Annotated in this window: 51 protein-coding genes and 3 pseudogenes; 30 read left to right on the forward strand and 24 right to left on the reverse strand. The window is 63.2% G+C overall.

From position 1 onward, the window contains the following. The first annotated feature begins 602 nt into the window (after window positions 1–602). The 7 genes and pseudogenes from L610_RS11360 (at window position 603) to L610_RS11385 (ending at window position 5,506) form a co-directional block, all read left to right on the forward strand. Window positions 603–788 (forward strand): AlpA family transcriptional regulator, encoded by a 186-nt coding sequence (locus tag L610_RS11360; protein WP_256366552.1) that lies wholly within the window; start codon window positions 603–605, stop codon window positions 786–788. Window positions 789–960: 172 nt separating this feature from the next. Then, complete coding sequence (locus L610_RS20860; protein WP_371713051.1) at window positions 961–1,245, forward strand: hypothetical protein; 285 nt, start codon at window positions 961–963, stop codon at window positions 1,243–1,245. Then, window positions 1,155–2,420: pseudogene (locus L610_RS11365) on the forward strand (ATP-dependent helicase); the annotation flags it as partial. The gene L610_RS20860 and the pseudogene L610_RS11365, both read left to right, overlap by 91 nt. 45 nt (window positions 2,421–2,465) lie before the next feature. After that, complete coding sequence (gene dinB, locus L610_RS11370; protein WP_144705187.1) at window positions 2,466–3,593, forward strand: DNA polymerase IV; 1,128 nt, start codon at window positions 2,466–2,468, stop codon at window positions 3,591–3,593. A 61-nt stretch (window positions 3,594–3,654) separates the two neighbouring features. Beyond that, window positions 3,655–4,434, forward strand: a complete 780-nt coding sequence (locus L610_RS11375; protein WP_246658990.1) for a hypothetical protein — start codon at window positions 3,655–3,657, stop codon at window positions 4,432–4,434. 2 nt (window positions 4,435–4,436) lie between these two features. Beyond that, window positions 4,437–5,018 (forward strand): RES family NAD+ phosphorylase, encoded by a 582-nt coding sequence (locus L610_RS11380; RefSeq protein WP_144705189.1) that lies wholly within the window; start codon window positions 4,437–4,439, stop codon window positions 5,016–5,018. Window positions 5,019–5,272: 254 nt separating this feature from the next. Next, a complete protein-coding gene (locus L610_RS11385) occupies window positions 5,273–5,506 on the forward strand; it encodes a DUF1173 family protein (protein ID WP_144705191.1) in 234 nt (77 codons plus the stop codon). 54 nt (window positions 5,507–5,560) lie between these two features. On the opposite strand, the gene istB is transcribed toward L610_RS11385, so the two are convergent. The 6 genes and pseudogenes from istB to L610_RS11415 all read right to left on the reverse strand — a co-directional run bounded on the left by istB (window position 5,561) and on the right by L610_RS11415 (window position 12,630). Continuing rightward, window positions 5,561–6,325 (reverse strand): IS21-like element helper ATPase IstB, encoded by a 765-nt coding sequence (gene istB, locus L610_RS11390; RefSeq protein WP_144705193.1) that lies wholly within the window; start codon window positions 6,323–6,325, stop codon window positions 5,561–5,563. Further along, window positions 6,322–7,777: pseudogene (istA, locus tag L610_RS11395) on the reverse strand (IS21 family transposase). The gene istB and the pseudogene istA overlap by 4 nt, the downstream one beginning before the upstream one ends. A gap of 139 nt (window positions 7,778–7,916) precedes the next feature. Continuing rightward, the gene (locus L610_RS11400) at window positions 7,917–8,054 is read right to left on the reverse strand and encodes a hypothetical protein (RefSeq protein WP_186441433.1); all 138 of its coding nucleotides are present in this window, start codon (window positions 8,052–8,054) and stop codon (window positions 7,917–7,919) included. A 15-nt stretch (window positions 8,055–8,069) separates the two neighbouring features. Further along, on the reverse strand, window positions 8,070–11,345 hold the full coding sequence (locus L610_RS11405; RefSeq protein WP_144705195.1) for an efflux RND transporter permease subunit: 3,276 nt from the start codon (window positions 11,343–11,345) through the stop codon (window positions 8,070–8,072). Next, window positions 11,342–12,352, reverse strand: coding sequence for an efflux RND transporter periplasmic adaptor subunit (locus tag L610_RS11410; RefSeq protein ID WP_144705270.1), 1,011 nt, complete (start codon window positions 12,350–12,352; stop codon window positions 11,342–11,344). Before L610_RS11410 ends, L610_RS11405 begins: the two co-directional genes overlap by 4 nt. A 74-nt stretch (window positions 12,353–12,426) precedes the next feature. Further along, complete coding sequence (locus tag L610_RS11415; protein WP_144705197.1) at window positions 12,427–12,630, reverse strand: DUF2892 domain-containing protein; 204 nt, start codon at window positions 12,628–12,630, stop codon at window positions 12,427–12,429. 123 nt (window positions 12,631–12,753) lie between these two features. On the opposite strand from L610_RS11415, the gene L610_RS11420 reads away from it, so the two are divergent. Next, on the forward strand, window positions 12,754–13,134 hold the full coding sequence (locus tag L610_RS11420) for a helix-turn-helix transcriptional regulator (protein WP_246658991.1): 381 nt from the start codon (window positions 12,754–12,756) through the stop codon (window positions 13,132–13,134). Window positions 13,135–13,181: 47 nt separating this feature from the next. Here L610_RS11420 and cydX read toward each other — a convergent pair whose 3' ends face one another. The 15 genes from cydX to L610_RS11490 form a co-directional block, all read right to left on the reverse strand. Next, on the reverse strand, window positions 13,182–13,325 hold the full coding sequence (cydX, locus tag L610_RS11425; RefSeq protein ID WP_144705199.1) for a cytochrome bd-I oxidase subunit CydX: 144 nt from the start codon (window positions 13,323–13,325) through the stop codon (window positions 13,182–13,184). Between the two features lie 16 nt (window positions 13,326–13,341). Then, window positions 13,342–14,499 carry a cytochrome d ubiquinol oxidase subunit II gene (cydB, locus tag L610_RS11430; protein ID WP_144705201.1) on the reverse strand — a complete coding sequence of 386 codons (1,158 nt, stop codon included), beginning with the start codon at window positions 14,497–14,499 and terminating at the stop codon, window positions 13,342–13,344. Between the two features lie 4 nt (window positions 14,500–14,503). Further along, a complete protein-coding gene (locus tag L610_RS11435; RefSeq protein ID WP_144705203.1) occupies window positions 14,504–16,081 on the reverse strand; it encodes a cytochrome ubiquinol oxidase subunit I in 1,578 nt (525 codons plus the stop codon). Between the two features lie 67 nt (window positions 16,082–16,148). Continuing rightward, complete coding sequence (locus L610_RS11440) at window positions 16,149–17,828, reverse strand: amino acid ABC transporter ATP-binding/permease protein (protein ID WP_144705205.1); 1,680 nt, start codon at window positions 17,826–17,828, stop codon at window positions 16,149–16,151. After that, window positions 17,825–19,486, reverse strand: coding sequence for a thiol reductant ABC exporter subunit CydD (gene cydD, locus L610_RS11445; protein ID WP_144705274.1), 1,662 nt, complete (start codon window positions 19,484–19,486; stop codon window positions 17,825–17,827). Before cydD ends, L610_RS11440 begins: the two co-directional genes overlap by 4 nt. Before the next feature lie 116 nt (window positions 19,487–19,602). Next, a complete protein-coding gene (locus L610_RS11450) occupies window positions 19,603–20,181 on the reverse strand; it encodes a GbsR/MarR family transcriptional regulator (protein WP_144705207.1) in 579 nt (192 codons plus the stop codon). Window positions 20,182–20,403: 222 nt separating this feature from the next. Then, entirely contained in the window at window positions 20,404–22,209 is a 1,806-nt protein-coding gene (locus L610_RS11455) for a SulP family inorganic anion transporter (RefSeq protein WP_144705209.1), read from the reverse strand. Between the two features lie 21 nt (window positions 22,210–22,230). Then, window positions 22,231–22,674, reverse strand: a complete 444-nt coding sequence (locus tag L610_RS11460; RefSeq protein ID WP_144705211.1) for a DUF6691 family protein — start codon at window positions 22,672–22,674, stop codon at window positions 22,231–22,233. Further along, complete coding sequence (locus tag L610_RS11465) at window positions 22,674–23,105, reverse strand: YeeE/YedE family protein (RefSeq protein WP_144705213.1); 432 nt, start codon at window positions 23,103–23,105, stop codon at window positions 22,674–22,676. Before L610_RS11465 ends, L610_RS11460 begins: the two co-directional genes overlap by 1 nt. Before the next feature lie 3 nt (window positions 23,106–23,108). Next, the gene (locus tag L610_RS11470) at window positions 23,109–23,450 is read right to left on the reverse strand and encodes a helix-turn-helix transcriptional regulator (RefSeq protein WP_144705215.1); all 342 of its coding nucleotides are present in this window, start codon (window positions 23,448–23,450) and stop codon (window positions 23,109–23,111) included. A gap of 3 nt (window positions 23,451–23,453) precedes the next feature. Further along, window positions 23,454–24,335, reverse strand: a complete 882-nt coding sequence (locus L610_RS11475) for an MBL fold metallo-hydrolase (RefSeq protein WP_173933087.1) — start codon at window positions 24,333–24,335, stop codon at window positions 23,454–23,456. A 39-nt stretch (window positions 24,336–24,374) separates the two neighbouring features. Then, the gene (locus L610_RS20525) at window positions 24,375–24,803 is read right to left on the reverse strand and encodes a TIGR01244 family sulfur transferase (protein WP_246658992.1); all 429 of its coding nucleotides are present in this window, start codon (window positions 24,801–24,803) and stop codon (window positions 24,375–24,377) included. Next, on the reverse strand, window positions 24,800–25,006 hold the full coding sequence (locus L610_RS11480; protein ID WP_144705217.1) for a DUF2892 domain-containing protein: 207 nt from the start codon (window positions 25,004–25,006) through the stop codon (window positions 24,800–24,802). Before L610_RS11480 ends, L610_RS20525 begins: the two co-directional genes overlap by 4 nt. Window positions 25,007–25,144: 138 nt before the next feature. Then, window positions 25,145–26,344, reverse strand: coding sequence for an MFS transporter (locus L610_RS11485; protein WP_144705219.1), 1,200 nt, complete (start codon window positions 26,342–26,344; stop codon window positions 25,145–25,147). Between the two features lie 13 nt (window positions 26,345–26,357). Next, window positions 26,358–26,726 (reverse strand): helix-turn-helix transcriptional regulator, encoded by a 369-nt coding sequence (locus tag L610_RS11490; protein ID WP_144705221.1) that lies wholly within the window; start codon window positions 26,724–26,726, stop codon window positions 26,358–26,360. Window positions 26,727–26,819: 93 nt separating this feature from the next. Between L610_RS11490 and trxC the strand changes: the two genes are divergently transcribed. The 9 genes from trxC (at window position 26,820) to L610_RS11535 (ending at window position 34,849) form a co-directional block, all read left to right on the forward strand. Continuing rightward, on the forward strand, window positions 26,820–27,269 hold the full coding sequence (trxC, locus tag L610_RS11495) for a thioredoxin TrxC (RefSeq protein WP_144705223.1): 450 nt from the start codon (window positions 26,820–26,822) through the stop codon (window positions 27,267–27,269). Window positions 27,270–27,307: 38 nt separating this feature from the next. Then, window positions 27,308–28,603, forward strand: coding sequence for an NAD(P)/FAD-dependent oxidoreductase (locus L610_RS11500; RefSeq protein ID WP_144705225.1), 1,296 nt, complete (start codon window positions 27,308–27,310; stop codon window positions 28,601–28,603). Between the two features lie 12 nt (window positions 28,604–28,615). Then, complete coding sequence (locus tag L610_RS11505) at window positions 28,616–28,993, forward strand: hypothetical protein (RefSeq protein ID WP_144705227.1); 378 nt, start codon at window positions 28,616–28,618, stop codon at window positions 28,991–28,993. After that, entirely contained in the window at window positions 28,954–30,978 is a 2,025-nt protein-coding gene (locus tag L610_RS11510) for a heavy metal translocating P-type ATPase (protein ID WP_371713043.1), read from the forward strand. The genes L610_RS11505 and L610_RS11510 overlap by 40 nt, the downstream gene beginning before the upstream one ends. Before the next feature lie 133 nt (window positions 30,979–31,111). After that, window positions 31,112–31,516 (forward strand): host attachment protein, encoded by a 405-nt coding sequence (locus L610_RS11515; protein WP_144705229.1) that lies wholly within the window; start codon window positions 31,112–31,114, stop codon window positions 31,514–31,516. 124 nt (window positions 31,517–31,640) lie between these two features. Further along, a complete protein-coding gene (locus L610_RS11520; protein WP_144705231.1) occupies window positions 31,641–32,633 on the forward strand; it encodes an HlyD family secretion protein in 993 nt (330 codons plus the stop codon). Further along, complete coding sequence (locus L610_RS11525) at window positions 32,630–33,763, forward strand: ABC transporter permease (protein ID WP_144705233.1); 1,134 nt, start codon at window positions 32,630–32,632, stop codon at window positions 33,761–33,763. The genes L610_RS11520 and L610_RS11525 overlap by 4 nt, the downstream gene beginning before the upstream one ends. A gap of 1 nt (window position 33,764) precedes the next feature. Further along, complete coding sequence (locus tag L610_RS11530) at window positions 33,765–34,457, forward strand: ABC transporter ATP-binding protein (RefSeq protein WP_144705235.1); 693 nt, start codon at window positions 33,765–33,767, stop codon at window positions 34,455–34,457. 14 nt (window positions 34,458–34,471) lie between these two features. Next, the gene (locus L610_RS11535) at window positions 34,472–34,849 is read left to right on the forward strand and encodes a hypothetical protein (RefSeq protein WP_144705237.1); all 378 of its coding nucleotides are present in this window, start codon (window positions 34,472–34,474) and stop codon (window positions 34,847–34,849) included. 977 nt (window positions 34,850–35,826) lie between these two features. On the opposite strand, the gene L610_RS11540 is transcribed toward L610_RS11535, so the two are convergent. From L610_RS11540 to dsbD, 3 genes are read right to left on the reverse strand one after another with little or no spacing between them, the layout of a single operon-like run. Further along, entirely contained in the window at window positions 35,827–36,432 is a 606-nt protein-coding gene (locus L610_RS11540) for a DsbA family protein (protein WP_144705239.1), read from the reverse strand. Window positions 36,433–36,446: 14 nt separating this feature from the next. After that, window positions 36,447–37,253, reverse strand: a complete 807-nt coding sequence (locus tag L610_RS11545; protein WP_144705242.1) for a TlpA disulfide reductase family protein — start codon at window positions 37,251–37,253, stop codon at window positions 36,447–36,449. A gap of 1 nt (window position 37,254) precedes the next feature. Further along, window positions 37,255–39,069, reverse strand: coding sequence for a protein-disulfide reductase DsbD (gene dsbD, locus L610_RS11550; RefSeq protein WP_144705244.1), 1,815 nt, complete (start codon window positions 39,067–39,069; stop codon window positions 37,255–37,257). 139 nt (window positions 39,070–39,208) lie between these two features. Between dsbD and L610_RS11555 the strand changes: the two genes are divergently transcribed. The 13 genes and pseudogenes from L610_RS11555 to L610_RS11615 all read left to right on the forward strand — a co-directional run. After that, window positions 39,209–39,955: a L,D-transpeptidase gene (locus L610_RS11555; protein ID WP_371713050.1), complete on the forward strand. Its 747-nt coding sequence runs from the start codon at window positions 39,209–39,211 to the stop codon at window positions 39,953–39,955. 58 nt (window positions 39,956–40,013) lie between these two features. Continuing rightward, window positions 40,014–40,679, forward strand: coding sequence for a response regulator (locus L610_RS11560; protein WP_144705246.1), 666 nt, complete (start codon window positions 40,014–40,016; stop codon window positions 40,677–40,679). Continuing rightward, window positions 40,676–42,016, forward strand: a complete 1,341-nt coding sequence (locus L610_RS11565; RefSeq protein ID WP_144705248.1) for an ATP-binding protein — start codon at window positions 40,676–40,678, stop codon at window positions 42,014–42,016. The genes L610_RS11560 and L610_RS11565 overlap by 4 nt, the downstream gene beginning before the upstream one ends. Window positions 42,017–42,033: 17 nt before the next feature. Then, the gene (locus L610_RS11570) at window positions 42,034–42,621 is read left to right on the forward strand and encodes a DsbA family protein (RefSeq protein ID WP_186441435.1); all 588 of its coding nucleotides are present in this window, start codon (window positions 42,034–42,036) and stop codon (window positions 42,619–42,621) included. Between the two features lie 27 nt (window positions 42,622–42,648). Then, entirely contained in the window at window positions 42,649–43,251 is a 603-nt protein-coding gene (locus L610_RS11575) for a cyclopropane-fatty-acyl-phospholipid synthase family protein (protein ID WP_144705252.1), read from the forward strand. Window positions 43,252–43,475: 224 nt separating this feature from the next. After that, window positions 43,476–43,898, forward strand: a complete 423-nt coding sequence (locus L610_RS11580; RefSeq protein ID WP_144705254.1) for a TIGR01244 family sulfur transferase — start codon at window positions 43,476–43,478, stop codon at window positions 43,896–43,898. Window positions 43,899–43,930: 32 nt separating this feature from the next. Next, window positions 43,931–44,821 carry an MBL fold metallo-hydrolase gene (locus tag L610_RS11585; protein WP_144705256.1) on the forward strand — a complete coding sequence of 297 codons (891 nt, stop codon included), beginning with the start codon at window positions 43,931–43,933 and terminating at the stop codon, window positions 44,819–44,821. Then, complete coding sequence (locus tag L610_RS11590) at window positions 44,818–45,006, forward strand: hypothetical protein (protein WP_371713049.1); 189 nt, start codon at window positions 44,818–44,820, stop codon at window positions 45,004–45,006. Before L610_RS11585 ends, L610_RS11590 begins: the two co-directional genes overlap by 4 nt. After that, on the forward strand, window positions 44,985–45,344 hold the full coding sequence (locus L610_RS11595; RefSeq protein ID WP_144705258.1) for a YeeE/YedE family protein: 360 nt from the start codon (window positions 44,985–44,987) through the stop codon (window positions 45,342–45,344). Before L610_RS11590 ends, L610_RS11595 begins: the two co-directional genes overlap by 22 nt. A gap of 4 nt (window positions 45,345–45,348) precedes the next feature. After that, window positions 45,349–45,780: a DUF6691 family protein gene (locus L610_RS11600; protein WP_144705260.1), complete on the forward strand. Its 432-nt coding sequence runs from the start codon at window positions 45,349–45,351 to the stop codon at window positions 45,778–45,780. 12 nt (window positions 45,781–45,792) lie between these two features. Then, the gene (locus tag L610_RS11605) at window positions 45,793–46,578 is read left to right on the forward strand and encodes a sulfite exporter TauE/SafE family protein (RefSeq protein WP_144705262.1); all 786 of its coding nucleotides are present in this window, start codon (window positions 45,793–45,795) and stop codon (window positions 46,576–46,578) included. An 87-nt stretch (window positions 46,579–46,665) separates the two neighbouring features. Then, complete coding sequence (locus tag L610_RS11610; RefSeq protein ID WP_144705264.1) at window positions 46,666–47,157, forward strand: DUF2892 domain-containing protein; 492 nt, start codon at window positions 46,666–46,668, stop codon at window positions 47,155–47,157. A 277-nt stretch (window positions 47,158–47,434) separates the two neighbouring features. After that, a pseudogene (locus L610_RS11615) lies at window positions 47,435–47,575 on the forward strand (IS256 family transposase); the annotation flags it as partial.

The following is a 47,575-nucleotide window of genomic DNA, read 5'->3' on the forward strand; positions in this document are numbered from 1 at the left end:
GGGTCTCGCTTGCCGAGTTGCACACGCTGCGACGCGAGGATGGGGACGACTGATCAGCTGCTCTGGCTCGGGTTGTCGGCGTTCAAGCGGATTTATTGACGTCCGGAATATAACGGCGTTTTCGTTTTTTGGGCCTGTTCTCCCCATTACTCCAGAAAACGCCGTTTGCGTAGAAAGCGATTCAGAAGCGGATCGAGATGGAATAGCGGGTAGCCGAGTCGGGACCGGACGCCTCGAGGTCTCACGCCATGCAGGCTGGCAAGAGATGGTAGGAGCAGGGCAGTTGTAGGTGCATCGAGGACGGACAACTACAACTCGCGCTCCGTGCACGGATAGGTGCAGCTTAGCATTTGCCATCTTGTGACGCCATCCCATCTCCTCCTGCGCGTCCACTGAGCGTCGAGGTATGCCGAGGAGATTCCCGAGCCGTATCGGATGGCTGCCAGCGGAGCCGTTGGCGAAAGGGAGGTATCGCCGACGGCGACACGGACGAATGTTCGTTTTGAGCCGGAGTTGACGTCGCGGCCCCGAGCCCTGTATCGATCGCAAACTATTAGATCTTTCCCGTTACTATCGGGGAAGCAGGAGAACGAAAACTTGAACTGGCAGTCCGCTGGAGGATCAGCCATCGCACACTTGAGCGGTGGCGTTGGACCGGTGAGGGACCGAAGTTCCTCAAGGTGGGCGGCCGGGTGGTCTATCGCCTGTCCGATGTCGAGGAATACGAGCAGTCGATTATCCGCTCCAGCACCTCCGACCCTGGCCAGGCTCAGCAAGCGGGCGCGTGACCATAGCTCCAGGATGGCGGTTGGCCAAGGCGCAGCCGCCATCCCAGCCCTCTCCCTTGCTTGCAAACCCTACCCATTTCGATTGAACCCACTCCGCTTCTCGGATAGCTTGATTGAAAATCCAGAAACTGGGCTCGCCTAGTTTCGGGACGGATCATGTCGCTGGGAGTGCATGGTGGGAACAGAGAAGGCTGATCTTCGGTGGGGCGTCGAGCGACGGCTCGAATTCATCGAGTTCCGCCTGTTTTGGGAGGGGCACGTGAATCGGGGCGATCTGATGGAAGCGTTCGGCGTGTCGGTGAACCAGGCGTCCACCGACCTGAACCGCTACATCGGCATGGCTCCGGACAACATGACCTGCGACAAGACGACGCGCAAGCGATCTATTCGTTTCGGGCGGCCACCGTTCGCAACATCCTCGACTTCCCGAAGGAGTTCTCGCCGGCGGCCGACGTGATCACGCTCGACCGCAATTACCGTTCGACCCAGCCGATCCTCGCCGCCGCGAACGGGGTGATTGGCTTGGCGCGGGAGCGGTTCACCAAGAACCTTTGGACCGATCGGCCCTCGAACGAGCGGCCGCGGTTGGTCACGGTGCGCGATGAGGCCGACCAGGCGAAATTCGTGGCGAACGAGGTATTGGAAAACCGAGAGAGCGGGATGCGCCTCAAGGATCAGGCGGTTCTGTTTCGGGCAAGCCATCACAGCGGGCCGCTTGAGATCGAACTGACGCGTCGCAACATTCCGTTCAAGAAGTTCGGCGGCCTCAAATTCCTCGACAGCGCGCATGTCAAGGACATGTTGGCGGCACTGCGTTTCGCGCAGAACCTGCGCGATCGAGTCTCGGGTTTCCGCGTGCTGCAGCTCCTGCCCGGCGTCGGGCCAGCTACGGCGCAAGCCGCGCTCGATGCCGTGGCAGACAGCGCCGACCCGATCGATACGCTCGACAATCTGCCCTGCCCTGCCCGCGCCCAGGCTGAATGGCCAGGCTTCGTCGAGCTGATCGCCGGCCTACGCTCCGGTTCGTCAGGATGGCCGGCAGAGATCGGGCAGGCCCGGTCCTGGTACGAACCGCATCTCGAACGCATCCATGAGGATTTCGCGATGCGGCGGGCCGACTTGCTCCAGCTTGAAGACATCGCCGCCGGTTACCCGACCCGCGAACGCTTTCTCACCGAGCTCACGCTCGATCCGCCGGATGCGACATCCGGGCAGGCCGGCGTGCCGCTGCTCGACGAGGACTATCTGATCCTCTCGACCATCCACTCCGCCAAGGGACAGGAATGGCGCTCGGTGTTCGTGCTCAACACCGTCGACGGCTGCATTCCTTCCGATCTCGGCGTCGGCACGACTGACGAAATTGAAGAGGAACGTCGTCTGCTCTATGTCGCAATGACACGCGCCAAGGACAGTCTCAATCTCGTCGTGCCGCAGCGCTTCTTCACGCACGGCCAATCCTCGACCGGCGATCGGCATGTCTACGCCTCGCGGACGCGGTTCATTCCCGCTAGTCTGCTGAAACTGTTCGAGTGCAAGACCTGGCCGGTGGTTGCGCCTGGAGGCGCAGGCGGCGCCGGTCCGCGACAGGTCCGCCTCGATGTGGGCGCGCGCATGCGCGGCATGTGGCGTTAAATCGAGATGGCATCACCATGAGCGTTCCGCGGAAAGGAGGCGCCGATGACAGAGGGATTGGTCCGCGCCGCGCGGCCTGACGCCGCCGAAAAGCAAGGTGCTAACCCCGTCCGCAAGGTCATCCACTGCGACATGGATGCTTTTTATGCCTCGGTCGAGCAACGCGACAATCCCGAACTGCGCGGCAAACCGGTAGCCGTCGGCGGGTCGGCCGCCCGCGGCGTCGTCGCGGCGGCGAGCTACGAGGCACGCGCCTTCGGCGTGCGATCCGCGTTGCCCTCGGTGACCGCGAAACGCCGCTGTCCCGAACTGATCTTCGTCAAGCCCCGCTTCGATGTCTATAGGGCAGTCTCGGCGCAGATTCGCGAGATCTTTGCCGAGCATACCGATCTCATCGAACCGCTCTCGTTCGACGAGGCCTATCTCGACGTCACCGAGAACAAGCAGAACATCGGCATCGCCACCGAGATCGCGACGCTGATCCGGACCCGGATCAAAGAGGTGACCGGGCTCAACGCATCGGCCGGGATTTCCTACTGCAAATTCTTGGCAAAGATGGCGAGCGACATCAACAAGCCCAACGGCCAGGCCGTCATCACGCCTGCTATGGGACCGGGTTTCGTGGCGACATTGCCGGTAAAGAAGTTCCACGGCATTGGACCGGCGACAGCGGCAAAGATGCAAGGCCTGGGGATCGAGACCGGCGCCGACCTGCGCGAGAAGACATTGCCGTTTCTGCAGGAGCATTTCGGCAAGGCGGGCGGGTGGTACTACCGGATCGCGCGTGGGATTGATGATCGTCCCGTGCAGCCGGACCGGCCGCGCAAGTCTGTCGGCGCCGAAGACACGTTCACGTCCGATATCTTCGAGCTCGAAGTGGCCAAGGCGGAGTTGGCGCCCCTGGTCGCCAAGGTCTGGCGTTATTGCGGGGACCGTGGCTTCTCCGGCAAGACGGTGACCGTGAAGGTGAAATATGCGGACTTCCAGATCATCACCCGGAGCCGAACCATTCACGGATCCATCCGGAGCGAAGGCAAGCTGCGCGAACTTGCGGTCAGCCTCCTGGAAGCGACGTTTCCGGCATCGAAAGGCATCCGCTTGTTGGGGATCTCACTTTCATCCCCGGTATCGGAATCTGATGCGCTTGAGGCCCAGCTTTCGTTACCGATCTGAATTGTGTGCCACCGAGTGCAGTCCAAACTCGTCAATATTGCGCGGTTGTGATCAAAGGTCGTTGCACAATCTGGACAATCCGGACGTTCTGCACTATCTATGCCTTGAAACGTTGGAGGCGATGATGGTCGCAACAGCTCGCAAACCCGGAACTGACATGCAGCTCAATGTAAGCCGCGCGGCGGCTGCCGACATCCTCGATGTGCTCGCGCGTCACAATCCGGGCGTTCCCAAGGCAGCATTGAAGGGCAAGAGCAAGGTCGTTGCCGCAGTTGCGGCTGCCACTGTGGGGCTGTCCGAGGAACAGCAACGGCGTATCCTGGCGCATGAGAAAGTGCTCGGGAAGACGATGGAATCGGTTGTTGCTGACCTTGGCGGTGAGCATCCTGACGAGCTTATCAGGGTCGAAGCCGACAAAATCGTCGAGATCAGCCAAGGTGAAGGTCTGGGCGATCTGCTGGATGAGTCCGAGGGTCGTCGGCGGCTCCAAGCGATTGCGGCGTCGGTTCGCCTCGAAGACTGGGCCGGCCCGGTCGCCGGACCAAGTGAGATCGAACGCAAGTTCGGTACACGGCGGTCTACACTGCACGAATGGCAAAAGCGTGGGGCAGTCATCGGTCTCCTCAGGGGTGAACGAAAGCATGTTTTCCCTCTCGCACAGTTCGTCGATGGCCGGCCGATCGAGGGCATGTCGGAAATTGTACGTGTGATCGGCAATCCACGGGCGGCCTGGCAATGGCTCGTTCAGTCCAAGCCGAGCATCGGAGGAACTCCTCTGGAACGCCTCAAGAATGGACACATCTCTCAGGTCGTCGAAGCGGCCGAACGCGATTTCGGCTGACCGTGAAGCTGGATCCGAAAGTCGTCGCGGAACTGGCCATTCCGTTCCGCCCCTCGGCCTATTTGCGCGTTATGCCTAAGGTCCATGCCGGAACCCCTCTCGGCATGGGCTTTGGGCAGACGCGGTTTTCCGCTCCCGATAATTCGTTCAAGGTCCTCTACATCGCACGTGACATCGCCACGGCCATTGCCGAGACGATCGTTCGGGATCGGTTTGAGGGGCGAGCGAAGCGTATCCTCGACTTCACGGAGGTGGACGATTGGGCTCTTTCCGAAGTGTCGACGACAGGTCCGTTGACGGTGCTCGACCTTCGGACCACGGGTCTGCTCAGACTTGGCGTGTCCACCAATGCATCGCGGGCCAAGAATCATGCGACAGGAAGGCGGCTGAGTCATGCACTCTATCATCGTTTCGCGATCGACGGCATCCTCTACGCATTGAGGCTGACATCGGCGGAGTGTGTGGCCGTCTATGATCGGGCTGTGCCGGCCAAATTGGTTTCGACTGACGCAGAAAGTCTTGTCCGGAATCCTCATCTGATTGATGCGCTTCAATCCCTGAACGTGACAGTGCGGACTTCCTAATAGATTCTCAATGCTGAGCAACGAAAGGGACAACCCAGTTTTCGGTTCTTTGCGGCACGGCGAGCCTTTTGTGTCGCTCAATTCCTGAAATCTGCTACGACGCAGGCTTCAGCTTGCCCGTGCCATAGGTGTCTGCCAGGCCGGTGTAGCGACTGTCAGTTCGTTTGTTGGTGCGTATTCCAGAGGGTTGCGCCGACCCGAAAACCGTGAATCAATCGCGGTGGGGACGCGGCAGCCTTCGGAGTGTCGAGGTAATGCGACGTTTCAGACTTGCTGGTCAGGTTATCGACGAAATGGATCCAGGCCTGCAGAGTATTTTGGCAAATGCGTATGATTTACGCATTCGACCTCTCTGCCTTTGTCGGGAACCTGGCTTAGCAATGTATATTGCGCGAGTGTCAACGGCGGTGCAAAATCCGGCCACGCGGCGGCGCAAAACCAGGCCAGGTGGCAGTGGCCTGCGCCATGGCGCGCGCGCTTACCAATAGCTGGCGCGTGCCATGGCGCATTGGCCTCTTTGGGCCAAAACGAGCGATCTGATCTCAGGACTTTTGTTGCCGCTTTCGGGCAGTGCTGTTGGCGAGGCGATAGCTCTCGCCGTTCATCTCGAGGATGCTGACGTGGTGGGTCAGCCGGTCGAGCAGTGCGCCGGTGAGGCGCTCGGAGCCGAAGGTCTCGGTCCATTCATCGAAGGGCAGATTGCTGGTGATCAGGGTCGAGCCGCGCTCGTAGCGGTGCGAGATCAGCTCGAACAGCAACTCGGCGCCGGTCTTGGACAGCGGCACAAAGCCCAGTTCGTCGACGAGCAGCAACTTGACGGCAGCCATCTGCTTCTGAAAGCGAAGCAGGCGACGTTCGTCGCGGGCCTCCATCAGTTCGTTGACCAGGGCTGCGGCGGTGGTGAAGCTGACCGACATGCCCTTCTGACAAGCCGCCAGCCCGAGGCCAAGGGCAATGTGCGTCTTGCCCGTGCCGCTTGGGCCAAGGGCAATGACGTTCTCGCGCCGCTCGATCCATTCGCAGCGGGCCAGTTCCAGCACCTGCATCTTGTTGAGCTTCGGGATGGCGCTGAAGTCGAAGCTGTCGAGGCTTTTGACCGTGGGGAATTTGGCGGCCTTGATGCGGCGCTCGACCATCCTCCGCTCCCGGTCGATCAACTCCAGTTCAACAAGCCGGGCGAGGTATCGGACATGATCCATGCCTTCGGCCGCACATTGCCGGGCCAGCTTCTGATGTTCCCGCAGGAACGTGGGCAGCTTCAGCGCCTTGAGGTGATGGGCGAGCAGGATTTCCGGACCATCGCTCATGCCGCGTCCTCCGCATCGCCCGACAACAACCGCATATAGGAGCCGGGCCTGGTTTTCTCGACTGTTGCCTTGGGTAGATAGGGATAACAGTCCAGGTCCAGCCGGGGCGGACGGTGTTCAACACGGCAAAGCAGCAGGTGCTTCACGGCGTCGAAGCCGATTGCGCCCATCTGAAGCGCCTGCTTCACCGCGGCATGCAGATCAGCCAGATCAAAGGTCTCGAGCAACCGCAGGACCTGGACGTATTCGCGTCGGCCATGTCGGTTCATGCGAGCTTCCATTAGCCGGCGCAACGTTGCGAACTCCTCGGGAAGCTCCCAGCCTTGCAATGGTGCGGCCTGATCGAGTGCGTTGATCTTCTGCTCCAGCAGCGGCAGGTAGTGGATCGGGTTGAAGACGATCTCCTCGCGATCCCAGCAGCGGGGATGGCGGGCAATGACCTCGCCCCGGCAGCCGATCACCACCTCGTGGACATAGGCCCGGATCCAGACATCCTGATGGCCGAAGGCAACCGGCACCGAGTAGTCGTTGGTCTTGTAGCGCACCAGACACTGGGACGAGACGCGGCCACTGTCCTGGTCACAGGCGTCGAAAGGCGCGACCGGGAGGGGGCGCATGGCAACCAGATCACGTTGCAACCGCTCGCCGATCGTCTCGCTCTCACCGCGCAGGACATCGTGCTGGCGCTTGCGGCATTGCTCCTCCAGCCAAAGGTTGAATGCCTCCCAGCTCGTGAACTCGGGAAGCGGCACCATGAAGTTGCGGCGGCAATAGCCCACCAAGCCCTCGACATCCCCTTGTCATTGCCTTTGCCAGGACGGCCGTAGTGGTCCCGGATCAGGTAATGCGACAGGAAGCCGCTGAACAGGACGGCCCGCTTGCGGGTGCCATCGGGCAGGATCTTCGCCACCAGGCACCGGTCATTGTCATAGACGATCGACTGCGGCACTGCCCCAAAGAAGGCAAAGGCGTGGATGTGGCCGGCCCCCCCAGCCTCGGCCACACAACCCGGGGAAGGGGCGGAGCGAAAAGGGCGCCCCTGTGCGGCAGATCCAAAACAAAGAAGTGGGCCTTCTGCTCGACACCGCCAATCTTGACCATCGCCTCGCCGAAGTCGGCCTGCGCATGGCCCGGGGGATGCGCCAGCGGCACGAACACTTCCTGGCCCCGCCGTTCTCGCTCCCGGATGTAATCCTTGATGATCGTGTAGCCGCCGGTGAACCCGCACTCGTCACGAAGCCGGTCGAACACCCGCTTCGCCGTGTGCCGCTGCTTCCGCGGCATGGAGCGATCCGCCTCAAGCCAGCCCTCGATGATCGGGATAAAGGGATCAAGCTTCGGCCGCCTGACTTCGGCCGTCCGCCGGTAGCCCGGCGGCACCGAGAACGTCATCATCTTCGCAACCGTATCACGGGAGATGTTGAAGGCCTTCGCCGCCTGACGCTGGCTCATGCCCCCCGCGCAGGCCTGGCGAACCCTGAGATATAGTTCCACGCTGAAAATCCTCGCGCCCTCCCTGCTGTCGCAGAAAGGGAAAGGGTGGACGACTTTTACGCCGCCCGCAGCAGCTCCATGCCGCCGCTTCCGTGGACTAGTTTCTCACCGCCGTTCTCACCTTCAGGTCAATCTCGGTGATGATGCCGAAGCCGGCCTTGCTGAGCGCGTCTGTCGTGCGCCGCACGGCGTCGTCAAATGAACATTGAAGCGTCCGGGAGAAATAGTAGTTCACAGTCGGTCTCCTTTGTCATGTCGATGCTAAACCGGCATGCTCCGGCCCATGGGGATCGGGTGGCGAAGCGGCCTCGATGGAGCTCCGTCCTCCTCTCAGCACGATGTAGATCGCCGGAATGACAAGCACGGTCAGTGCTGTGGAGGATGCGAGCCCGAACAGGAGCGAGATCGCCAGACCCTGGAAGATCGGATCGGTGAGGATGACGGCAGCACCGATCATGGCGGCGATCGCGGTCAGCAGGATCGGCTTGAAGCGGATCGCGCCGGCTTCTAGAAGGACGTCGATCAGCGGCCTGTCGGGCCTGCGCGCGTGCCGGATGAAATCCACCAGCAGGATCGAGTTGCGCACGATGATGCCGGCAAGCGCAATGAATCCGATCATGGAGGTCGCGGTGAACGGAGCGTCGAACAGCCAGTGCCCGCCGAGGATGCCGATGAAGGTCAGCGGAATAGGCGTCAGGATGACGAGCGGCAGCTTGAACGAGCCAAACTGGGCTACGACGAGGATGTAGATTCCGAGGATCGCCACCATGAAGGCGGCACCCATGTCGCGGAACGTCACCCAGGTCACTTCCCATTCGCCGTCCCACAGAAGCGTCGGATGGCTTTCGTCGTCCGGCTGACCATGCAGGACGATTGCCGGCTTGGGCAGGTCGCCCCAGTCGATCTTCTCGATCGCCTCCTGCACGGCGAGCATGCCGTAGATCGGCGCTTCGTAGGCACCGGCAAGCTCCGCCATCACCATCTCGGCGGCCCGGCCGTTGTGCCGAAAGATCGGGTAGGATGCAGCCTCGCGCGCAACGGTGACGACGTCGCCGAGTTCGACCACGCCGCGGCCACCGGGCAGCGCGTTGGCCGGAACCGGCGTTGCCAGCGCGCGTTCGTCGATCGTGCCGTGTTTCTTCGGAAGCGAGAGTCGGATCGGGATCGGCTGGCGCCCTCCGCCGCGATGCGAATAGCCGACGGTTGCCCCGCCATAGAGATAGCGCAGCGTGTCATATACATCCGACTGCTCGACCCGGTAATATTCGAGATTGTCCTGGTCGATGGCGAGGCGCACCCGCTCCGGCTGGTTGTGGTAGCTGTCGTCGACGTCGACGATGAAGGGCACGCTCTCGAAGGCCTCCCGTACCTTGCCGGCGACGGCGCGCCGGGTCTGCGGGTCCGGGCCGTAGATCTCGGCAAGCAGGGTCCCGATGACGGGAGGCCCCGGCGGCGGCTCCACGACCTTCACGGCAGTATCGTTGGGCAAATCGAGGTCCTTGATCCGCTCGCGCATGTCGAGCGCGATCGCATGGCTCGCACGGCCGCGCTCGCCCTTGGGGGAGAGATTCACCGCAACCTGTCCTTGCTCGGGATTGCCCCGCAGATAGTAGTGACGCACCAACCCGTTGAAATCGAAGGGTGCGGCGGTACCGGCATAGGTCTGGAAGGAAACGATCTCCGGAACTTCGACAAGCCTGTCCACAACGGATTGCAACGCCCGGTCGGTATCTTCGACGGAGGAGCCCTTCGGCAGGTCGAGCACGACCTGGAGATCGGACTTGTTGTCGAACGGAAGCAGCTTGACCGTGACATGCTGAGTGTAGAGAAGCCCGAGCGAGGCGAAAGTCGCCAGCCCGACCACGAGCAGAAACGCCCAGGCGCGTGGGCGGCTTGCAAGAACGGGCGTGGCAACCGCGACATAGAGACGTCCGAGACGGCCGCCTGCCTCCTCGTGAGCAGCCGGAGAAGCGCCCTCCCCTTGCGGTCCCGCGTGTTCCCTGCCGATCCTGATCATGAGCCACGGCGTCAGCATGACGGCGACGAAGAAGGAGAACAGCATGGCCGCGGAGGCATTGGCGGGAATCGGGCTCATATAGGGCCCCATCATGCCTGAGACGAACAGCATCGGCAGGAGAGCCGCGACCACCGTCAGCGTGGCGACGATCGTCGGATTGCCGACCTCGGCGACGGCGTCTATCGCCGCCTGGATGCGCGAGCGGCCGTCCTGCATGGCCCAATGGCGTGCGATGTTCTCGATGACGACGATGGCGTCGTCGACCAGGATCCCGATCGAAAAGATCAGCGCGAACAGCGAAACCCGGTTGAGCGTATAGCCCATGATCCAAGAAGCGAAGAGCGTAAGCAGGATGGTCGTGGGAATGACGACGGCGACCACCAGAGCCTCGCGCCAGCCGATAGCGATCGCGACCAGAACGACGATCGAGACTGTCGCCAGCCCGAGGTGGAAGAGCAGCTCGTTGGCTTTCTCGTCGGCGGTCTCGCCATAGTTGCGCGTGACCGTCATTTCCACGTCGGACGGAAAGATCTGGCCGCGCACCTGCTCCAGCCTGTGCACGATCTCCTCGGCGATCACGACGGCATTGGTGGCGGGACGCTTGGCGATGGCGAGAGAGACCGCAGGGGCCCGTTCAAGTCCTTCGCCGGCCCTGCGAATGTCCATCACGCTGCTTTCGGCCGGCGTGGTGGCCAAGACCATATCGGCCACATCTCGGACGTAGACGGGGCGGCCGTCGCGCGCCGTAAGCAGAAGGTTGCCGATTTCGGGTAACGTCTGAAGCGTCTGGCCTGCGATGACGGGGTGCTGGCCGCCGTCATCACGGATCGTGCCGATCCGGAACGAGCGGTTGGCGCCTTCGACCTTGGCGGCAAGCTGCTGCAAGGTGATGCCGAAGAGGGAAAGCCGCTCCGGGTCCGGTTCGACGCGGAACTGTTCGGGCTGTTCGCCGACGATGTAGGTGAGCCCGATATCGGGCAGCTTCGACACTTCCACCTGAAGCTCGCGGGCGAGGCGGGTAAGGTCATTTGCTGTCCAGCGCCCGGCGGCCTGCGCAGTCGGGCGCAACGTGACCACGACGATCGCCACGTCGTCGATGCCGCGGCCGACGATCAACGGCTCGGGGATGCCGACCGGAATGCGGTCCATGTTGGCGCGAACCTTCTCATGGACCCGCAGCATGGCCGCATCGGAATCGGTGCCCACCTCGAAGCGGGCGGTGACGAGCGCGCCGTCGTCGTCCGTCTGTGAATAGACATGCTCCACACCATCGATGCTCTTGATGATGGTTTCGAGAGGCTCCGTGACGAGTTTGACGGCATCTTCCGCCTTCAGGCCGTTGGCGTTGACATGAATGTCGACCATCGGCACGGAAATCTGCGGTTCCTCCTCGCGCGGTAGCGTGATGAGGGCGACCAGGCCGAGGGCAAGTGCGGCCAGCAGGAAAAGCGGCGTAAGCGGTGAAACGATGAAGGCGCGGGTGAGTCCGCCGGCGATCCCAAGCTTCATGGCAGCACGACCCGGTCGCCGACGCGCAGGCCGGACAGCACCTCGACGTGCTTTACGTCGCCGTCCCCGACAATTTCGCCAAGGATCACGGCGACGTCCATCTCGCCTTCGGCCGTGGCGACACGCACATAGTCGACGCCATGCACGGTGCGCACCGCTTCGGGCGGGACGGCAAGTGCGGATCGCTTGCCCACGGGGATGGACACCAGCGTGCGCTCGTTGACGAAATAGTCGCCGATGCCCTCAATCTCGACGTCGGCGATCACGCGCCCTTCGTCGATTTCCGGATAGACCTTGCTGATGCGGCCGGAACGGACTGTCTCGAGCTCGCCGGCGCGTTGCACCAGTCCACGCTCGCCAATGACGACCTCTGCGCCCTCCACGATCTCGGCCGCATGCCGTTCCGGCAAGGAAAGGCGCAGATAATATGGCCCGGGTGCGATACGCGCGATGTCCTCACCTGCCATGATGACGGATCCGAGGGTTACGGGGACGGTGAGGACCCTACCCGTTGCGGGAGCAAGGACTTCACCTTCCTTCGCGCTTTGCTCGACAACCGCCTTCTCCGCAACCGCGGCAGCGGCCTGATTGGTGGCGACCTCGAACTGCGTCCTGGCCTGGTCGACACGGGTCTGGGTCCCGGTGCCGGACGCCCGCAACTGTTCGGCGCGCTCCAGCTCGAGACGCGCATTCGCGAGTTGCGAGTTGAGCGCTTCGAGGCGGGCGTCGGCAGCCCTCAATTGCAGAGCGAGCTTGTCGTCGACGATCAGCGCGATGACGTCGCCCTTGGAGACCTGATCTCCCTCGCCAACCCGAACGTCCTGCACGACACCGCCTATCCGGGCGCGTCCCGGCACGACTATCCGGCTTTCCACGCGGCCGAACACGGCCTTCATCTCGGGAACCGTCAGCGGTTGCACGAGGAACTCGGCGGCAAAGGACATCGAGACGACAAAGGGTGCAGTCGCTGCAAGCGCTGCGGCAAATTGAACAACGGCTCGAATCATGTATTTCATCGCTTTTTCAGGCGGCAATGCGCAACTGCTGCAACTACTTTGAATGTAAGGTGGGGCTGCCTGGATTAGTTGAACGCGCAGCCTGTCTTCACCCCAAGCTTTCGGAAGACCATCGCGGCGGGGCAGAAGCCGGTCAGTGATGCCTGCATGAGATTCAGGCCGACAAAGGCATTCAGCAGATACCACCAGGGCGACACGTAGAAGCCGAGCGCCAGTGAAAGAAGGACCATGAACCCCGCGAACATCATCACGGCACGATCGAGCGTCATTTGACTATTCCTTCTGTTATCGAACCCACTTGTGCGACCGTGGAAGCCATTCCGCATTGATCCGTCTCAAATCGCCGGCTGACAGGGGTCCCGCGGTCCGCAAGGCATCGGGAAAATCGTGGCTTGCATATAACATTCAAAATTCTTAAATTCAAGAACATGAATGTTATGGATATGATCCCCGCTTCCGAATCCGCCGCCGAGCTGATGCGCAGCCTGTCTCATCCCCAACGACTGCTGGTGCTTTGCGCGCTGGTGGATGGCGAGAAGTCGGTTGCTGAATTGCGTCAGGAACTAGGGATCGAGCAGGTGCCGATGTCGCAGCAACTGATGCGCCTGAGGGCGGACGGGCTCGTCGAGGCCCGCCGTGAGGGAACGGCGGTCTTCTACAGCATTACCCAGCCACAGGTCCTGACGGTGATCGAAGCGCTCCACACCGCCTATTGCAGAAAGCAACCCTCAGCCCCCCGACCCGGCCAAAGGGGAAACGAGGCGGCGGACTGACGGCCAGACCAGGCTAGTTCGCCCGACATCCAGGTCGGGCCGTCCTGTCATTCGCCAGCCTTCCCTGCTCTTCCGGAGACTGTAACCGCCTGCTTCTTTGCCGCATCATCCATCAGTTCGTACCACATAGCGTTGAGGACGGCGACGGCCGCGGCAAGGGGCAGGCCAAGCAACCATGCAAAATACCACATTGCGAATTTCCCTTGTTCAATAGGCGTGGCCTGAGCCGTCAGTGATCGACTTCTCATCCACCTTGCCCCACAGCACGCGATAGACCCAGGCGGTGTAGGCGACCACGATCGGCACGAAAACCACGCTGACGACCAGCATAATGAAGAGCGTCATATGGCTCGACGAAGCGTCCCAGACGGTCAGGCTGGCCTGCGGCTGGATCGATGACGGCAGGATGAAAGGAAACATCGACAGCCCGACCGTCGAGATGATGCCGAGGATGGAGACGGACGAGGCAAGGATCGCCGCAACCTCGCGCCTCGCGCGCATAAAAGCATAGGCGCCCGCCGCCCCGGCAAAACCCATCGCCGGGCCGAGCACCATCCATGGATGGGTGGCATAGTTCTCGAACCAGATACCTGGCGCCCGCTCCACCGTCTTGGCGAGAGGGTTGGAGGGGCCGGTCGTGACGACCTCGCTGGTGATACGATAGCCGTCGATGCCGAGCCAGAGCCACAGCCCGCCGATCGCGAACAGGGCGATGGTCACGAGCGCGGCAATGCTTCCGTAGGCACGCGAGCGGTCGGCGACCGGGCCTTCCGTCTTCAGAACAAGCCAGGCCGCCCCGTGCATGACCAGCATGGCGACGGACAGGAGGCCAGCCAGCAACCCGAACGGGTTCAGAAGTTCAAACAATGTCGTGCCCTCATAGAAGATGCGCAGATCGCTTTCGAACCGAAACGGAACTCCTTGCAGGACGTTGCCGACGGCTACACCCATGACGAGCGCCGGCACGCCGCCGCCGATGAAGAGAGCCCAGTCCCAGGCTGTACGCCATGCCGCGCTCTCGCGCTCGGATCGGTATTTGAAGCCGACAGGGCGCAGGATGAGGGCGAACAGGATGGCGAACATCGCGAGGTAGAAGCCGGAGAAGGAGACGGCGTAGAGCGGCGGCCAGGCGGCGAAGATCGCACCGCCGCCGAGGACCAGCCACACCTGATTGCCTTCCCAAACCGGGCCGACGGAATTGATGACGACACGGCGCTCGACATCCGTTCTGGCCACGAAAGGCAACAGGAATCCCGTGCCCAGATCGAAGCCGTCCATCACGGCAAAGCCGATGAGCAGCACACCGAGCAGCAGCCACCAGGCGACGCGGAGAATTTCGTAATCGATATATTGATGCAGGATCATAGTTCTACTCCGCAGCAGCGAACGAGGTCGGAACAAGTTTGGCCTCGGGCTCGTCATCGGGCTCCGGTCCGTGGCGGATCGCCCTGATCATCAAAGCCATCTCGATGATGAACAGCACCGTGTAAATCAGCACGAAGCCGGCGATGGTGGCGAGCACCGTCGCGGCCCCCAGATTGGAGACCGCTGCGGCGGTCGGCAGCACGCCCTCGATGATCCAGGGCTGGCGACCGAATTCCGCGACGATCCAGCCCAGTTCGGCCGCGATCCATGGCAGGGGTATCGAGAAGACGGCGACGCGCAGGAGGAAAGGATAGCGGTCGAGCCGGCGGCGCGCCGAGAGGTAGAAGAACACGGCCATCAGGGCAATGAAGAAAAAGCCCAGACCGACCATGATGCGAAACGACCAGAACAGCGTTGGAACGTGGGGAACCGTGTCCAGCGCCGCCTGATGGATCTGGTCTTCAGTCGCCTGACGCGGATCGTCGACATAACGCTTGAGAAGAAGGGCATATCCGAGGTCGCGGCCATTGTTCTCGAAGGCCGTGCGCACTTCCGGTGCAACATTGGCCCCGCCATTCGTCTCCCGGATCTGCTGGAGTGCGTCGAAAGCCGTGACGCCCCGACGAATGCGTGTCTCGGCATGCTCCACCAGTTCGTCTATGCCGGGGATTTCGGCGGTCAGCGAGCGCGTGCCGATCAGGCCCATCACCCATGGAATCCTGACCGCATAATGGGTTTCGCGAGCCTCCTGGTCGGGAAGCCCGAACAGGGTGAAGGCGGCGGGCGCAGGTTCGGTCTCCCACATGCCCTCCATGGCCGCCAGCTTCATCTTCTGGTGCTCGGTCGACAGATAGCCGCTCTCGTCGCCGAGAACGACGACCGACAGCGCCGCGGCAAGGCCGAACGAGGCCGCAACCGTCATCGAGCGCTTGGCCAATTCGGTATGCCGTTCCTTGAGCACATACCAGGCCGAGACGCCGAGGACGAAAACCGCGGCGGTGACGTAGCCGGCGGAAATCGTGTGCACGAACTTCGCCTGCGCCACCGGATTGAAAAGCACCGCATAGAAGTCGTTCACTTCCATGCGCATGGTCTGCGGATTGAAGACGGAACCGACCGGGTTCTGCATCCAGCCATTGGCAATGAGAATCCATAGCGCCGAAAGATTCGAGCCGAGAGCCACGGCCCAGGTGGCGGCGAGGTGACCGACCCTGGACAGTTTATCCCATCCGAAAAAGAAGAGGCCGACGAAGGTCGCTTCGAGGAAGAAGGCCATCAGCCCTTCGATCGCCAGCGGAGCGCCGAAGATGTCGCCGACATAATGGCTATAATAGCTCCAGTTCATGCCGAACTGGAATTCCATGACAAGGCCGGTGGCGACGCCGAGCACAAAGTTGATGCCGAACAGCGTGCCCCAGAACTTAGTCATCTGGCGCCAGATCGGTCGCCCTGTCATGACGTAGACTGTCTCCATGATCGCCAGCAGCACAGAAAGGCCGAGCGTCAGGGGCACGAAGAGGAAATGGTAAAGCGCGGTGATGGCGAATTGCAGCCGCGAAAGATCTACAATGTCCAGGTCCATTAAGTATTCTCCATTCGCCCATCATCGCAAGGTGTTGCCGGCAGTCTTTGATATCGGTCAATCGCCATCAGTCCGGTCGCAAGTCTTCGAGCAGGGAGGCAAATTCCGGCCCGCCGCGCCGGACGATGGTAGTGATCGATCCCTTGTCCATGATGACAATGCTGTCGGCGAGTTCGGCCTCCCGCCGGATATGCGTGGCCAACACTATCGAACGCCCTTCGGCCCGTGCTGCAAGACGGATCAGGACGTCACGCGCCGTCGGCCCGTCGAGCCCCTCGGTCGGCTCGTCGAGCAGCCATAGCGGCGCGTCGCGCAGGAACAGGCGAGCGAGCGCCAGCCGACGCGCCTGCCCGCCCGAAAGACCAAACCCCCCTTCGCCGAGCCGCGTATCGAGCTTCTCCGGGAGAGCTTCGACATCCTCTCTGAGGCCTGCGGCCTCGAGTGCGGCAAGCAGTCGGGAATCGTCGGCCTTCGGATCGGCAAGGCGAAGGTTGTCGCGCAGGCAGTCCTGAAACAGTTCGGTCCTCTGTGTCAGCAGCGTTGCCACCCGTCGTTCGACCATACCGTGTTCGGCCGCTATTTCCCCGGCAATGAGGGCGAGCAACGTCGACTTGCCGGCGCCGCTCGGTCCCACGAGCGCGACGCGCTGGCCGTCACGGATCATAAGCGAGACATCGCGCAGCGTCGGCGCGGAAGCGCCCGCATGCCTGACCGTTGCATGCGCCAGACAGACGGAAAGGCCGGCAGGAGGACCGAGGGCGGCCGATTCGGGAGGAAGAACCTCCAGACGCGGCGCGATCCGACGCGCCGCAAGCAGTGTGCGCCCCAGCTCAAGGGCGCCTCTGCGCAGTGGCGTGAAAGGTTCCAGGGCCGCGAACGCCACGAGAATGCCGAGCGCGGCGACTGGCGCGTCGATGGAACCTGTCTCGGCAAGCAGCGTCATGGCGACGACGGTGGCCGACAACAGTAGCGTCCCGACAATACCGAAAGCGATGCCCGTCTTGGTTTCTATGCGATTGAGCGCGTCGTCGCTCTCTGCAAGATAGCGGTCCACCGTGGCGGCATCTTGCTGCCGGGCAGCAAGTTGTCCTGCCATGATCAATTCCGTATGACCGGCGACGAGGTCGATGATGTGTGAGCGCAGGATTTCAAGGCCATGCGCCCGTCGCTCCGCCGGCCTTTTCGCGGCAATGGCCGCAACGGTGGGAATTCCAGCCCCCGCCAGCACGAGCAAAAAGACAATCGCGGTTCCGAACAGCGGCTCGATCAGCCCCAGCACGGTACCGCTTGCCAGCGCCACGACAAGCGCGCCAAAAAGCGGCACCAACACACGCAGGTAGAGCGAATCCAGCGCGTCGATGTCGAGCGTCAGCCGGAACAGCAAGCGGGCCGGCCGCTTGATGAGGCCGGCGGCCATGTCGGGCCGGGCCCAACCCCGGAACAGCCCCTCGCGCAGTTCGGCAAGTACGCCGAGGGTTGCATCGTGCGTCGTCAATCGCTCGCCATAGCGGGCGGCGGTGCGGACAAGCGCGAGGAAGCGGATACCTGCTGCCGGGGCGAATACGTCGAAGGCAAGCGCAGTCGTGACCGACAGGCCGGCGATCGCCGTGGCGGTGATGAACCAGCCGGAAAGGCCGAGAAGCGCTACTCCGGCCAGAGCCGTGGCGGCTGAAAGAAGCGCACCGGCAACCGGCATGAAACGATTGCCGGAGAGGAAAAGCACGAGGATCGGTCGCAGGCTGGTCATGCCGCGCGCTCCAGTCGCCCCGGTGTCACGCGCACGATCCGATCCATGCGTGCCGCCAGCGCGGGATCATGCGTAGCGACGATCAGAGTGCGGCCGTCCGCCAGCGCCAGAAGAGCGTCGGCGATCTGCCGGGCGGTTACCACATCGAGATGCGCGGTGGGTTCGTCGGCGAGGATCAGCCCGGTTTCGGGGGCTGCGACAATGCGCGCGAGCGCAAGCCGCGAGGCCTCGCCTCCCGACAAGCCAACACCGCCCTCGCCGACCGGCGCCGCCCCTCTCCTGGCGGCCACCGCGCCGAGGCCCACCAGATCCAGGGCCTTTCGGACCACCTTCCTGCTTATGCCGGGTCGCCCCAGCGTGACATTGCCTGCAAGTGTCGCGGGGAAAATGTGCGGACGTTGTCCGATGAACGCCATGCGTCGGCGCAGCGCTGCAGCTGTACGCTGCGACATGACCTCTCCTCCGATCAGGATGCGGCCGCTTTCGGACAGCGCAAAGCCGGAAAGCAGCGCGAGCAGCGTCGATTTTCCGGATCCGCTGGAACCGAGCAGCGCCACATGCTCGCCGGGGACGACGTCGAGATCGAAGCCGTCGAAGACAGGCTCGGTATTGGAAGCGTGGCGAAAGCGAAGCTTTTCGATGCGAACACCTGGCGGCGAAGATGGAGCCGGCCCGAATGGCAAATCCTCATCTTGGGCCCCGGGAAGTAGCGTGCCTTGCTGTGCAAGATCGCGAACCGCCTGCATGGCCGCCTCGCCCGCGGCCCGGTCGTGCCAGACGGTGGAAAGGTCACGCAACGGTTCGAAGAAGGCGGGCGCGAGCAGCAGAATGAACAAACCTTCTTTGAGGGAAAGCGTCGTCCCCCAGGCGCCAAAGGGGAGTTGTCCCAGAAGGTGGAAACCGACGTAGACGGCGACCATGGCGACGCCCAGCGCGGAGAACAACTCAAGCACCGCGGACGACAGGAAGGCGATCCGCAGCACCGCCATGGTGCGCAGCCGGAGATTTTCCGCATCGAGCCTTAGCCTGCGGGCGGTCATGTCGACGGCTCCGAGCGAGCGGATCGTGGCAAGACCACGCAGCCGGTCGAGCAGGAAGGCGTTCATGCTCCCCAGTTCGACGAGTTGCGCCTTGCTCGCGGCCTTGGCGCGCCAGCCGATGAGCGCCATGAAGATCGGGATCAGGGGTGCAGCGATGAGGAGCACCAGGGCGGCGGCCCAGGACCAGACGAAGACGCAAGCGAAGATCAGCAGCGGCATGATCGTCGCACGCAGTCGCGCCGGCTGGAAACGGGCAACGTGTGGTACGATCGCCTCCGCCTGCTCGGCCAGCGTGCTCGCTGCGAGGCCGGAGGCAGGACGGGCGGGGTCGATCGGCGAACGGTCCGCGAGAGCGGCCAGGGCATCGCGGCGAAGATCGGACAGGGTATGACGCGCCTGACGAAAGGCTATGCGAGCGCCGGCGGCATCGAGAACCGACCTCAGCACTCCGAGGACAAACACGCCTGTCGCATACCACCAGACCGAAGCGGCGGCGTCTCCGGCGCCGATGTTCCCCACTGCCGATGCGAGCAGCCAAGCTTGCGGAATCCAGATCGTGGACGCAAAGATTTGAAGAGCCGATCCAGTCCGGGCTTTTGCATTCGATGCCGGTCGCATGGTCGCATGGCACTGATCGGTATCAGCGTCTCCCTCGCCGCGAGATGCATCGCAAGGACCGATGACCGCGGCTTCCGCTCGCCTATCTTCCGGCGCGCTGATGGAACCGGCTTTGGTCACACTCGCCCCTTCCCGTCTTTTGTTTTCCGACGACCCACGGAGACGATCTTGTCGCTGGCATCGAGCAACCTGGAGATGCGGGAACCCAACCCAAGCAAGGTCGCGAGCCGCTGGGTGTCGAGCTGCTTGACATCATCATACCAGGTCGTCAGTTGCTCGATCAGGCCGTGCATCTCGGTCATGCGTCGCTGCGCGAAGCGTTCGCTCTCGCCCTGCGGATCCTGCATCAGGATTTCGCGCAGCACCGAAAGCGTAGGATCGATTTCGCGCTTTTTTCTTTCCTCGATCAGCGTGCGCAGGATTTGCCAGACATCATCCGGCGCGGAGAAGAACTCACGACGATCGCCCGGCTTGTGGCTTAGCAGAACAAGGCGCCACGCTTGCAATTCGCGCAAGCTCATCGAGACATTCGAGCGTGAAATGCCGAGTGCCTCGACAATCTCGTCGGCACATAGCGGCTTCGGTGAGACATAGAGAAGGGCGTAGATCTGGCCGACCGTGCGGTTGATACCCCAGCGACTCCCCATCTCTCCGAAATGAAGAACAAAAGCCTGAATGAGTGGCGGAAGGTTCACGGCGGACTTTCACGGAGTTCAGAAATTTCTGAAACTTCTATATATAAAGACGTGATTGCGCAAGTCTGCATTGCTAGCGCCTGAGGTGTACATCGCGAAAGACAAGAACCTTCAACACATCTCGTCAGCTCAAAATGGCCATGCTTTATCGAAGCCGTGAGAACTCTGGATCGGTCAACCCCGGAAGATAGTCCGTAGGGCGCCAATGTCCGTATTCGTGGCTTATGACGTCGTACGCGCTTCCATCGGCAAGGAACAAAGGTCGTGGTCACCACTGGCTGACGGTGCATGCCCGCATATGTCTCGTTCTTCCGTGAGGCTGCGGAACGCCTCGAACTGACTGAGATAGACGGTTCCCGTCAGGTGATCGAGGAACGCGGCACGCTTGAGACGATCCATCACGGGACCCTTCACCTCGGTCAGATGGAAGGTGATACCGGCATCCTTCAGTCGGTGATTGATCTCCTCCAGGCTTTCCAGCGCGCTGGCATCGATGGTGTTGACTGCCGAACACATCAGCACAACGTGGCGCAGGTCAGGACGCTCGGCCACAAGTTCGGCAATTCGGTCTTCGAGATAGCGACTGTTGGCGAAATAGAGGCTTTCGTCGACCCGGATCGACAGGATGTGCGGATCGATCTGGACCTGATGGCGTTCGACGTTGCGGAAGTGTTCGGTCCCTGGCACCAGGCCGACGACCGCCATGTGGGGCTTGCTCGTGCGGTAGAGGTGAAGAACGAGCGACAGCGCTACCCCAGCCACCACGCCAGGCTCCACGCCCCACAACAGGGTAACGAGGATCGTCGCCGCCATCGCGGAAAAGTCGGCCTTCGAATAGTCGAAGACCTGGCGGATCGCCTTGAGGTCGACGAGCGACAGGACGGCGACGATGATGGTTGCGGCAAGGGTAGCCTGCGGGAGGCTGGTGAGGAGCGGCGTCAGGAACAAGGTCGCAAATGCGATACCGGCGGCCGTGAATACGCCGGCAGCGGGCGTTTCGGCCCCAGCGTCGAAATTGACGACGGAACGGGCGAAGCCTCCCGTCACCGGATAGCCGGTGGAAAGGCCGGAAGCGATGTTGGCAGCGCCAAGCCCGATCAGTTCCTGATCCGGAACGATGCGCTGTCGCCGTTTCGAGGCGAGCGTCTGCGCAACCGACACGGATTCGACGAAGCCGATGATGCTGATCAGGAAGGCCGGGGCGGCGAGGGTTGCGACCAGGTCAAGGGAGATCTGCGGCAGGCCGAATGCCGGCAGGCCTTGCGGGATCGTGCCGACCAGCGCGACGCCCTTCCCGCCAAGGTCGAGCGCGACTGCAATGAGGATCGTCATGACCACCGCAAGAATCGGCGCGGCCTTGGTCATCAGGTCCGCCGGCCGTTTCGCGACGCCGAGGCCGATCAGCAGAGATTTCAGCCGCGTACGGGCGAAATAGAGGAAGGCCAGTGCGCCCGCACCGATAGCGACCGTGTAGAGATTGATCCGGGCCGCCGCCCTTGCCAGCGCGAAAACAATTTCGGGAAGGGTATCGCCGCCCGCATCGACGCCGAGAATATGCTTCAACTGGCTGGCCGCGATCAGGAGTCCCGAGGCGGTGATGAAGCCGGAGATCACCGGATGGCTGAGGAAATTGGCAAGGAAGCCGAGCCGGAACAGGCCCATCAGAACCAGCATCGCCCCCGACAGCAGCGCCAGCACGATTGCCGCTATGAGATAATCCGTCGTACCTTGCGCGGCGATCTGCCCAACGGCCGATGCCGTCATGAGCGACACGACGGCGACAGGCCCAACCGCCAGTGTCCTACTGGTGCCGAACAGCGCGTAGGCCACCAGCGGCAGGATCGACGCGTAGAGGCCGACTTCAGGCGGCAGCCCCGCGAGCATGGCATAGGCCAACGATTGCGGGATGAGCATGATCGTGACGATGACCGCGGCAACCAGATCGCTGACCAGCGTCGTCCGATCATAGGTACGCGCCCAATCCGTCAACGGCAGATATCCGTTTATCCGCCTCGCAAGGCCGCCCATCTTCGTATCACCTTCCGCTGATCAGGCCGCGTCCGACTGCGTCCGCACTGCCATCGCGTGTCGCGCCAGGCGCGCCGCAGCGATGCCGCCCAACATCGAGCCGACAAAGAGCAGCGCGTCGGCTTCGCCCAGGCCGAGAGCCGGGATGGCACCTCCTGGACAGAAGCCGGTGATGCCCCAACCGACGCCGAACACCGCCGAACCCGCGATGAGCGCGGGGTCGATATTGCGGGCGCTCGGAAGATGAAAGGTTCGATCGAACAGGGGCTGCGGACGTCTGAGCACGAAATGATAGCCGATGGCGGTCACGATGAGCGCACCACCCATCACGAACGCGAGCGAGGGGTCCCACACGCCTGCCACATCGAAGAAACTGAGCACCTTGGCCGGGTTGGCCATACCGGAAATCGCAATTCCTGCGCCGAAGACGAGACCTGCGAAAAGGGCGGAGAGGGTCCGGATCATCAGAAGCCTCCAAGAAGGTGACGAACGATGAAGACGGTCAATGCCGTCGATGCCATGAATGTGAGCGTCGCGGCGATGGAACGTGGCGACACCCGGGCGAGCCCGCAGACGCCGTGTCCGGACGTGCAGCCGGAGCCGAAATAGACGCCAATGCCGACGATCAGCCCGCCGATGACGAGCCATGGCGCTGGTACCGCGCTCTCAAAAGGAATGACCGGCTCACCGGCAATGGCAATGATCAGGGCTGGTGCGGCGATCGCTCCGGCAATGAAGGCCGCCCGCCAGGTCCAGTCGTTCGAGAATGGCGGCAGAAGCCCAGACAGGATGCCGGTCATCCCGGCGATGCGGCCATGGAAGGCCATCAGCAGGACGGCGGCAACGCCGATCAGCGCGCCTCCAAGAAGGGAGGCAAGCGGTGTGAATTCAGTCATCGATCAGTCTCGTCGTTGCGGGTTTGCGGCATCGCTCGTGCAGAACAGCCGGTGCATGGTGTGAATGAATGCTGCCACGCGCGGGTCCGCGAGGTGGTAAAAGACATGCTTGCCCTCCTTGCGACCCGCAATCAGCCCTGCCTCGCGCAACTCTGCGATCTGCTGCGACAGGCCCGGCTGGCGGATGCCGAGCAGATCCTCGAGGTCCCGAACGGAGCGCTCGGCCTCAAGGAGTGCGCAGCAGACCAGCAGTCGATCGGGATTGGACAGCTTCTTCAGAAAGCCCGATGCCTCCTCGACATTGGCCTTCAGGTCGGCTGCTTCGCAGGAAAGCGGCTCAATCACGTGTCAATCCCATGGCGCGCCGCTCAGCACGTCGAGCGGGATCTTAAGGTAACGGCGTCCGTTTGATTCGGGTACGGGCAGCCGTCCGCCATTGGTGTTGATCTGCAGCGAGTGCAAGATCAGCTTAGGCATGGCAAGCGTCCTGTCGCGGGCCTCGCGGGCGGCGACAAACTCCGCTTCCGTCCTGTATTTCGCCATATGGATGTTCTTTGCCTTCTGCTCGCTGACCGTCGATTCCCACAGCGGTTCGCGACCGCCGGGCTGGTAGTCGTGGCCGGTAAAGATGCGGGTCTCGTCCGGCAGGGCGAGGATGTCCTGGATGGACTTCCACAGCACCTTGGCGCTGCCGCCCGGGAAATCGGCGCGCGCCGTGCCGCTGTCGGGCATGAACAGCGTGTCGTGTACGAACGCGGCATCACCGATGACATAGGTGATCGAAGCGAGCGTATGACCCGGCGAGAACATCACTCTCGCGTCGATATTGCCGATCGTGAAGGTGTCGCCGTCAGCAAAGAGGCGATCCCACTGGGAGCCGTCGGCGGGAAAATCCGGCCAGTTGTAGAAGTCCTTCCAAAGCTTCTGGACCTCAGTCACCTTCTCGCCGATCGCTGTGGGCGCTCCGGTCTTTTCCTTGAGGTAGGCGGCGGCCGAGAAGTGGTCGGCATGGGGATGGGTGTCGAGGATCCACTCGACCGTGTAGCCCCTCTCCTTCACGAATTCGAGGATGCGGTCGGCGCTCTTCGATGCGGTCTGGCCGGATTTCTCATCGAAGTCATAGACGGGGTCGATGATCGCGCATTTCTTCGTCTCGGGATCAGCGACCACATATTGGATCGACCAGGTCCGCCGGTCGAAGAAGCCGGTCACTTCGGGTTTCTGTGCCATGGGAATTCTCTTTCTGCGTGCTGCTCTTGGGTGAAGGTGCTAGCGGCCATGTGTGGCGAGCCAGGCCACGCCTCCGGACAGATCGAAACCATGCCTGGCTCCGAACTGCATGAGGTCGGTCTTGGCCATCCGGCCGTCGAGGACCTCTCCGATTGCCCAGAGCGTCAACGATCGTGTGCCGGAGCGGCAAAAGGCAACAACGGGTCCGGCGCTTTCGGCAAGCGTCTTCTGAAAATCGCGCACGAGCTGTTCGGTGATATTGGGCCCTCGCACCGGCAGATGGGCCGAACGCAGTCCGGCCTTCTCGGCGGCGTCGGCGATTGCGCTGGCGGTCGGCTGCAGAAAGCCCTCCCCGTCCGGCCGGTTGTTGACGATTGTCGCATACCCGGCTTGCGCAAGACCGCTGATGTCCTGCGGACTGATCTGGCCGCAAACGGCAAGCCGTTCGTCGATCTGGACCGGCTTCATTTGCCACCTCTCTTAAGAGGACAGGTGTTCAGGCCAAAGATCGAATAGAGCGGGCAGGTTGAGAACAGGCCCGTGAAAAGCGGCACGAGGCCGACCAGTCCCCACCAGCGTGCGTTGCTCTCGAGGACCAACAGGAGCGACAGAAGCCCCAGGCCGATGATGATTCTCAGGGTGCGATCGACGCCACCGACATTCTTCGTCATGTCCGTTCCTCGTCATTGTTTCCGGTTCAATTCCGGCTTCTTCCTTACGTACATACGATTGCAAATAAATGCAATCAATAAAATGTTTCGGACCTACAGTTCTCTCCGGAATTCTTTCTTGCGTGGTGTGCGCCGTCGTCAGGTCGTGCCGGGTGCCTCCTGCTTTCTCCTGCTCATGCGCCACAGAAGCGGGATCAGAACGAGGGCAATCGTCGGAAATATCAGCCAGTTGATGGTCTGCCAGCCGGCCGCCGTCAGCAGCGTTCCGGAAAAGAACGAAGCTGCGGCGACGGAGCCGAAGATGAGGAAGTCGTTCGCGCCTTGCACTTTGCCGCGTTCATCTGACGTGTGGCAGTCGGTTACCATTGCGGTTGCGCCGATGAACCCGAAGTTCCAGCCAACGCCGAGCAGGATCAGCGAGATATAAAAATCGGAAAGGTCTAGCCCGGAAAGTGCGACGGCCCCGGAGCCCGCGATAAGAAGCAGTCCGGCGGCGGTCACCTTCTCCTTGCCGAAGCGACCAATGAGATGGCCGGTGATGAAGCTTGGCGCAAACATGGCGAGCACATGCCACTGGATGCCGAGCGCGGCCTCCCCGACGGTAAACCCGCAGCCGACCATAGCGATGGGGGCCGCAGTCATGACGAAGCTCATTAGCCCATAGGAGACGATGCCGGCCGCTGCTGCGAGCATGAAACGAGGCGCAAGCAGGATCTCGCGAAGGGGTCGGCCGCTGCTCATCGACAGGCGGGCCTGCGCCACTTTCGGAGCGCGCAGCATTGCCAACACGGGAAGCGCCAGAAGCGCCAACACCGCCTGGCTCAGGAAGCTGCCCGCGAAAGGCGCTGCTGGCAGCGCGTCGCGCGTCCAGATCACCAACTGCGGTCCGATGATGGCTGCGATCAGCCCGCCGATCATTACCAGAGAGATCGCCCGTGCCTTGAAGCTGTCGGGGGCGGCATCGGTCGCGGCGAAACGATAGCTTTGAACGTATGCGCCGTAGAAACCGGCGAGAAAGGTGCCAAGGCAGAAGACGACGAATGCTGCTGCGACCACTCCGAGTGTCGCGACGAGGCCGGAGATGAGGCCGATCCCCGCACCGAGCAAATATCCTGTGCGACGACCGAAATGACGCATCACGACCGCGGCGGGGATCGTTCCGAGCGCAAGGCCGAGATTGTAGAGGCTGACCGGCAAGGTCACGAAGGCGGGATCCGGCGACAGGACCTGACCGACGATGCCGCCGAGCGAAATGATGATCGGCGGGCTGGCGGCCCCGAGCGCCTGGGCTGCCGTCAAGATGAATACGTTCCTACGGGCAAGTGCCTCAGCCGGCATAAACAATCCCCAGTCAGTTCTGGGGCGCTTTGCGGCGCCCGATGGCAGGGCCCTCCGAGGCTGCAGCTGCCTTGGCCACCCGTGGTTCGCAGAAAGACTCGTACAAAATGGTCAGCACGTTGCGCGCGGGCTCGCTCTGGATCCGGTACCAGATCATCTGGCCGTCTCGCCGACCGGCGATCAGCCGGTCGCGGCGCAAGAGCGCTAGATGCTGGGAGACGGTCGAATCCCGGATCCCGAGATACTCCGCAAGCTGTCCAACCGACTTCTCGCCATCGATGAGCTGGCACAGGATCAGGAGACGATGCCGGTTGGCAAGCGCCTTCAGCAATTCGCTGGCATCGTCGGCGGCGGCTTCCATGATTTGAAGATCGATTTTCATTATTGCGAACCTACGCAGATTTGAATATATAGTCAATGAGAAATCGCCCTGCCGACGGCACTGCCCCGGCACGGCGCGCTGGAGATCGGATGTATGACGAACGGTGACCGTAACGTTGTCTGCCCGCATTGCGCGGCAGTGAACCGGATTGCTACCGGGCGGGACGCCACTGCGGCCCGCTGCGGATCGTGCAAGGAGAAGCTGTTCGACGGACATCCCGTCGATGCGAATGCCCGCATGTATGATCGCCAGATCGCGCGCAGCGACATCCCGGTTCTTGTCGATGTCTGGGCGCCCTGGTGCGGGCCCTGCCGGGCGATGGCGCCGGCCTTCGCCCAGGCCAGCACCGAACTCGAGCCCGATGTCAGGCTGATCAAGCTCAATTCCGATAACGAACCGGAGGTCGCCGGACGGCTCGGCATTCGCGGGATCCCTACCATGATCCTGTTCCGCGGAGGCAGGGAGCTTGCCCGCACCTCCGGAGCCATGACCGCCAGGCAGATTTTTGACTGGACGCAAAGACATTTGGGCCCGGCAGCCTAGAACAAAGCTGATTTTGCCGTTCGGCGAGGAGGTGAGAGATGAACAGACGAGAACTACTGCTTGGTGCCAGTGCGGCCGGTGCGTTTTCCGCATTGGGCGCGTTTCCAACCCGTGCTCAGGTTTCGTCGGCGCGTGCTCGCATTGTCATTGCGGGAGCCGGTGCCGCCGGTCTGTCGCTGGCCTCCAGATTGTCGCGGCAGATGGAGCATGCAAGCATCACCATCATCGACGCCAAGCACGAGCATCATTTCCAGCCAGGTTATACCTTGGTCGGGGCCGGTCTCTGGCAACCGACGGACGTGACCTTCCGGAACGCCGATTTCATCCCCCCGGGCATCGAGTGGATCGAGGAGGGTGTGGCGGATTTCGACCCTGACGCCAACCGGGTCGCGACCACTTCGGGTCGTAGCGTGAACTACGACTTCCTCTTCGTGGCAACGGGTTTGATGCTGGATTATCGTGGCATCCAGGGTATGGACGAGTCGCTCATCGGAAAGGACGGGATCGCTTCGATCTATGCCGGACCCGAGGCCGCCGCAGCCTCGTTCAGGGAGATCGAAACATTCATCGACAGGGGTGGCGTCGGCCTGTTCGGCCGGCCTCCGACGGAGATGAAATGCGCCGGCGCGCCGCTGAAGATCACCTTCATCACCGACGACAGGGCGCGCCGCAGAGGCCGGCGCGAAAACGTGGAGCTGATCTACAACGCACATGCCGGCGCGGTGTTCGCAGTTCCGCCGGTAAACGACAAGGTCAAGGAGATGTTTGCCGCCCGCGACGTCGCGGTGAACTATAATCATGTGCTGACGGCAATCGACCCCGATGCGAAGAAAGCCACCTACCGGACCGAAGGCGGCGACGTCACGCTCGACTATGATTTCATTCACGTCGTACCGCCCATGCGCGCTCCTGACGCCGTCAGGAACAGTCCCCTGCCCTGGCAGGACGGTGCGCTCGCCGCGGATGGCTGGATCGAGGTAGACAAGGCGACGCTCCGCCACCCGCGTTTTGCCAATGTCTTTGCAGTCGGCGACGTGGCCGGTGTGCCCCGCGGCAAGACAGCAGCGAGCGTCAAATGGCAGGTCCCTGTTGTCGTGGACAATCTCGTTGCCGAGACGGCCGGACGCGATCCGACCGCGACCTATAACGGCTACACCTCCTGCCCGATGGTGACCGCCTACGGCAAGGCGATGCTGATCGAGTTCGACTATGACGGCACTCTGATCCCCTCCTTCCCGTTCATCGACCCGCTCGAGGAACGCTGGATCTCCTGGGTGATCGAGGAAAAGGGGCTCAAGGGAGCCTACCGCGCCATGCTGCGCGGACGTGCGTGAGGAGCAAGGACAATGGCTGATTTCAATCCTGTGACGCTTTATTTCATTCTCTATGAAAGCATGGGCGTCTGGCTCTTCATTCTCGCCGGCGTGGCAATTCTCCTCCTTGTCGGCGTGATCATGATGACGTTGCGTCTGGGCCGTACGGGTCGTCCGGCCAAACGGCCGGCGATGGCGGCAATCGCGGCGGCGCTCGTCGTGACGGTCGTATTCTTCTTCCTGGTTCCCGGCTGGACGCTCGCCGGCATCGGCGCGTTGAGCGGCGTTGTCGATTATGCCTTCGCTGCTCTTCTTGCGCTCGTGCCAGGAGTCGCGGCCGGAGCGATCGTGTTCATGCTTGCGGCGCGTCGTTGTACTGCGAAAAGCATGAGACAGCCGGTCTCGGCCTGACGAACTCACGCGACCGCGGCAATTTGGGAACCGAGGGACAAGTCAGGTCGATTCAGCGAGGTCCGACAGGTCAACCCTCCGACCTGCCGGGCCTCGTCGCAAAAGATGGTAGCAAGACCTCTTGCACCTTCTTCACTTTCAACCGGAACACCTTGCTTAAGGCGATACAGATGCCGTCTGCGCGTACTTTCCTTCTCGCGGTCGCCGCAGCCGGCCTGGTTGGCGGATCTATCGCCTGGGTTGCTGGCGAAGAGTGGTCGCGATGGGCATGGTCAGCGGGAACGGCCGTTGTCCTCACCGGGCTGATTATCGAGATTGTCACCAGCCTGCGACGCGGCGAGGTTGGGCTCGACCTTGTCGCCGCCCTGTCCATGTCGGCGGCGCTCGCCTTTGGCGAGCCGCTGGCGGGCAATATCGTCGCGCTGATGTATGCTGGGGGTCAGTTTCTCGAAGGCTATGCCGAGGGCCGCGCGCGCCGCGAAATGACGGCGTTGCTGGGCCGCGTGGCGCGTGAAGCCAGCCGCTACGTCGATAGCAGGCTCGAAACTGTGCCGATCGAGTCGCTCCAGCCTGGCGATCGCATTCTGGTGCGCCAGGGCGAAGTGGCGCCGGTCGACGGTGTGCTGCTTTCTGCAACAGCCATGCTTGATCGCTCAGCCCTCACCGGAGAAAGCCTGCCTGCCCGCCTGGTCGAGGGCGACGAGGTGTTGAGCGGCGCGGCCAATGCAAGCGAGCCCTTCGATCTACGCGCAGTTCGCCCGGCAGCGGACAGTACCTACGCCAACATCGTCCGGCTGGTACGGCAAGCGCAGGAAAGGAAGGCGCCAAGCGTTCGCATTGCCGATCGCTATGCTGTCTGGTTCCTGCTGCTGACCATCGTGATCGCGGGCGTGGCATGGTGGATGACAGGTGACCGGATCCGCGCGCTGGCGGTGCTCGTCGTGGCGACGCCCTGTCCGCTGATCCTCGCTTTGCCTGTCGCGATCATAGCCGGCATGTCGCGGACTGCCAGAGAGGGCGTTCTGATCAAGGACGGCGGCGCCCTCGAAATGCTCGCGAAGGTAAGAACGGCCATCCTCGACAAGACGGGCACGCTGACTTTTGGCGAGGCACGCATCATCGCCATGAGAACGGCGGACGGTTGGGACCCCGACGAGATGCTGCGTCTGGCGGCCTCGCTCGACCAGGCATCAAGCCATGTAATTGCGCAGGCGCTGGTGAAGGAGGCACATCACAGGGACCTGTCCTTGTCCTCGCCGTCTGGGGTAAGTGAAATCGGCGGCACCGGCATACGAGGAGTGGTTGAAGGCCGCGATGTCGCGGTCGGCGGTAGTCGCTTCATCCACGAGCTTGTCGAAGATCGTGATCCCTATTCCTTGCGCGCCGACCTTCCCCAGGGGAGCGTCGTCGTCGCGGTTGCCGTGGATGGAGCGCTTGCTGGCATCATCGTGCTTGCCGATGACCTCAGGCCCGATGCAGCTGCCATGCTGGACGAACTCAAGGAATCCGGGATCGATCGGATCGTGATCGCTTCGGGTGATCGCCAGGACGTCGTGGACGCAGTTGCCGAACAGCTTTCCATCGCGCCAGCCTATGGAGAGCTGACGCCGGAGAAAAAAGTTCACGTCGTAGAGCAGGAAGCGACAAGGGCGCCGGTCCTCATGGTCGGCGACGGCGTGAACGATGCGCCGGCGTTGGCCAGTGCCAGCGTTGGCGTGGCCATGGGGGCCCGCGGCTCGGCGGCCTCCGCCGAAAGCGCCGACGTCGTACTCCTGGTCGACCGCATCGACAGATTGGCCGTCGCCGTACGCATCGCCCGGCGAACACGACGCATCGCGCTTCAGAGCGTCCTGGCAGGGCTGGGGCTGTCGGTCGTTGCCATGATCTTCGCCGCGTTCGGCTACCTTCCTCCGGTCGCCGGCGCCTTCTTACAGGAGGCGATCGACGTTGCGGTCATCTTGAACGCCCTCCGGGCGCTGCGATGACAAGTAGCATTTGACTCCTGTCAATGCTGCCTCGGATCTTGGGACGCTATCATAAAACTATTGCCAAGGCCCGAACTGTGAACGTGTGGCGTAAAGCTCCAATATCCAGTCCGGTAGATGAAAGAGGAAAGAAATGATCTTGCCGAACGGAACGACGGTCGCAGTGGTAGACGGTGAAAAGTTGCGCCTGTTCCACAATAAAGGCCATGAACCCCGAATCGATCTTACTGCGCTAGCTGACCCCGACGTCAAAGGCGCCAACGGTGGATCAGGAGCACGTCACAGGAGCGCCGCTGCCAACCCTGACGAGGCGCGACTTCGCGAAGACGATTTCGCCGCCGCTGCGGCCGCCTATCTTAATCGGCAGGTTCTCGGCGGCGCTGTCGAAAGGCTGTTCGAAGTTGCCGATCCCAGAACGCTTGGCGAGATGCGTCGCTATTTTCACGACGCATTGACGGCGCGGCTGGCGGGGACCCTCGCCAAAGATCTCACTGGACATGACGTGGACGCAATTGCCGCGGCACTCGCCCGCGCGTGACCTGGGTCTGCTTTAAGATCGTGCGGCAGAGGCGCATCTGGCCTTTCAGAGCCTGTTCCCGCGAGATCGGTGTGGGCGAGGAAACAGGCATTCACAGCGATGTCGCTATGGAAGGAGAAAAGGGATGCGGCGCGTCTGGCTTTTGGGTGTCCTGTTTGCAATGGCTGTCGGGGCTGGTTCCCTGTTCTTCACCAAAGGCCCTCTCGCAGTCACGATCGTTCAGCCCGAACGTGGTGTGATCCTTCGCGTATACGGGCTCGGCACCGTCGAAGCGCGGATCCTCAGCCGCGTCGGCTTCGAGGTCGGCGCCGCCCTCACCGCGCTTTCTGCCGACTCGGGGGACAGTGTGACGAAAGGGCAGGAACTCGCTATCCTTCACTCCGCAGAGCAAGAGGCGCGTGTCGCTCGCGCTCGCGCCGCAATAGCGGCGAACGAGGCCACTCTTGCGAAGGCCGCGGCGGCGGTCATGCGCGCCCACGCGGTACTGGCCGAGCGTGAAGCGACGAACCGTCGCCAGCAGGGATTGGTGCAGCGTGATATTGCCTCGATCCAGCGCGCGGAGGAGGCACAACGTGACGAAGAGGTAGCCCGCGCCGATGTCGCGGTCGCCGAAGCGGACGTGGCGGTAATCCGGGCGCAGGGCCTAGACGCAGCGGCAGCTCTGCGCCAGGAGGAAGTTCTTCTCGCCCACCATGTGCTTGTTGCACCATACGATGCGCTGGTCGTCACCCGCCATGCCGAGCCAGGCGCAGTCGTGAAGGCCGGAGATCCAATCTTCACTCTGATCAACCCACAGTCTGTCTGGATACAAGCCTATGTCGATGAAGAGCGCGCCGGTCAGCTTGCCCTTGGCCAGCCGGGCACCATCCGACTGAGGTCGCAGCCTTCTGCCGAATTCCACGGCACCGTCACCCGCATCGGCATCGACGGCCATCGCGGCACGGTGTGGACGGTGCAGGACGGTCGCCTCGCCCGGGTGGAGCTGACCTTCGGCGCCCGCGACGACCGCGGCCGCGTCGAGGTGACGGGCGACCTGCCCGACGCCGCGGCCATTGTCGCCCGGCCGCCTGCGGGCGCGGCCGAAGGCCGGCGCACCCGCGTGGGCGAGGGGCCATGAACCTCGCGCTCAAGGACATCCGCCACGGGCTGTTCCGCTTCGTGCTGACCTGCTTCGGGCTGGGATTGCTTATGACGGTCGTGCTGGCGATGATCGGCATCTACAACGGTCTTGTCTCGGACGCGCTGGCCGTTGTGAAGGGTCCAGCGGCCGATGTCTGGGTGGTGGAGGCCGGAACTAAGGGGCCATTTGCGGAAGCGTCCAGCATTCCTGCCGACACGCGAGACGCGGTCGCGCGCATGCCCGGCGTGGCTGAAGTCGGCGCGATCAACTACCAGAACGTCGAGGCGCTTCATGCAGGGCGCACGCTCAGGCTCTATGTCGTCGGCTATGAGCCCTGCCGCCCGGGCGGGCCGCAGCGAATCGTCGAGGGGCGCGGCATCGGCGTCGGCCATTTCGAGCTGGTCGCCGACCGCAAGACGGGCCTTCAGCCCGGCGAGACGATTCGGCTGGGACGCGCCCGCTTCGCCGTGGTCGGACTCGTCGAAGGCGCGATGAACTCGGGTGGCGATCCGGCGGTCTTTGTGACGCTTTCGGATGCAATGGCGCTACAGACCGAACTCGACCCGGCTGCCCAGCGGGTGCAGGCCGCACGCGGGTCAGTCTCCGTCAAGGCGGCGTCCGTTGCCGCCGTCATCGCTCGTATCGCGCCGGGCGCCGACGTCGATCTGCTGACCGCTACCGTGCGCCAGTGGAAGCACCTCGCGGCGATGACCCAGAGCGAACAGGAGGAACTGCTGCTTGCCTCCGTGGTGGACAAGGCACGCCGCCAGATCGGGCTGTTCCTCACCATCTTGCTGTCCGTCAGCGCCGTGGTGATCGCACTCATCATCTATACAATGACTATGGAGAAGCTGAAACAGATCGCCACGCTGAAGCTGATCGGCGCGCCCGACCGAACCATCATCGCGCTGATCGTAGAGCAGGCGCTGATCCTTGGTGCCTCGGGCTGGGCCATCGGCCTGATGCTGATCGTGACGGTCAAAGACTACTTTCCCCGTCGCGTGGTGCTGGAGCCGCTTAACGCCGTGGTTCTGGCCGGGATTATCGCCGCAGTCTGCCTGCTGTCCTCCGCGCTCGGTGTGCGGGCGGCGATGAAGGTCGACCCGGCCACTGCGCTCGGAAGTTGAGATGGCGCTCAGCGATACGCTCATAGAGGTCTCGGACGTAGCCAAGCATTTCGGCGAGGGCGAGACCCGCGTCGATGCGCTGCGCTCGGTCGACCTCAAGGTACGCGCCGGCGAGGTGATCGCACTGCTTGGACCGTCCGGTTCCGGCAAGACGACGTTGCTCAACATCATCGGCTGCATCCTTGCCCCGTCGGCTGGACGAGTGGTACTCGATGGTGAGCCGGTGTTCGACGGAAGGTGGCTTCGGCGCGATCTCAGGCGTCTAAGGCTCGACAAGATCGGCTTCATCTTTCAAGCTCACAACCTCCTGCCTTTTCTAACGGCAGAGGAGAATATGGCAGTCGTGCTGTACCTCGCCGGCTGGACTGCCGACAAAGGCCGGGCACGGGCGCGCGAACTGCTGGACTATCTGGAAGTCGGTCACCGCGCCGCAGTTAAGCCCGCGCTGCTTTCAGGAGGTGAGGCGCAGCGCGTCGCTATCGCCCGCGCACTCGCCAACCGTCCCCGCATTATTCTGGCCGACGAACCCACGGCCGCGCTCGACAGCGCGCGGGCCGGACTGGTGATGGACCTCATGCGAAAGCTTGCTGTCGAGCAGGAGGCCTGCATCGTCACCGTCACCCACGACGAGAAGATCTTCGATCGTTTCGATCGTCTCATCCACTTGCGCGACGGCCGCCTTGCCACCGTCTGATCCGAAGGTGTCCCATGCCCGCAAGACCCCTAGCCCTGACCGTCACCGCCTGCGTCGCGGTGATCTTCGGGGTGCTTACCGTCGTTTCGGGCAGCAGGGCGCTGTTCGGAGGCGTAGACATGGGCGCCGTGGTGCCCTTCGTGTTGTGGTTCAACTTTAGTGCGGGTTTTGCTTATGTTCTGGCCGGAATCGGGCTGTGGCGCGGCGCAACCTGGGCACCAGCGCTTTCGCTCGGCATTGCCGTGGCGACGTCGGCCGTCTTTGTTGCCTTCCTGTGGCACGTCTGGTTGGGCAGCACCTGGGAGGCGCGCACTATGGGCGCGATGATCCTGCGCACCGGCATCTGGACCGCCATCGCCGCGTTCACACTGCGGGATAAAAAAGGCATTTGATTTGATCCGCTCCCGGACCGAGCCAGAAACGGCCGTCCAGGTCCCTCTGTCGCGCCTCATCGCTGTTTGTTTTGCTGGCACCGTCCTCGGCACAGTGGTGGCCGCCGTAGGGAGGTGGACTTCCGACATCGTCACGCGCTCATAGGCATGTGCTCGACGTCAAACACTTGATGATCGTCCCATCCATTGCTGCGGCAGTTGTCAAGTTCGGTGTCACTGTCGCGCCGAAGGAGCGGGCGCTCGGTCGGGAAGCGGCGCACCATCAAGGTGCGGAAGCGCTGACCCTGAAACGGGTCCCGCAAGTGCGCTCACGCCTTGTTGCAGGAGGCGATCGACGTCGCGGTTATCCTGAACGCGCTTCGATGACAAATGTGTTTTGACCCCTGTCAATGCCCCCTCGTTTCGTGAGAGGCTATCCTGATTATTGAGTTGTGAGTGCAACGCCGCACTCGAACCGGAACTCGACACGCGCTCGAGGCTGGTTGGCTCGATCATCCGCGAGAACATCCAGCGGGCGCTGGATGCCGGGATCCCACTGCGCAGGATTCCGGGCGCCGATACCTATCTTGTCGACGTTCTCGAGACTTTCCACGTCCCTCGGCAGGCGACGCAATTTTCAGCGGTTCCGCTAGGGCGGCCGGAAGAGGACTGTCCGGTTTATGGGAGTACCACGCGGTAAGCTACCCTTTCTAATGAGCCCACCAGGCAAAATTTGCCTCTTCCGCTCGCGACCCTAATTGTCGCCGTTCGGAGTGGGTTCCAACGCCGTCTGAAAACCTGCCGTTCGCGCTGGTTGCGGCGGACGACAGAGCCGGGGCCGATACCGGATAGTCAGGTTTCGGCGATGATTCATAACAAGCTGCCATTCTGAATCCGACCTTAATATCTGACGTCCGGCAGCAATCAGAGCATTCCCGATAGCTGCCGTACGGGGAGCCGTAGTCGCTGGCTGGCTTTGCTGGCCGCCTCCTCCATGCTCAGCTTTCGCGCGCCGCGGCGATGGCGTCGACGAGCGCCTGTCGATCCATCGCGCCGCTGTAGATGCGGGTGCCGATGATGAAGGCGGGCGTGCCGCCGAAGCCGAAGGCATTGGCCTGGTCCATGTTGCGGGCAAGGATCCCGTCGACGCGGTCCATATCCTTCCGGAAGGCTTGCCACAGCGCTTCCGGGTCAAGACCCGCGCCTGCGATGGCGGCGTCGACATCCTCCTTGGCGAGCCTGCCCGGGGTCGCCATCACCGCGTTCAAGGCTTTCTCGTAGTCCTCGCCGGCGGCCAGCACCAGGCTCGAGGCATGAACGGAAGCCAGGCCGAAGATCGGCCAGTCCTTCATCACCAGACGGACGTTGCCGTCCTGCTCCACCACGTCCAGCAGGTCCTTGTGGCCGCGCTTGCAGAAGGGGCACTGGTAGTCGAAGAACTCGGCGACCGTCACATCCCCGTCGGGATTTCCCAGGACCGGAATTTCCGGATCGAACAGGACCTCCTCTACCGTCAACTGCACTTGCGCAAGGGCAGCTAGCGGGAAGCTTAGCGTGGCGGCGCCCACGGCGGTTGCCTTCAAGAGGTCTCTTCTGTTCAGCATGTTTCTTCTCCTTGTCAGTCTTGTCGGGTGAGCAGTCCGGAAATCCGCGACTGCAGCGTTTCGCGCGAGATCTCGCCGAGATGCGCGTGGCTCAGCACTCCGTCGGCGCCGACGAACAGCGTCGCCGGCAGCCCTGGCGCGCCATAGTGGCGGGCGAGCTCGCCGAACGAGTCGAGCAGCACGTGGTCAAGCGCTATTCCATTCTCGGCAAGGTAGCGGTCGATCGCGTCGCGGCTCTCGCCCTGATTGGCGAACACGAACTCCGCTTCGTCCATGGATCCTGCCAGTTCGGCCATCATCGGCATCTCGCGCCGGCACGGCGGGCACCAGGTCGCCCAGAGATTGATGACCATCGGCTTCCCCGGCGCTTCGGTGAGCGAATAGACGTCGCCGTCAAGCGTCCGGTACGCGCTCGCCGGGAGCGCGATCGCCTGCGTTCCTCCGGTCAGATGCGTTGCCGTGTTCCAGACCACGAGGGCGAGCGCCACGGGCAGCAGAGCCCATAGACGCAAACGGGCGCCTCGCAGGACGAGGACGATGCTGAGCGCGATCGCGGCAAGTGCGGTCGGCAGGTGGAAGCCTCCCTGCCACAGGGCGAAGATGCGCAGCGGTTCTGCGGCAAAGCTCTGCCAATGAAGAGCCACGTGCCCAAGACGGGCGGCCGCGATCCCGCCGAAAAGCACCCACCATGACCAGGTGTGGAAGCGGCGGTCGACCCTGCGCGTCATCATCCCTGTGACGAGCGTGAAGGTGAAGATGCCCAGGAGGACAGCGAACTGGTCGGCTGCTATGACGAGGGGGCCAAGCGTGATCGCATTCATCTCAGAAGCCCTCCAGCCGAGCCGCCGACCGCGTCAGCGAATCGACGGACACGCTGCCGACCAGTCGGGTCGCGGCGACCTCGCTGGACTTCTCGTCGAAGAACAGCATGGTCGGGGGACCCGCCACGCGCAGTTGCTTCATCAGTTCCGCGTCCTGCGTGTCGAAGTCGGTCACGTCCGCCTTCAGGAGCTGGAAGCCCGACAAAGCCTGCCGAACGCCCTGGTCGGGAAACACGCCGCGCTCGATCCCCCGGCACGTCACGCACCAGTCGGCCGTGAAGTAGACCAGCGTCGGCCGATCCTCCCCCTCCAGCTTCGCCTGCAGGTCGGCGGTCGAGGCGACCGAGGCGAATTCGAGTTCCTTGCTGGCGGCGGGCGCCGTCCCGCGATCGGCGAATACGGCGAGGGGCTTGAGCGGGTCGGTCGCGCCCGCGGCGGCTCCGATCATCAGGATCGCGCCATGGATCAGCGACATGCTTCCGAGCGCCCGTCCTGCGGTCAGCGCGAGGCCATGTGGCAGAACCGCCGAGAACAGGTAGCTCGCAAGCCCGATCAGCAGCACGGCCCAGAGCGCCAGGTCGAGACCCGATGGCAGCAGGGGCGTCGCCAGCCAGATCGCCGTCCCGAGAAAGGCGAAGCCGAATGCGCGCTTGACCTGTTCCATCCATGCGCCCGCTCGCGGCAGCGCCTTGCCGCCAAAGGCACCGAGAACGAGGAGTGGCAATCCCTTACCTGTTCCCAGGGCAAAGAGAGCGGCCGCGCCGAGCACGGTGTCGCCCGTCTGCGCGATGTAGAGCAGCGCGCCTGCCAGCGGTGCGGTGACACAAGGGCCGACGATGAGGGCCGAGGAGAAGCCGAGAATGGCGGCCGATCCCGTCGATCCTCCGCGGCTGCTCGTGCGCGCTGCAATCCAGCTCGTCCACGCCGACGGGAGCTGCAGCTCGAACAGCCCGAACATGGACAGCGCCAGCGCGACGAACACGGCCACGATCACGCCTGTGGTCCAGGAAGACTGCAGGACCATCTGGAGGTTCTGGCCCGACCATCCGGCCGCCGCGCCGAGGAGCGCGAATGCTGATGCGAGGCCAATGGCGTAGGCGGCCGAGAGGCGGAAGCCACGGCCCGGCGTCAGGCGCTCCCCTTCCCGGGCGAGGGCTCCGGCCAGGATCGGATACATCGGGAACACACAGGGCGTGAAGGCGAGCAGCAGCCCGAAGAGCACGAACATGCCGAACAGCAGGAAGGCCCCGCCCTCGCCAAGGAGAGACTGGACGAGGCCCTCATCCGCCGCAAGTTCGAAACCGGCGGAACCCGCCACTTCACTAGATCCTCCCTCCACTGCCGCGGGCGCGGCGTCTTCCGATTGCCAGGCGACCGCGGGATGGAGAGGAGCCGGGTCCGAAACCGCCAGTGAGACCGGATCCACAAGCCGTGTCTCGGGAGCGTAGCAGATGCCGTCTTCCTGGCATCCCTGGTAGGTGATCTCGACCGGCCCCAACCCGGGTTCGGAAAGCACCGCCTCGGCACGGCGGTAGTAGATCTCGGAGGGCCCGAAGTTGGGGTCGTCCTTCTTGAGGCCCGACGGTGTCTCGACCGTCAGCGCGGCCCCGTCCGCGGTCCGCGCCGCGATCCGGTCCCGGTACAGATAATAGCCGTCGGCGATATCCCATTCGACGGAGAGCGATCCGCCCGGGCCTTCCGACGCCGAGATCGCGAAGGCCTGATCGACCGGAAGCGGCTCCTGGGCTGCCGCATCAGTCAGCGCAATGCCAAGGCTCGCGAGCACTGCCAGGATACCCGCAGCTGTCTTCTTCATCGCCCGCTCCTTCGTCCCGTGGCGGAGGCAGAACCTCATTTTTGGGGGCAACTGGGCGACGCAGCTTAAGGCAGCCTTAAGGTAGAAGGGCTTCGGAACGTCATCGGAAACAGCAGAGGTACGGCAGATGACGCAGGATATGGGAACCGTTGCAGCCAAGGGCGAAACGGCGATGCGGAGCGGGAATGTCGGACGGCGTTCGGTCCTTGTCGGACTAGGCACAATGGCCGTATCCGGCTGTGTCGCGGTCCCGCGCGAGGCGCCGCTAGCAAGCGTCGCGCCTGCCCCGGCGCCCGCGCCCGCTCCGGTCGTGCCGCCGATGTATTATGCGATGCCGCACGAGCGCTTCCCGATTCCCGCCGTCGACGTGACGCAGCTCGATGAGCGGTTCTGGCGCACGGAGGTGGACTACTCGACGGACGAGAAGCCGGGAACGCTGATCGTCGACACGCCGGGCAAGTATCTCTACCACGTCAAGCCCTATGGCCGCGCCACCCGCTACGGCATCGGCGTCGGCCGCGACGGCTTTTCATGGGCCGGGCGGGCGATCATGGCCTACAGACGCGAGTGGCCGCGCTGGACGCCGCCGGATTCGATGGTCGCGCGCCAGCCTGAACTCGAACCCTACAGCATCGCCAATGGCGGCATGGATCCCGGGTTGAAGAACCCGCTCGGCGCTCGCGCCCTCTACATCCACGAGAACGGCAAGGATACGCTTTACCGCATCCACGGCACGCCGGAGGCATTCAGCATCGGCAAGGCGGTGTCTTCAGGATGCATCAGGCTGGTCAACCAGGACATCATCCATCTTCATGACGAGGTCCGCGACGGCAGCCCGATCGTGGTCATCCCCGACCCGGCGATGGAGCACCTGCTCGTCGGCTGAGCGCCACCGAAAGGGCACTATCTGATGCTGAGGAGCACCCTGTTACGGGAACCGATAGATGCGGATACTGGTAGTCGAAGACGATCCGATGCTGCTCGACGGGCTCTCCGCGGGCCTCGGGCTGGCGGGATTTACGGTCGATGCAGTGGCCACCTGCGAGGACGGCTTCGCCGCCCTCCAGGCGCACAGCTATGGCGCGGTCGTGCTTGACCTGATGCTGCCGGATGGCTCGGGTCTCGACGTGCTTGCCTTCCTTCGCAGGCGCAAGGACGCGACGCCGGTGGTGCTGCTCACCGCGCGCGATCAGGTGGAGGATCGCATAGCCGGACTGGACGCCGGCGCCGACGACTATGTCGGCAAGCCCTTCGACCTCGACGAACTCGCCGCCAGGGTGCGCGCCGCGGCGCGCCGTGGCGCGGGACAGGCGTCAGGCGAGCTCACCTGGCGAGGCGTGGTTCTGGACCCGGCGCGACAGACCGTCAGCCTCGAAGGAGAGCCAGTGTCCCTGACACGTCGGGAGTTCGGAGTCCTTCGCACCCTCATGGAACGGCCTGGCGCCACCGTTTCGAAGGCGATGCTTGAGGAGACCCTTTACGGGTGGCAGGAGGAAGTGGAGAGCAACGCGGTAGAAGTCCATATCCACAATCTGCGATCCAAGCTCGGGAGCGGGTTCATAAGGACGGTTCGTGGACTTGGCTACAGGCTCGCGGAGGAACGTGCGTGACGTCGATCCGGTCGAGGCTGCTCACCATTCTCATCGCATCAACCGGGCTGGTGTGGCTGTTTGCGGTGGCGTGGATCTACGTCAGCACGCAGGCCGAGGTGGAGCGCGTGCTGGATGCGCGGCTGACCGAAGCCGCTCGCATGGTCAACTCCCTTCTGGCGGAGCGACGGATCGAACTGGCGGCGCTCGCCGGCGACGATGAACTGCCCGCAACCGAATTCCAGACCGAGGGCCCGTCCTACGAACGTCAGCTGTCATGCCAGATCTGGTCGCTGGACGGGAGGTTGGTCGGGCGTTCGGAACACGCGCCGGACGGCCGGCTCACCGAGGCAGGCAGCGGCTTCTCCGAGAGCGTCGTCGGTGGCGAGACCTGGCGCGTTTACGCAATCGAGAACCCTGCGCTCGGCGTGCGCGTCATGGTCGGAGACAGTATAGCCGTGCGGGACCGCCTTGTGGGCGACGTCGTAAAGGGGCTTGCGATTCCGGCGGTGCTGATCCTGCCATTCCTGGCCGCCGTCATCTGGGTCAGCGTCCGGCGCGGCATGTCGCCTCTCGACAGAATGGCGCAGTCTCTGTCGTCGCGGCCGGCCACCGACCTGCGCCCGCTTGCCGATGACAACCTGCCTGAGGAGATCGCACCTGCCGTCCGCGCCCTCAACGGACTGTTCCAGCGCGTCGAGGATGTCCGCGACCGGGAAAAGAGCTTCACCGCATTTGCTGCCCACGAACTGAAGACGCCGCTGGCCGGCCTGAAGACGCAGGCGCAGGTGGCGCTCGCCAGCAAGGACGGTGAGGTCCATGAAAACGCTCTTCGGCAGATCGCCGCCGGTGTGGACCGCACGTCGAGGCTGGTCCGCCAATTGCTCGATCTCGCCGCCGTCGAAGCGGGAGACAGAACTCCTGAGATGCAGGAGGCCAGCCCGGTCGAGATCGTCAGACAGGTTGCAGGGGAATTGCCGTTCGCGGGAGAACGGGTGAGGATTGAGGGTGGCCCCGCTCCCTCCGCGCGCTTCGATCCGGTGCTTCTTGCGCTCTCCCTCCGAAACCTCCTGGAGAACGCTCTCACCCATTCCGATGGTCCTGTTCTGGTGAGCGCCCGCAAAGCCGTCGGCGCAGTCGAAATCCTGGTGGAGGACGAGGGACCGGGCATTCCCGTCGACGAACTGCCGCGCGCCACCGACCGGTTCTTCCGCGGGCGGGCAAAGTCTGCTTCCGGCAGCGGCCTCGGTCTGGCCATCGCAAAGGAGGCTGTGGCACGCATGAACGGCACGTTGACATTGGAGAACCGGAAGCCTCGCGGGCTGGCGGCGGCCCTGTCCATCCCTGCTGTCGAATGATGATCAGCAGGAGAGCCTTGCTGGCGGCCTTTGTCGCGACGCCTCTACCACGCGCCGCGGCCGCCCGCAGTCGCGTCGGCCTGTCGGAGATCCTGTTCGACCCGGCCCTTCCCGTGCTCGCAAACCCTGACGGCGACGTCACGATCGCCGAGTTCTTCGATTATGCCTGTCCGTATTGCAAGGTGCTTCACCCGGACCTGAAGGAGATCGTCGAACAGGACGGGGGCATCCGGCTGGTGATGAAGGACTGGCCGATCAATGGCGACATGGCCATGTACGCCTCCCGGATGGTGCTCGCAGCCGAACGGCTCGGACATTACAAGACAGCCCACGCGGCGGTGATGGAGATCACGGCCCCTCTGACGCATCGCAGGATCGATGATGCGATGCGCTCGCAGGGGGTCGACGTCGGAGCGGTTCGTGATGCGCTGGACGTTCACCTGGAAGAGATCGACGCGCTGCTACAACGCAACCGCGAGCAGGCGCGGCTGCTTTCTCTGCGGGGAACGCCTTCCTTCCTGATCGGCGCCAGGCTTTATCGAGGCGCCCTGACACCGGGACAGATCCGCGAGGCCGTCCGGCAGACGCGCCAGGGCCGCAGCTAGCCCGAGACATGCAGAAGGAAACGAGAGGTGACTGACTGGGATGCCCGATACGACCGCCCTGACTATTTGTTTGGCGAGGAGCCGAACGCCTTTCTGAAGAGCCAGCTTCATCGCATCAAGCTGCACAAGAACGCCTTGGCCGTCGCCGATGGCGAAGGCCGCAACGGCGTGTGGCTCGCGCAACAGGGCCTCTCGGTGACGTCGATCGATGCTTCGTCGGTGGCACTGCGCAAGGCCGAAGACCTTGCGGCGAGACGCGAGGTCTCGATCACTACCCGGCTCGTCGACATGAACGATTTTCAGTGGCCGGCCGCGGCGTACGATCTCGTCGTCGCCATCTTCATCCAGTTCGCCGACCCGCAACTGCGGGACGATATGTTCGCCGGGATGATCAGAACGCTGGCGCCCGGCGGAACGCTGTTGATGCAGGGCTATAGGCGGGAGCAACTGGCCTACGGCACCGGCGGTCCTCGTGACGCAGATCATCTCTACACCGAGGAGATGCTTCGGGATGCTTTCGACAGCCTCGAGATCGTCGAGCTCAATTCCTACGATGCCGAGATACGGGAAGGTCCGGCCCACGACGGCATGTCGGCTCTGATCGACCTCGTGGCTCGCAAGCCGGAGTAAGGCGGCCGCGGTTTCGCCGCGCGACATAGCTTGCGTAGGGATCATCAGACGCCTTCCGGCCCTGCAGATTCACGCCCCGGCGACGGCTCCCGCCACACATTTCCATGGACAGACCAGGTCCGCTTCCAGGCCATTTTTGACAGCAATCATTGCAGTATTTTGCAATCGTTCCTATTTAATCGTCATCACCCGATTGAATCCACTACACACAGAGGAGCCAACGCATGAAGCAGATTTCCGAGAAGCTTTATGTCGCGCCGCAGGTCACGGCGAGCGATATCCGCCAGGCCAGAGCGCAAGGTTTCGCGATGATCATCAACAACCGCCCGGATGGGGAGGAGCCCGGTCAGCCCAGCGCCTCGGACAGCCGTTCGGTCGCGGAAGGCCAGGAGCTTGCCTACGCCCACATCCCCGTGACTGCAGGACAGATCAGCGAAAGGCAGGTTCGGGCTTATCAGGAGGCGCTCTCCGAGGCGGAAGGTCCCGTGCTGGCCCACTGCAAGACGGGCACGCGCTCCGCAATGCTCTACGCCATTGGCGAGGTTCTCGATGGCCGGATGGGCAAGAACGAGGTCGTTCCGTTCGGCCAATCCGTCGGTCTCGACCTTTCCGGCGCCGTCAAATGGCTCGACGCGCATGGCCGCTAGTCGTCTGACCTGATCTTCCCGGAGCTATTGCAATGAACATGATCAAGCCGCTCGTGAAGGGGTTCTTCGACGAGCGCACCTTCTCCGTCCAGTATGTCGTCGCCGATCCGGAGACGAAGAAGTGCGCGATCGTCGATCCTGTCCTCGATTTCGACGAGAAGTCGGGGGCGACCGCGACCAGGAACGCGGATGCGATCCTGTCCTACGTGAACGAGCAGGGATTCGAGGTCAAGTGGATCCTCGATACCCATCCGCATGCCGACCACTTCTCGGCGGCCCAATACCTCAAGGAAAAGACCGGCGCGCCGACCGCAATCGGCGAGAAGGTGATCGAGGTGCAGAAGCTGTGGAAGGGCATCTACAACTGGCCCGACTTCCCCGCTGATGGCTCCCAATGGGACAAGCTCTTTGCAGAGGGCGAGACCTTCCAGGTGGGCAACATCCCGGCCAGGGTGCTGTTCTCTCCCGGGCATACGCTTGCGTCCATCACCTATGTGATCGGCGACGCCGCCTTCGTGCACGACACGCTGTTCATGCCGGATTCGGGAACCGCACGGGCGGATTTTCCCGGCGGCAGCGCGTCGCGGCTCTACAGGTCGATCATGGAGATCCTGTCGCTGCCGGACGAGACCCGCATCTACACAGGACACGATTACCAGCCCGGCGGCCGCAAGCCCCTGTGGGAGTCCACGGTTGCCGAGCAGAAGGCGAGGAACACGCACATGTCGAAGTGCAAGACCGAAGCAGAGTTCGTGAAGGTGCGCGAGTCCCGAGACAAGACCCTGTCGATGCCGAAGCTCATCCTGCACGCGCTGCAGGTGAACATGAATGGCGGACGGCTGCCCGAAGCGGAGGCGAACGGACGCCGCTACCTGAAATTCCCGCTCGACGCGCTGCAGGGCGCAGCATGGGACGACCGATGAAGCGCGAACTCGCTCCCCGGACCGCAGAGCTCATTGCCAGCGCCGGCGAGGCTGCCGAATTCCTCAAGAAGTTCGCTCATCCATCGCGCCTGATGATCGTCTGTGCGCTGGTGGATGGCGAGCGCTCCGTCCGCGACCGATTGGCCTCTCAGCCGTCCTTCTCATGCTCTGGGAAGGGCGCATAGCAGGCATCTCCGGCATCGTCGGTCGGCTCCTGCCGCCTTATGGGGACGGCGCGTTCCTTTCACGGCTCGGCTTCGTCGTCGGCCTCATCGCCGCGCCCCTCGTCATTGCCGTGGCGACGGGCGAAGCGGTCGGCCAGACCGTCTCTTCGAACGTTCCGTTGATGATCGCTGCCGGGCTTCTCGTCGGTTTCGGTTCGGTCTGGGGCGATGGCTGCACCTCGGGACACGGCGTGTGCGGCCTGTCGCGGCTTTCCCCACGCTCCTTCGCGGCCACCGGCGTCTTCATGGCGACCGCCTTCGTCACCGTCTTCCTTGTCCGCCACGTGATCGGAGGCTGATCGGATGTCCTTTCTCGTCAATCTCGGCCTCGGCCTCCTCTTCGGCATCGGCCTCGTCATTTCGGGGATGGCGGATCCGGCCAAGGTGCTCAACTTCCTCGACCTCTTCGGAACCTGGGACCCGTCGCTCGCCTTCGTGATGGGCGGTGCGGTCGTCGTCGCCTTCGTGGGCTATCGTCTGGTGCTCGCGCGCGGCGAGCCCATCGTGGGCGGCAGCTTTCACCTGCCCACCAGGAGCGACATCGACGCTCGGGTGATCGCAGGCCCGGCGATCTTCGGCATCGGCTGGGGGCTCGGCGGCTTCTGCCCGGGACCGGCACTCACCGCGCTCGGCCTCGGCGCCTCGGGCACGCTTGCCTTTGTCCCTGCGATGATCATTGGCATGTGGACGGCGCGGCTCATTGGCGAAGCCGTCTCGCGGACCTCCAACGTATAGGGCTGCTCCACCATGCTCGACCCTTTTCAGTACCTGCTGGGCGCGCTGTCAGGGTCCCTTGTCGGCTTCTCGCTCGGGCTGTTCGGCGGTGGCGGCTCGATTCTCGCCGTTCCGCTGATGGTCTACCTGGTCGGAGTGCCGGTACCTCATGTGGCGATCGGCACCAGTGCGCTGGCCGTCGCGGCAAATGCGGCCACGGGCCTGGTCAGTCACGCGCGGCAAGGCAATGTGATCTGGCGCTGTGCGCTGATGTTCAGCGTGGCCGGGATCGCCGGAGCCGCTCTCGGTTCGTCGCTGGGAAAGGCGTTCGACGGACAGAAGCTCCTGTTCCTCTTCGCGATCGTGATGGTGGTGATCGGCATCGGCATGCTCAGGCGCCGCGGACATGAAGGGACTCCGGACGCTGCCTGCGACCGCGGCAACGCGCCGAAGGTTCTGGCCGCCGGCGGCCTGACGGGCCTGTTCTCCGGCTTCTTCGGGATCGGCGGGGGTTTCCTGATCGTGCCCGGCCTGATAGCCGCGACCGGAATGCCGATGCTCAATGCGATCGGCTCCTCACTGGTGGCCGTGACGGCATTCGGCCTCACGACCGCAGCAAGCTACGCCTTCTCCGGGCTGGTCGACTGGCCCCTGGCGGCCGTTTTTATTGCGGGAGGAGTGGCAGGCGGGATGCTCGGTTCGGTGGCCGCCCAGCGCCTCAGCAGCCGCAAGGGGGCTCTGAACACCGCTTTCGCGCTCCTCGTCTTTGCGGTGGCAGGCTACATGCTCTGGCAAAGCGGGCGGGCGATCCTGGGCTAATCGACCGAAGCTGCTGATGAAAAGCCGCCTGAGGGAACGTTCTCCCTGTCTGCCACGTTCGGATGGACGGCCCTCCAGGAGACGGACATGGTCTCATCCAGCGCGGAACGGGTGCCGGCGCAGACGGCGGAAGACATCAATCGCCGCATTCGGCATGAGACAGAAGCCAGCATCAGGTACTACGCGGACCATCGCGGAGAAATCGGCGACCGCCTGCGGGCGCTCGACCGCGAGTGGGATATCGAAAGGGCGATTGAAGCCAACGCCTCTGCACTCGCCCTGGCGGGCGTCATACTCGGCGCGACGTCCGATCGCAGGTGGCTTGCACTCCCTATGGCGGTGAGCGGATTCCTCCTGCAGCATGCCATTCAGGGTTGGTGCCCGCCTGTGCCGGTCCTCCGGCGGCTGGGATTCCGGACCGCCAGGGAAATCGATCAGGAGCGCTACGCGCTGAAGGCCTTGCGAGGCGATTTCGGTGGAGTCGACAAGGCGGAAAACCGATGGGAGGCGGTCCTGCAGGCCGTCGGCCTCAGGGCAAGATCGCGGGGCGGAAGATCCTCGGAAGCTGAATCGTCATGATCGGCAACGCGCGCGCATAGCGAAGGTCTCGATCCGGCCCATCGAAGTCAACGCGCTTCGTCAAACGTCACGTCCGGTTTCAGCGTCTGTCCAGATCGCCTGTAGATGGCCAATAAGGGCGCGAACCTGAAGGTAAGTCGGTTCGGGCTGAAGGTCCGCTTCCGCAACCCGCTGGGGTGACGTCCCCGGACGTGGTGTAGCTGGGTAGCGCGGCGGTCATCGGCGCTTTCCGGTAGGGTCTGGTTGCGAGACCAACCCCTTTCCGGAAGGAACACCGATGACCGACGACATGATGAACCTGCGCGCGCTGGTGGAGAAGACCCCCGACGCCGATCTCCTGCGCGAGATGATCGGCTTTGCCGCCGAGCGGTTGATGGAGATGGAGGTGGGTGCGGCCACCGGCGCCGCTTATGGCGAG

It is taken from the genome of Aminobacter sp. J44, assembly GCF_007829415.1.
In the GTDB taxonomy this organism is placed as follows: Bacteria; Pseudomonadota; Alphaproteobacteria; order Rhizobiales; family Rhizobiaceae; genus Aerobium.

What these genes read in the sequence shown, in the direction of transcription:
- L610_RS11595 (WP_144705258.1), top strand. Translation starts at nt 44,985, where the DNA reads ATGCTCTGGGAAGGGCGCATAGCAGGCATCTCCGGCATCGTCGGTCGG.
- L610_RS11415 (WP_144705197.1), bottom strand. Translation starts at nt 12,630, where the DNA reads ATGACGCTCGATCGTGCCGTGATGATGTTCGCGGGGTTCATGGTCCTT.
- L610_RS11535 (WP_144705237.1), top strand. Translation starts at nt 34,472, where the DNA reads ATGCCCGCAAGACCCCTAGCCCTGACCGTCACCGCCTGCGTCGCGGTG.
- L610_RS11520 (WP_144705231.1), top strand. Translation starts at nt 31,641, where the DNA reads ATGCGGCGCGTCTGGCTTTTGGGTGTCCTGTTTGCAATGGCTGTCGGG.
- L610_RS11545 (WP_144705242.1), bottom strand. Translation starts at nt 37,253, where the DNA reads ATGAATGCGATCACGCTTGGCCCCCTCGTCATAGCAGCCGACCAGTTC.
- L610_RS11500 (WP_144705225.1), top strand. Translation starts at nt 27,308, where the DNA reads ATGAACAGACGAGAACTACTGCTTGGTGCCAGTGCGGCCGGTGCGTTT.
- L610_RS11385 (WP_144705191.1), top strand. Translation starts at nt 5,273, where the DNA reads ATGCGACGTTTCAGACTTGCTGGTCAGGTTATCGACGAAATGGATCCA.
- L610_RS11435 (WP_144705203.1), bottom strand. Translation starts at nt 16,081, where the DNA reads ATGGACCTGGACATTGTAGATCTTTCGCGGCTGCAATTCGCCATCACC.
- L610_RS11440 (WP_144705205.1), bottom strand. Translation starts at nt 17,828, where the DNA reads ATGACCAGCCTGCGACCGATCCTCGTGCTTTTCCTCTCCGGCAATCGT.
- L610_RS11465 (WP_144705213.1), bottom strand. Translation starts at nt 23,105, where the DNA reads ATGACTGAATTCACACCGCTTGCCTCCCTTCTTGGAGGCGCGCTGATC.
- L610_RS11515 (WP_144705229.1), top strand. Translation starts at nt 31,112, where the DNA reads ATGATCTTGCCGAACGGAACGACGGTCGCAGTGGTAGACGGTGAAAAG.
- cydD (WP_144705274.1), bottom strand. Translation starts at nt 19,486, where the DNA reads ATGCGACCGGCATCGAATGCAAAAGCCCGGACTGGATCGGCTCTTCAA.
- L610_RS20860 (WP_371713051.1), top strand. Translation starts at nt 961, where the DNA reads ATGGTGGGAACAGAGAAGGCTGATCTTCGGTGGGGCGTCGAGCGACGG.
- L610_RS11410 (WP_144705270.1), bottom strand. Translation starts at nt 12,352, where the DNA reads ATGATTCGAGCCGTTGTTCAATTTGCCGCAGCGCTTGCAGCGACTGCA.
- L610_RS11585 (WP_144705256.1), top strand. Translation starts at nt 43,931, where the DNA reads ATGAACATGATCAAGCCGCTCGTGAAGGGGTTCTTCGACGAGCGCACC.
- L610_RS11475 (WP_173933087.1), bottom strand. Translation starts at nt 24,335, where the DNA reads ATGGCACAGAAACCCGAAGTGACCGGCTTCTTCGACCGGCGGACCTGG.
- cydX (WP_144705199.1), bottom strand. Translation starts at nt 13,325, where the DNA reads ATGTGGTATTTTGCATGGTTGCTTGGCCTGCCCCTTGCCGCGGCCGTC.
- L610_RS11485 (WP_144705219.1), bottom strand. Translation starts at nt 26,344, where the DNA reads ATGCCGGCTGAGGCACTTGCCCGTAGGAACGTATTCATCTTGACGGCA.
- L610_RS11580 (WP_144705254.1), top strand. Translation starts at nt 43,476, where the DNA reads ATGAAGCAGATTTCCGAGAAGCTTTATGTCGCGCCGCAGGTCACGGCG.
- L610_RS11600 (WP_144705260.1), top strand. Translation starts at nt 45,349, where the DNA reads ATGTCCTTTCTCGTCAATCTCGGCCTCGGCCTCCTCTTCGGCATCGGC.
- istB (WP_144705193.1), bottom strand. Translation starts at nt 6,325, where the DNA reads ATGAGCGATGGTCCGGAAATCCTGCTCGCCCATCACCTCAAGGCGCTG.
- cydB (WP_144705201.1), bottom strand. Translation starts at nt 14,499, where the DNA reads ATGATCCTGCATCAATATATCGATTACGAAATTCTCCGCGTCGCCTGG.
- L610_RS11555 (WP_371713050.1), top strand. Translation starts at nt 39,209, where the DNA reads ATGGGAACCGTTGCAGCCAAGGGCGAAACGGCGATGCGGAGCGGGAAT.
- L610_RS11605 (WP_144705262.1), top strand. Translation starts at nt 45,793, where the DNA reads ATGCTCGACCCTTTTCAGTACCTGCTGGGCGCGCTGTCAGGGTCCCTT.
- L610_RS11480 (WP_144705217.1), bottom strand. Translation starts at nt 25,006, where the DNA reads ATGACGAAGAATGTCGGTGGCGTCGATCGCACCCTGAGAATCATCATC.
- L610_RS11505 (WP_144705227.1), top strand. Translation starts at nt 28,616, where the DNA reads ATGGCTGATTTCAATCCTGTGACGCTTTATTTCATTCTCTATGAAAGC.
- L610_RS11590 (WP_371713049.1), top strand. Translation starts at nt 44,818, where the DNA reads ATGAAGCGCGAACTCGCTCCCCGGACCGCAGAGCTCATTGCCAGCGCC.
- dsbD (WP_144705244.1), bottom strand. Translation starts at nt 39,069, where the DNA reads ATGAAGAAGACAGCTGCGGGTATCCTGGCAGTGCTCGCGAGCCTTGGC.
- trxC (WP_144705223.1), top strand. Translation starts at nt 26,820, where the DNA reads ATGACGAACGGTGACCGTAACGTTGTCTGCCCGCATTGCGCGGCAGTG.
- L610_RS11490 (WP_144705221.1), bottom strand. Translation starts at nt 26,726, where the DNA reads ATGAAAATCGATCTTCAAATCATGGAAGCCGCCGCCGACGATGCCAGC.
- L610_RS11460 (WP_144705211.1), bottom strand. Translation starts at nt 22,674, where the DNA reads ATGATCCGGACCCTCTCCGCCCTTTTCGCAGGTCTCGTCTTCGGCGCA.
- L610_RS20525 (WP_246658992.1), bottom strand. Translation starts at nt 24,803, where the DNA reads ATGAAGCCGGTCCAGATCGACGAACGGCTTGCCGTTTGCGGCCAGATC.
- L610_RS11560 (WP_144705246.1), top strand. Translation starts at nt 40,014, where the DNA reads ATGCGGATACTGGTAGTCGAAGACGATCCGATGCTGCTCGACGGGCTC.
- L610_RS11540 (WP_144705239.1), bottom strand. Translation starts at nt 36,432, where the DNA reads ATGCTGAACAGAAGAGACCTCTTGAAGGCAACCGCCGTGGGCGCCGCC.
- L610_RS11530 (WP_144705235.1), top strand. Translation starts at nt 33,765, where the DNA reads ATGGCGCTCAGCGATACGCTCATAGAGGTCTCGGACGTAGCCAAGCAT.
- L610_RS11525 (WP_144705233.1), top strand. Translation starts at nt 32,630, where the DNA reads ATGAACCTCGCGCTCAAGGACATCCGCCACGGGCTGTTCCGCTTCGTG.
- L610_RS11610 (WP_144705264.1), top strand. Translation starts at nt 46,666, where the DNA reads ATGGTCTCATCCAGCGCGGAACGGGTGCCGGCGCAGACGGCGGAAGAC.
- L610_RS11405 (WP_144705195.1), bottom strand. Translation starts at nt 11,345, where the DNA reads ATGAAGCTTGGGATCGCCGGCGGACTCACCCGCGCCTTCATCGTTTCA.
- L610_RS11455 (WP_144705209.1), bottom strand. Translation starts at nt 22,209, where the DNA reads ATGGGCGGCCTTGCGAGGCGGATAAACGGATATCTGCCGTTGACGGAT.
- dinB (WP_144705187.1), top strand. Translation starts at nt 2,466, where the DNA reads ATGACAGAGGGATTGGTCCGCGCCGCGCGGCCTGACGCCGCCGAAAAG.